This is a genomic window from Mesorhizobium sp. M0601 (assembly GCF_040320845.1).
Classification (GTDB): domain Bacteria; phylum Pseudomonadota; class Alphaproteobacteria; order Rhizobiales; family Rhizobiaceae; genus Mesorhizobium.
Window position 1 is genome coordinate 1 of the sequence record NZ_JAMYQK010000034.1, and the last position, 57671, is coordinate 57671.

The following is a 57671-nucleotide window of genomic DNA, read 5'->3' on the forward strand; positions in this document are numbered from 1 at the left end:
ATCCACTGCGCCAGGTCGCGTTTGACCTCGGCAAGGTCGCGCCGGTCGTAGAACCATCTGAGCTCCATCAGGCAATCGTCGTCGATCTTGCGCGGCACGTAGTCGAGCGCGTTTCTGAGGAAGTGCACGTAGCAGCGCTGCCAGACCGCCTCGGGCAGCACTTCGCGGATTGCCGCCGGCGAGCCCGCTTGAGCTCTGTCACGAACTCGCGCCGCTGTAGAGCGGGATTGAGATAATTGCTTTCGGTTATCCCGGTAAGCCTCATGGGAGCCGGTCTAGGGCCTCCGCAACTTTTACTCTCAGTTGTGCTTCGTCAACATAGAATCTAGGATTCTCTCTAATCAAGCTGATATCGGAAGTGTATGAGTCAATGTCAGCAAAGATCTCATCTATCACCTTAAACTCCTGCTCTGGGATGGCTCGCGTCTCATCCTTAAATTTCTTTAAGTAAATTTCTACCAACTTAGGAGCATCTATTTCCCTTGCGAGAAAGGTTTCAACCAACGCACGATATTCGCCAGATACGCTGCTCATAGTCCGCCTCCCAGTTTTCCGGTCGTCAAGACATATTCTAACTGCTTGGGACTGAGCTTCCATCCAGACAGGAGATTTCCTGAACTATCGCGAATGACATTCAAGCCGGTTTGCGGGTCGACGAAGTGCGTTACTGATTGCCCTTGATAAGCTCCTTGGATGGCAACGCTTTCAACTCGCCCTCTGCTCAGTCTAATTTCTCGATTGGTCATGGCACTCCCCTTCCACGGGAATAGGTAGTCGAAACGTCACCAGCGTGCCATGGCAGCTCGCCCCTCAGAGCAAGCCCCGTTCTCTCTCCAAAACTTTTTGCAGAACCTTCAGCACACTATCGCGACAGTGCCCCCGAGATCCGCATCGAGGGTGTCCGCGATCAAGCCTGCGGCGGCACCTGCGCCGCAGTGGTAGAAACACGAAACTATATGGTCAGGTTTCGAATATACAGGAGGTAAAATAGAAAAACTGTTAGCAATATCGAAATAACCGTCCAAATAGTAAACCAAATTATTCTCGCAATACGACTCTTTCGACGCTGTATCCATCGAGCGAACTTTACCATCAAGTAATCTAGGATGACGTCCAAATGTCGCCTCCAACGGCCATTCGCTTCGGATTTTGGCCTTCGCCCGACTAATTCTAATAAGTCAGTTGGGGCCAAGCCCATTCACTCAACAATATTCCTATCTCTATATCGTGGCGGGACAGCACCCCCTCTGGCGGAGCAACGGAGCAGTCTCACTGCCTTGCAACGGTCAACGCTATTCTCCCCCTCCCGCATCGACCACGAATCCGCCTATAGTGCCCCATGCCGATCCGCCAGCTTTCCGAAACGATGATCAACCAGATCGCCGCCGGCGAAGTCATCGAACGTCCGGCAAGCGTGGTCAAGGAACTGGTCGAGAACGCGCTGGATGCAGGCGCTACCAGAGTCGAGATCGTCACCGCCGGCGGCGGGCTGAACCTGATCCGCGTCAGTGACGACGGCTCGGGCATTCCGGAAAAGGAACTGGCGCTGGCGATTGCGCGCCATTGCACCTCCAAGCTCGCCGACAACATTCACGACATCCGCTCGCTCGGCTTTCGCGGCGAGGCCTTGCCCTCGATCGGCTCGGTGGCACGGCTGTCGATCCGCTCGCGCACCGCGTCCAGTGAAAACGCCGCCGAGATCGGCATCGAGGGCGGCCGCGTCTCCGCGGTCAGGCCGGCGGCGGCCAATCGCGGAACCACGGTCGAGGTGCGCGACCTGTTCTTCGCCACGCCCGCAAGGCTCAAATTCATGAAGGGCGAGCGCGCCGAAAGCACGGCCATCGGCGACGTGGTCAAGCGCATCGCCATCGCCTTTCCCGCCGTGCGCTTCACCCTGGCCGGCCCGGACCGCTCGACGCTGGAACTGCCGGCGACCGACGACAGCCCGGAAGGCCGGCTGCGCCGGGTGGCGCAGGTGATGGGCGCCGACTTTCCGGACAATGCGATCGCCATCGACGCGATGCGGGACGGCGTGCATCTCGCCGGCCATGTCTCGGTCCCCTCCTTCACCCGCGCCAACGCGCTGCAGCAATACGCTTATGTCAACGGCCGCCCGGTGCGTGACAAACTGATCGCCGGCGCCATTCGCGGCGCCTTCGCCGACGTGCTGCCGCGCGACCGCCATGCCGTCACCGTGCTGTTCCTGGCGCTCGATCCGGCGATCGTCGACGTCAACGTCCATCCGGCCAAGGCAGACGTGCGCTTCCGCGACCCGGGGCTGGTGCGCGGGCTGATCGTCGGCGCCATTCGCGAAGCGCTGGCCAATGCCGGCATCCGCCCCGCCACCACAGGGGCCGCCGGCATGATGGCGGCGTTCCGGCCAGGCGCCGCATCCTATGCGCATGGTGGCCCGGCCAACGGTCACCGCAGCTACGAGGCCGCCTATCGGGCATCGGGCTTTGCCGGGTTCGATCCTGCCCGTTCGCCGCAGCGGCCGCTCAATATGGGCGACGGGTTCGGCGAGGACGAGCAGGCGGCCTTCGACGCCGGGCCGCTGCACAGCGCCGATGCGCGCGCCGGGCAAAACGAAGCGGCGGAAACGCTGCTCGGCACGGCGCTGGGCGCGGCGCGCGCGCAAGTGCACGAGAATTATATCGTCGCCCAGACCAGGGATTCGCTGGTCATCGTCGACCAGCACGCGGCACATGAGCGGCTGGTCTACGAGGCCTTGAAGAACGCCCTCCACTCACGCTCGGTGCCGTCGCAGATGCTGCTGTTGCCCGAGATTGTCGATCTGTCGGAAGAGGATGCCGAGCGGCTTGCCAGGCATTCCGAGACGCTGGCCCGCTTCGGCCTCGGCATCGAGCGCTTCGGCCCCGGTGCCGTCGCGGTGCGCGAGACGCCGTCGATGCTCGGCGAGACCAACGTCCAGCAGCTGGTGCGCGATCTCGCCGACGAGATCGCCGACAACGACACGGTCGACACGCTGAAGGAGCGGCTGGACAGAATAGCCGCGACCATGGCCTGCCACGGCTCGGTACGTTCCGGCCGCCTGCTCAAACCGGAAGAGATGAACGCGCTGCTGCGGCAGATGGAGGCGACGCCGGGCTCCGGCACCTGCAACCATGGCCGCCCGACCTACATCGAGCTCAAGCTGGCGGATATCGAGAGGCTGTTTGGGAGGCGGTGAGAAGGTCGCTCGCGCTGGCGCTGTCTATAACTCGCTAGCAAGGCTGGTTCCACAGGCGGCTTTAATCATCATCTGGGGGTTCGAACTTCTGACGGACAAACTTCCCCTCGATTCTCAAAAACGCACTTCCACAAGGCGCCTCTAAACAAGAGGTAATGAGCGGGTCGTAATTCGCAATTGTATTGACATCGTACAACCCGGAATTGTTGGGGTCGTTGATGTATTCGTCAGATTCATCGCCTGCAAAAAAGCACCATCCGCTATCAACCGGATGATCTGGCGTTTCGCGGTAAAGATAGCCTACTTGCGCGCCATCCACGGTGATGCGGTCGGTCGCAATACAGCTGCCGTAACCAACTGCTATTGGGCGAAACGTCGAACCATCCCTGAAAAACGTCTTAGGCATTCAAAGCTCACTGGTGGCAACCGTACTTCTAGTTAAATCAGCCGCGTACGCCACCAGCAGTCAAGCACTAAAGCTCTCATCTCTTCAAATTCACCACAATGACGCCGCCCAGCGCCAGCGCCCCGCCGATTATGCCGAGCAGCGTCGGCACCTCGCCCAGCCAGAAGAAGCCGATCAGCGTCGCCATCGGCGACACCAGATAGAGGAAGGTCGAGGCACGCGCCGCGGGCAGTCGGGAAAGTGCTGTCGCCCACGCGGCATAGGCGATCAGGCTGGGCACGATGCCGAGAAAGATGACGGCGCCGAGCCCGGCGGTGTCGGCGACCGCCGCCTGTGCCAGACCGCTCGACAGGAACGGCGACAGGCAGAGCGCGCCAAGCACCATATTCGAGGCCGAGATCGTCAGCGGGTGGTGGCTACCAAACAGCGGCTTCTGGACGATGGTGTTGACCGCCGAGCACAGCGCCGAGCCGAGGACAAGCAGCGCACCGCTGTTGAAATGCAGCCCTTGCCCCTCGCCCATGGCGATGATCCCGATACCGGCGAAGGACAGGAATGTGCCGGCCCAGGCCAGGCCCGAGAAGCGTTCGCCGAGCAGCGCCATGGCCATGATGGCGGTGAAGATCGGGCTGACATTGATGATGAAGCCGGCCGCACCGGCCGAAACGGTCAGCTCGCCGAAATTGAGCATCACCGTGTAGAGCGCGACGAAGACGGCACCACCGAAGACAAAGCGCCAGAGTTCATCGAGCCTGGGCAGCGCCGGCCGCTTGACCGCGAGGAAGATCGCCGCCGGAACCGCGGCGATGGCAAAGCGCAGCGCGCCAAGTTCCAGCGGCCCGAAAGCGGCAAGGCCGGCGCGGATCGCCGGAAAGGCGGAGGCCCAGCCGACCACCGTCAGCGCCACCGCGATGGCAGCCGTGGCATCCATGCGCTGTGTCGTATTCAACGTGCCGGTGTAAGCGCTCATCTGGGTGTCCTCGCGATCCAATGCCATGAAGTAGAGAAACGCTATTGCGGGTCGGTTGACAAACGAACAAATCGAGGATCACCTGTGACTATGGATCACAGCTTAGACCCGATGCTGCCGCTCGAAACGCTGCGCGCCTTCGACGCCGCGGCTCGGACCGGCAGCTTTTCGGCGGCGGCCGAGAAGCTCAACATCACTCACGGCGCCGTCAGCCGGCAGATCGCCAAGCTCGAGGGTTGGCTCGGGCTGAAAGTCTTCGATCGCGGCGCCCGCGGCGTCTCGCTGACGGTCGAGGGCAATCGCCTGCATCTGCGCACCACCGAAGCCTTTGCCCTGATCGCCAGCAATTCGGATCGCTGGGTCGAGCCGCGCGGCACGGCGGTGGTGCGGCTGACCTCGATCCCCTCGGTCAGCGGGCTGTGGCTGATGCCGCGCATGGCGGCGCTGGAGAACCACCCGTCCAAGCTGCGTATCGTGCTCGACGTCGACATCCGCCAAGGCGATCTTGCCGACGAGGGCATCGACCTGTCGATCCGCTGCGGGCGCGGTCGCATTCCGGGCCGGATCTCGGTGCAGCTTTTCGAAGAATATGTGTTCCCGGTCGCCTCGCCGGGACTGGCCAGGGAGATCGGTCGCGGAGATCCCGCCCGACTGCTCGAATTTCCGGTGATCAATGATTCCGACGCTTCAGCCTGGCGCGCCTGGTTTGCGGCGCAGGAGATGGACTATCGGCCGCGGCCGCACGACCGCCGTTTCGAGGACTACAACCTCGTGCTCGACGCCGCCGCGCACGGGCTCGGTATTGCGCTGGCACGTCCGCCGTTGACGGTGGACCAATTGAAATCGGGCCGCATCGTCGCCGTAGACGAGCGCAGTGCGCTAAGCCCGATATCTTACTGGCTCGACCGGCCGCTGGGGCGCCCGCGCGCCGCCGCCGCCGAACTCGCCCGGCGCATCGCGGTCCAGGCCGGGCTGCCAGCGGAGAAGATCGAAGAGTTCCTTGAGGTAGAGAGCTAGGAGCGACGGACAAGCGCTGATCTCCCCCCTTGTGGGCCCTTGTGGGGGAGATGCCCGGCAGGGCAGAGAGGGGCGCGAAGGATCGCTAGCTCGCTAACTTTGAGACCAGCCGAGAACAAGCTGAGGACGCAATCGCAATCGATTGAGAGGTCCGCGGGACAGCGCCCCCCTCTGTCCTGCCGAACATCTCCCCCACAAGGGGGGAGATCGGCCGTCATCAACGTCAAGCTTGACCTCGCCGCAATTTGTGGCGATGACATCGTCATGAATTTCGGCACCACCCCATGATGAACCGTTTCGAAGGACCCGGCGGCAAGGAAGCCCGCATCCGCTATCTCGACGGCGACTTCCAGGTGACCAGCCCCGGCGCCTTCGTACGCTGCGCGGTGACCGGCGAGAGCATCCCGCTCGACGAGCTTAAATACTGGAGTGTCGCCAGGCAGGAACCCTATGTGAACGCCGCTGCCTCGCTGCGCCGCGAGATCGAAGCGCATCCGGAACTGCGCCGCCGACGCTAGTCCAGCGCAAATGGAAGCAGCCCCGTTGCGATCCTGCGCCCTCTGCCGCGGCGTCAGGCCGGCAACACCGAAACCTTAGAGGCCATGAAATAAAAAACCCGCCTACGTTCGAGGGCGGGTCACCGGCGAATCATCACCATAGTTAAATTACTAGCATAGCTGCCGGCACAAAGCAAGAACAAAATACGTTCGACCGGCGGAAAGCTGCAAATTCCAGTCCCGCATTGCCTCGGTGCTCAAGCTTCTGGTCAGCCTTTAAGCCGGCGCTGCCGCCAGGCATCCAGCGTCTCGTCGATGATCCGTTGCGGCACATGGTCGAGCTCGAAGACGGTGTCGATCTCAAGCACATCGAGCCCGTCGAGGAATTCCGGCGGTGCCGCGCCGTGACGCAGGCGGGCAGCGTCCTTGGCGGTGGTAATGAGGCCAAGCCCGGCTTTACGCGCCGTCGCCGCCAATTCGGCAAGTTCGTCCTCCCCATAGAAATGATGGTCAGGAAACGATTTGGTCAGCGCAAGCTCGCCGCCGGCCTCGCGGACAGTGTCGAAAAACCTGTCGGGATGGCCAATGCCGGCGAACGCCAGGAAACGCCTGCCGGCCAGCGTCACCTTGCTGCTCGGGGCAGTGTGCGCCTCGAAGATCGGCCTGCCGGCGCGCGCTGCCTGGCGCACGACTGTGTCGGCCGCGGTGCCCTCGCCCATCTTCAGCAAGGCGCTGGTGAAGACCAATTGGTCGACGATCTTTGCCCGCAGCGGCCCGCCGGGGATGACGCGGCCATTGCCGATGCCATGTCGCGCGTCGACGACGACGAGCGCATAGTCGATGTGGATGCGCGCGCTCTGAAAACCGTCATCCATGATCAGGAAATCGCAGCCGAGCTTCTCCAGCAGAAGCCTGGCGCCGGCGGCCCGGTTCGGCGTCACCGCGACCGGGGCGTGTTCGGCCAGAAGCAGCGGCTCGTCGCCGACATGCTTGGCGGCATCGTGGTGCGGATCGACGATATGCGGCTGCGCGAAGGAGCCGCCATGGCCACGCGACAGGAAACCCGGATTAAGCTGCATGCGCCTGGCCTGCTCGGCCAGCGCGATCGCCACCGGCGTCTTGCCGGTGCCGCCGACGGTGAAGTTGCCGACGCAGAGCACCGGCGCCTCGACCTTTTCACGCGGCGCGTGCCGCATGCGGCGACCGGCGACAAGCGCATAGACGGCGGAGAGCGGCGACAGCGCCGTGACCCGCCAGTCCGGCTCTTCCCACCAGAAGGGCGGCGCTTCCGAGGTCACGTCAGCGCCCGTTCGCGCCCTTCAGGCGCGACTTGACGACCAGCGGCTGGATATAGGGCTCGAGCGACCTGAGCGTATGCGCCAGCGCACCGCGCATCTCGTCGACCGTCGCCGCACCCGCCGCCATCATCTCATGGCGGGCCGCCTCGTTGGTCAAAAGGAAATTAACGGCGCCGGCCAGCATATCGCGGTCGCGCACCAGCTTGGCGCCGCCGCTATCGAGCAGGCGCTGATAGGCCTCGCGAAAATTCTGGACGTTGCGGCCGGCAAGCACCGCTGTCTCCAGCATGGCTGGTTCCAGCGGGTTCTGGCCGCCCTCGGAAGTCAGCGAACGGCCGACAAAGGCAATTTCCGTCAGCCTCAGATAAAGCCCCATCTCGCCGATCGTGTCGCCGAGCAGAATATCGGTGTCGGCGGTGATCCTGTCGCCCTTGCTGCGCTGCGCCAGCTTCAGGCCCATGCCGGAAATCTGGGCGGCCAGCTGCCCGGCGCGATCGGGATGGCGCGGCACGATGATCGTTAAAAGCCCGTGGTGGCGCTTGTGCAGCATGGCGTGAACTTCGGCGGCGACCGCCTCTTCGCCGTCATGGGTCGAGATCGCCGCCCAGGTCGGGCGGCCGCCGATCTGGCGTTTCAGCGCCGCCAGTGCCCGCTCGTCGGCCGGCGGCGGCGCGGTGTCGACCTTGAGATTGCCGGATACAGTGACCGGCCGGGCGCCGAGCGAAAGGAAGCGCTCGCCATCGAGATCCGATTGGGCAACGACATGGGCGAGATTTTCGAACAATGCTTCGGCAATGTTGGCGCGCTTCTTCCAGGACTTGAAAGAGCGGTCGGACAGCCTGCCGTTGACCAGAACCTGCGGCACGCGGCGGGCGCCGAGTTCCAGGATGGTCATCGGCCAGATCTCCGATTCGGCGATGATCGCCAGGTCCGGCTGCCAATGATCGAGGAAGCGACTGACCGCCGGCTTGAGGTCGAGCGGCACATATTGGTGGATGATGCGGTCGCCCAGCCGTTCTTCGGCGACCTGCGCCGAGGTGACCGTGCCCGTGGTCAGCACGATGTTGACGCCGTAATCGAGAATGCTCTCGACCAGCGGCACGACGGCGATGGTCTCGCCGACGCTGGCTGCATGGATCCAGATCACCGGGCCTTCGGGGCGCTCGCGTCCGGCGACGCCGTAGCGTTCGCGCCGGCGAATGCGATCCTCCTTGCCTCTGGAAGTGCGCCAGGCGACATAAGGCCCGGCCAACGGGTAGGCGGCCGCCCCCGCGAAACGGTATGCGGTCAGGAAGGCGCGCGCCCAGCGCACACTCATTTCGAACCGTCCACAAGGCGATAGGCCTCGGCGGTCGCGGCATTAAGCGAGGCCGTGACCTCCTGGCGCTTGCGTTCCATTTCGGCGGCGTCGGCGTTGGCCGGCACGAAGACAGGCGTGCCGACGACGATCGAGGAGCGGCCGAAGGGCAGGTTGATCGTCGTCTTGTCCCAGCTGCCCTCGATCACCTTGCGGCGGCTGGTGGCTATCGCGGCAGGCAGGATCGGCCGGCCGGACAGCCGCGCCAGAAGGACGACGCCGAGCCCCGCATCGCGCGGCGTGCCGTGGGGAATATCAGCAATCATGGCGACATTCTTGCCGGTGGCGAGCGACTTTTTGAGGGCGATCAGCGCCTTGGCCCCGCCCTTGTCGAGATGCCTTGCGCTTTCGCGCCCGCCAGAGCCGCGCACCGCCTCGATGCCGAATTTCTCGACCATCAGCGCGTTGAGCTCGGCATCGGCGCTGCGCGATACCATGGCAACCAGCGGCCGTCCCTTGGGATAGTAGGCCGGGGTCAGCAGGTGCTGGCCGTGCCAGAGCGCGATGATGCCAGGCTCGAGCTGCGCATAGGCGCCGCCGGAAAACTTGGCCGATCCGTCGACCATGCGGTTGGTCAAGCGGACAAGGCGGACGAAATACGCAAACAGCGCGGCAAGCGCATTCTTGACGAATCGCGACTGCGCCAGCGGTTCGCGGATCTTGCGCCAGAACGTCTTCGGCTTGCGACGTCTGACCGCCGACCGCGGGGCTGATCGCTTGACCGCTTCATGGTTCATCGATCTCAACCGACAGCCTTGTTTTCGGGGTCGAGGAGGCGGTGCAGGTGAACGACGAAATAGCGCATATGGGCATTGTCGACGCTAGCTTGCGCCTTGGCCTTCCAGACGGCGTGCGCCGATTGGTAATCCGGATAAATGCCGACAATATCGAGCGCGTCGAGATCGCGGAATTCGGTGCCGCCCAGCTTCTTGAGTTCGCCGCCGAACACCAGGTGCAAAAGCTGCTTCTTTCCGTCTTCAGCGGCCATGTCGATCCTTCACATATCGTGAGTTTGGGACAGGTCTAGACCAAAGCCGCCGACTTTGGAACTATTGATAGTGGTCAATTGTCCAGCCCGGCGATGACGCCGGCGAGCACGGCGAGGAGTTCGCCGCTGCCGGCGGCGAGCGGTCCGTGACGGATCACTTCGCCGGCATAGAGCGGCGCGCGGCCATGCCGATCGAGCAAGGCGCCGCCTGCCTCGCGCAGGATGAGATCGGCCGCGGCGATGTCCCAGTCATGTGCGTTGGCCTTGACGAAGGTGGCATCGAGCTGGCCGCCGGCGATCATCGCCAGCCGGTAGGCGAGCGAAGGAATATAGGGCACGCGCTTCAGCCGTTTGTGCCATTTCGCCGGCATCAGGTCGATCATCGCCTTCGGTCCGGCGATTTCGGCCGTTTCCGCCGGCGGACGCACGCTGATGCGCCTGCCGTTCAGGAACGCGCCCTCGCCCGGCAGCGCCCAATAGATTTCGCCCTTCGCCGGGCAGTCGAGTACGCCGGCAAGCGTTCGGCCGTTCTCGACCACAGCGACGCTGACGCACCATGTGGGCAGGCCCTCGAGGAAGCCGCGCGTGCCGTCGATCGGATCGACGACGAAGGTGCGGCGCGCGACAAGCCTTACCGGGTCGTCGACGGTTTCCTCCGACAGCCAGCCATAATCCGGCCGGGCCGCCAGCAAGGTCTCGCGCAGATATTTGTCGGCGGCGTGATCGGCTTCGCTGACCGGCGAGGTGCCGCCCTTCATCCACACTTGCGGATTGTTGTTGAAGTATTGCATGGCGATGAGCCCCGCCTCGCGGGCGGCATCGCGCAACAGCTGCAGGTCTTCAGTAGCGCCGGCTGAGACGGCCGGGTCAAGCTCCGGCAAGGGTCATTCCTTCGATCAAAAGCGTGGGCGCGGCGGTGCCGAAATTGCGGTCGAGATCGCTCGCCGGAACCATGTTGAGGAACATCGTCTTCAGATTGGAGGCGATGGTCACCTCGGCGACGGGATAGGCCAGCTCGCCATTTTCGATCCAGAAGCCGGAAGCGCCGCGGCTATATTCGCCGGTCACCATGTCGACGCCCTGGCCGAACACTTCGGTGACGTAGAAGCCGGTCTTGAGCGACTTGATCAGCTCTTCCGGCGTATTTTCCCCGGGCTCGATGGCGAGATTGGTCGACGACGGCGAGACCGACGAGCCGCTGCGCGAGCCGCGCCCATTGGTGACGAGGCCAAGTTCCCGAGCCGCCGAAGTCGACAGGAACCAGTGGTTGAGCACGCCCTTGTCGACCATGAACAGTTTTTCGCCCTCGACGCCTTCGCCGTCGAACGGGCGCGAGGCCTGTCCACGGCGCCGGAGCGGCTCGTCGGTGACGGTGATTGCGGCCGAAGCCACCTTCTTGCCCATCATGTCGCGGAGAAAGCTGGTCTTGCGCGCCACCGCGGCGCCATTGATGGCACCGGCAAGGTGGCCGGCAATGCCGCGCGCCACACGCGGATCGAACACCACGTCGACAGGCCCGGTCGCCGCCTTGCGCGCGCCAATGCGGCGTACAGCGCGCTCACCGGCCTTGCGGCCGATGTCTTCCGGCGCGTCGAGATCGGAAAAATGCTGGCGCGAGGAGAATTCGTAGTCGCGCTCCATGCCGGTGCCCTCGCCGGCGATCACGCTGGTCGAGCGCGAAAAACGCGAGGCGACGTAGTGGCCGACGAAGCCGTGCGAGGTGGCGAGCACCAGGCCGCCAAGCCCGGCACTGGCGCCACTGCCGGCCGAATTGGTGACGCCCTTGACGGCAAGCGCCGCCGCTTCGGCGGCAAGCGCTGCTTCCTTCAACTGGTCCGCCGACACCTCGGTGGCGTCGAACAGATCGAGGTCGCGCGGTTTCTTGACCAGCAAGGCCGAGTCGGCGAGGCCCTGATAGGGATCCTCGGGGGACACCTTGGCCATGGCGACCGCGCGCTCGGCCAGCATATTGGGGTCGGATGCCGCTGTTGCCGAAACGCTGGCTACCCGCTTGCCGACGAAGACGCGCAGCGAGACGTCCTCGCTCTCGGACGCCTCTGTGCCTTCGACCTTGCCAAGCCGCACCGACACGCCGGTCGAGCGGCCGCGTACCGCAACGGCATCGGCGGCATCGGCGCCGGCCCGTTTGGCAGCCTCGACCAGGGCCGCGACGCGATCGGTCAGTTTCGCTGCGTCGAGCGTATCGGTCATGCGCATGATCCTGTTATTTCCGGCCGGCTGAAGGGCAGCCGCTGCTGCACCATCTATTGTCCCGATGCCGCTTCTGCAATGGGAGAAGCGGACAATCAGGAGGCATCTAGCCCCAGGTCAGCGCGACCGATCCAGAGATGGTGCGTCCTTCCAGACGCACAAAGGACGGCTTAGATCCGAGGTGGCCGTGACCGAAAGCCGCGACGGCGGCACCGCTGCCGGCGACGAGTCGAAGATGCGGCGTGTGCGACCGTCAGCCTGTAGAGTTGGGATCGGCTGGATCCACCCACGGGCGGCCCAACCGTGTCACCATCGCCGCGTACCCGACGGCACCTGCCGCCCAAAGGAAGATGCCAAGCTCTTTGACAGCGTCTTCGGCGATGTCGACCGCCGAACCCGGGCTAGGAAACAGCTCTCCCAGCTGGTCGATCGCTGCTGACATCGCGAGTAGGAAGCCTGCGGCCACAAATACGATCGAGCCGTCGAATGTCTTCCGTCGCAGCCGAAAGAACCAGAACAACCCGGCGACGGCGTAGGCAATCATCGTAACAATCTCTGGTATCGCGACAAACGGCAGCACGTCCTCATGGATCAACAACAGGTCATCGAGGCCCATGACCAAGGTAAGGCCGCCGAGAAACGTGCAATCCCATCGGTGCGTGAGCAGACCAGCAAACAGGGTCGCCGCGCCGGTGCCGATCCACAGTGAAGCACCTAGGGACGAAATCCACCCCGTATAGAAGCCGACATCGGCGGCTGCAGATGGATCTCGATAGAAGATTGTAGCGTCCAGACCAAGAGTTTGCGCGACGAACAGCGCGGCCAAGAGCATCACAACATTAATCGCCACGGCCGCAAGTATGACCAAGCGCCAGGACATTGTCCATTCGCTGCTATGTTTTGCGTTCAGCGCGTTTTTGTCTGGCATTGTGCCGAAGGCCATTCTGAGTACGACGGCCGATAGCTCCGCGGCGCCGAGAACCCCGCCAGCACTATGCCGGCCCACCATGATCGTGGCAACACACGGAACGGTTGCAGCGTCTCGCACATGACGAGGTCGTCGCGGTGCAGTTCCTGGCCAGCGCCAACCAACGCACCATGCCGCTCGAAATGTTCATCGGCTTGCGCGAAAAGCTCTCCCCGGCAATAGCGCCGCCACGCTGATGATGGGGCTGTCGATAATCCTCCTGGTCGTCGCCAATCTTCTGGCTCGACGGAGCCGGCGGCGGCCTGGACCGACCATCTGATCCTGGCTTTCAAGCCGGGCGAGATCGGCTTGTCCAACCTTCCTCAGGGACCAGCCACCGGCGTCCAGATCACGTCGTCGATCCTGAGCGCGCCGGTGGCGAGCATCACCAGCCGGTCGAAGCCGAGCGCCGCGCCGCTCGCCTGCGGCATGATGGCGAGCGCGGCGAGGAAATCCTCGTCGATCGGGTAGCGTTCGCCATAGACGCGCTGCTTCTCATCCATTTCGGCGGCAAAGCGCCGGCGCTGCTCGGCCGGATCGGTCAATTCGCCAAAGGCGTTGGCGAGCTCGACGCCGCAGCAATAGAGCTCGAAGCGCTCGGCGGTGCGTGGATCGTCGGCGCTCGGCCTGGCCAGTGCCGCCTCCGAGATCGGATATCCGAAAAGAATGGTAGCGCGCCCCTGCCCCAGCGCTGGCTCGATTTTTTCGACCATCACCCGGCTGAACAGGTCGGCCCAATTGTCGTCGGGCGCGGTCCGCAATCCGGCCTGGACCAGGGCGGCATGCAACCGCGCGCGGTCGGTGCTGCCATCGGCTGCAACCGTCGCCAGCAGATCGATGCCGGCATGGCGCATGAAAGCTTCGGCGACGCTCAACCGTTCCGGCCCGGCGAACGGATCGGCCTCACGGCCGCGGAAGCTAAAACGCTTCGCTCCGGCCCGTTCGGCCGCCAGCGCTACGAGCTCGGCGCAATCGCGCATCAGGCTCTCATAGGTCTCGCCGACGCGGTACCATTCGAGCATGGTGAACTCAGGATGGTGCAAGGGGCCGCGCTCGCGGTTGCGCCAGACAGCCCCGAGGCTGAAGATGCGCTCCTCGCCGGCGGCAAGCAGCTTCTTGCAGGCGAATTCCGGCGACGTGTGGAGGTAGAGCGGCTGGCGCTGCCCGTCCGGCCCGATCGCCTCGGTGGCAAAGGCCGACAGGTGCGCTTCATTGCCGGGCGAGACCTGCAGGGCCGATGTCTCCACCTCGACGAAGTCGCGGCGGGCGAACCAGTCGCGCATCCCGGCGGCAATGGCATTGCGCAGGATCAGCCGCGGCCGGCGGTCGGCGTGGACATGCGGCGTCCACCACGGCGAGGCGGCGGTCATCGGCTTCAGGGGAATTGCACAGAGGGCTGGCGATTGCGGCCAAGATGCGCTAGGCCGCACGCAACGGCCTCTCCAGCCGATTTGCGCCAACAAATTTTATCAGGATGGAAACCCGTGAAGGTCATCGCCAGCTCCTTACGCAAAGGCAACGTCGTCGAAAAGGACGGCAAGCTTTATGTGATCCTCTTTGCCGAAAACATTCATCCTGGCAAGGGTACGCCGGTCACCCAGCTCGACATGCGGCGTATCTCCGACGGGGTAAAGGTTTCCGAGCGTTACCGCACCACCGAGCAGGTCGAGCGCGCCTATGTCGAGGAGCGCGAGCACACGTTCCTCTACCGTGACGGCGAAGGCTTTCACTTCATGAATCCGGAGACTTACGACCAGGTCGCGGTGCCGGAAAGCGTGGTCGGCGACATGGCGCCCTATCTGGTGGAAGGCATGCCGGTGCAGATCTCGCAATACAACAACATCGCCATCTCGCTGGTACTGCCGCAGCGCGCCACTTTCGAGGTGGTCGAGACCGAGCCGGTGACCAAGGGCCAGACGGCGTCCTCGTCCTACAAGCCGGCAACGCTGTCCAACGGCGTGCGTACCCTGGTGCCGCCACACATCAGCGCCGGCACCCGCGTGGTGGTGATGACCGCCGATGGCGCCTATGTCGAGCGCGCGAAAGATTAAGGCGCGAAGTCTGACACGCCTCGCCGAAGGCGTCGCGGCGGCCGGTCATCGTCTACCGCTTTGTGCCAGGGGTTTTCGAGCATTGGGACGCTGAACGCGGACCGAAGCGTCAACGCCCTGCCAGTTCTTTCCTATTGCACGACGCCAGCGGGCAATCTCTGAGCCTCGAGCAACGCCGACCGTCCCTTTCGCCAGGTGCCAGGTGGAATGCCGACGAACTTTTTGAAGGCGCGATTGAAGGCGGCTTCCGACTCGTAGCCGACCTCGGCACCCGCTTGCGCGATGCTCATTTCAGGGCGTTCGAGCAAGCGTCCTGCCAGTTGTAGACGCCAGCGAGCAAGATAGTGCATGGGCGAGACCTCGACATAGTGGGTAAAGCGGCTCGCAAACGCCGTGCGCGAGAGCCCTACTTCGCGGGCGAGCCGGTCCAATGTCCATTCCTCCCTGGGGCGAGCGTGGATGAGCCGGAGCGCCTCGCCGACATGTGGATCCCGTAGGCCTGACAGCCAGCCGCGCGAATCGTCGGGCAGGGTCTCGAGATGGCGGCGGATGATCTCGACAAACATCAGCTCGCTCAGCTTGGCGAGTATCGTCTCACAGCCCGCCCGCCCACTGCCACCTTCTGCCAGCGCCAGCCGAAAAAGGTCGATAACCCAGCTGCTTCCATCGGCGGGCTTGCGGGCGCACAGGATGGCCGGCAATGCGGCCAGGAGAGGATTGAAGGGACGTGCATCGCAGCCAAGATACCCGCAAATGAACCGGGTCCGCTCGTCTCCGCCGCCACCATGGATCACCGCGAACGGCAGGCTCTCGTCAATCGGCCGATAATACATCGCCATATTGGGCTCGCCCCGTGCCCCGGGCGAGGAGCTCAAGACGTTCGGAACACCACCGGGGAAGACAACGACATCACCGGCGTTCACGAGCACCGGGGGCACCGAATCGTCTCCCAGCGCGGCCCAGCACGAGCCCGACATCACGGCATGAAAAGAAATGATGTGCTCTGCCTCCGGCATGATGGCGGCGGCAATGTCGGCCGTGCCCGGCGACTCGCCGACCCAGGGAGAGCTGGCGTCAACGTCGAAATAGATCGCACCGGTGAGGCGAACGGCTCGGAGCACATCGGAAAGGACATCCATGCACTACACCTCCGGAAACGATCGGCTACTCCCTTTGACAACGAGTTTTTCCGCCAGGCATCTCGAACTATCCGGCAATATGGCCGCCCGAGCAACTATCCATCCGGTCTAATCCTACTCTGAACGATCGGGCAACAGAAATGGACGATGTGACATTTGCGGGAACAGCGGACGGGATTAGCGTTTCATCGGCCGGCCGACAGGTCCAATAACAGGGAGGAATGTCATGAACGATGAAGACATCACCAAATTCGCAGCAAGCCTGCGAGGCGAAGTCATCCGCGCCGGCGACGCCCGCTATGACGAGGCCCGCAAGCTCTACAACGGCATGATCGACAAGCGGCCGCTGATCATCGCCCGCTGTGTCGACGTCGCCGACGTAATCACAGCGGTGAATTTCGGCCGCGACAACAATTTGCTGGTTGCGGTACGTGGCGGCGGCCATAATGGACCAGGATTGGGGAGCTGCGACGACGGTCTGGTGATCGACCTGTCGGCGATGAACGGCGTGCGCGTCGATCCGGATGCCCGCACGGCGCGGGTAGGCCCGGGCTGCACTCAGGGCGACCTCGACCATGCCACCCATGCCTTTGGCCTGGCCGTACCGGCGGGCATCATCTCGACCACCGGGGTCGCCGGACTGACGCTGAGCGGCGGCCATGGCTATCTGACGCGCAAATATGGCCTGACCATCGATAACCTGGTCGAGGCCGATGTCGTGCTTGCCGACGGAAGCTTCGTCACCGCCAGCAAGGAGCGGAACCCCAACCTGTTCTGGGCGCTTCGCGGCGGCGGCGGCAATTTCGGCATCGTCACCAGCTTTGTGTTCAGGCTCCACCGGGTCAGCATGGTCTTTGCGGGGCCGATCGCATGGGATCAGCGCCACGCCCGCACCATCATGCAGCATTATCGCGAGTTCCTGCCGAACGCGCCCGAAGAACTCGGGATCTTTCTCGGGCTCAAGACCGTCCTCTCGAGCGCACCCTTCCCGGAAGAGTTTTGGGGAAAGCGGATGTGTCTGCTGATGTGCTGCTACAACGGCCCGGAGGAAAAGGGCAGAGAGGCGCTGGCCCCGCTGCTCGATGCGCTGCCCGCGCCCTGGTTCAACTGGATGGGAACGATGCCCTATCCCGCGGTGCAGAGCATGTTCGATGGGCTCTACCCGAAGGGAATGCAGTGGTACTGGCGGGGCGATTTCGTCAAGACGCTGTCCGACGAGGCGATCGACGCCCATCTCGAGCAGGCGGCGAAGACGCCGGGCGAGCTATCGCTCATGCATCTCTACCCGATCGATGGTGCGGTCCATCGCGTCGGCAAAGACGAGACACCCTGGAATTACCGTGATGCGACCTGGTCGATGGTCATCGCCGGGATCGATCCGGACCCACAGAAAGCGGGGCCGGTGACGCGCTGGACCAAGGCCTACTGGGAGGCCGTGCATCCGTTCGATCTGGGTGGCGCCTACCTGAACTTCATGATGGACGACGAGGGCGATGCAAGGCTCAAGGCGGCTTATGGCGACAACTATGAGCGCCTGGCTACGCTGAAGAAGAAATACGACCCGAACAACCTCTTCCGGGTCAACCAAAACATTCGACCGGCTGCTTGACGGCGGCTCTTGTCAGGCCGGCAAGCGTACCGGCCGGCCCAGCTAAGGCTCGGCCGGTACGATAGCTTGCCGGTCAGGACGCTCTGATCCAGACCAGCATCTCGCCGGAATCGTGGTGTCCCGGGCGAAATACGGCATGGTGACTTTTGCTGCCTCGACCGCCGGTGATTTTTCAAACGCCTCTTTCCTGTCAACAGCCGACAGCGTGACGACGCCGCCGGGCACGTTCGAGAGCTGACTACATTTGAAACCAGGCCAGACGACCGCCGAATGGCGTCCAATGAGCCATGCCGGGCTGCTTTTCAGGCTACCCCGCGTTTCTGATCGTGGTGGGCCGCGTACTGTCCATGCACAAGTCCGGACCTGTTTGGCGACACCCCATCATTGACTGGATCGTTCGCACATGATCGACAAAATGACCCGGAAATGACCGAGATACAAAGCTTTCCTTCAGTTGTGCATCAATAAGCCGCGACAATTTTTTAGCAATCTTTAGGCAAATTCTCAGGTTTATCGACAAACAGCAGACAATTCGGCAGCAGACAATTCGGCACAACGGTCTTTACTGGATTTATGTGGATGGCAATGCATCCCTACTTGACACCGGGACAAGCTGAAGAGCTATGCTGAACATCGGTCGCAAGTTTGCGCGGAGGGAATCTGTTCATGGATTTCATCGAGAGTTGGTTTGGTATTTCCCCTGACGGCGGCGACGGATCGACCGAAGCTCTCTACATACTTGCCGTTGTCGCAATATTGGCGCTCGCATTCCACAAGCACATCGTGCAGTTCGCGCGCGGTTTCTTCGCGCGGAAATAGCCCGCGTACCGTTCGAGCCCAGCTTTATTCGTCTGACCAGAGTACAAACGGCACCAGTCGTCTGACACTCCAATACACTGTTGCCGCGCGAATCCCGTTGTTATCAGAGCGTTGCCCTGCGTTAGCTTCAGAGGGGAAGTCGATGCGAGGAATAGCGGCAATCCTGCGAGCACTGTTCTCCGCCTGGATTCCGGCACTGATCGAGATGGCTCGCCGTTTCTGTCGCCGGTGGCGGCTAGGGGGTGACCGCCGGGTCGACCAGAAAGGATCCCGGGCGCATTGCGTACCGATCGATCACCCTGCTTTCTGCCGGCCTGACCCGCTGATCTACGATCAGTATTATCTGATCGGTCTTGGTCTCGCGGTCACCTGGGATAATCCCGATATCGAGCTACGCCAGGGTGGTGTGCCCGTTCCCGCCGGCAGGTTGCAGGCGGATACCGACTACGAGGTGCGGGTTCGCGTCTGGAACGCCTCCCCGGATGCCGTCGTCGTCAAGATGCCGGTCCATCTGTCCTATCTGTCGTTTGGCATCGGAACCGTGTCGAATCCGATCGCCACCAGGCCGGTCTCGGTCGGGGTGATCGGATCCGCCAGCCAGCCTGGGTTCGTCTCCTTCGACTGGCATACGCCGCGGCAAGCAGGTCACTATTGCCTGCAAGCTTTGCTCGACCCGGCCGATGACGCCAATTTCGCCAACAATCTCGGGCAAGAAAATACCGATGTCGGACTTGCCCAGTCGCCAGCAACATTTCAATTCGAGTTGCGCAACGCTACCCGTCGGCCGCATCGGTACCGGTTCACCGTCGATGCCTACACCATTCCGCCGCTCGGCCCCTGTCGCGACGACCGGCAGCCAACGGAAGGGACCGCCAAGGCGGAGCAAAAGCGCCGGCTGGCGGCACACTTGCCGTCGGCTCATCCCCTGCCGCCGGGCTGGAAGGTCGAGATTTCGCCTGACCTGCCGTCGCTGGCGCCGGGCGAACAGGTGACGATCACGGCGGTCGCTACGCCGCCGGACGGCTGGACCGGCCGGCAAGCCCTCAATCTGAATGCGTTTGACGAGGGTGACCGCGCCAGCGGCGGCGTCACCTTGACCGTCCTCAGCAGCTTGGAGCCGTGATGGCCACCGACGACAAATCCTGGACCAAGTGCACGACCGCCGACGAGGTGATTTCGGTCAACCAGTACATCAGCGCGGCGATTACCAGCGGCATATTCGCAGCCGTGATGGTCGTGGTGGTGGTCGCAATGGGCGAACCGTGGTGCATACCGATCGCGCTGGTGGTGACTGAGATTGTGTGGATTCTCGCTTATTGCGACTGGTGGCTCAACAAACGGCTGGTTTGCCTGGGCGAGCCGGTGAGTATCGTCGGCATGGTCATCAGCATCGAGCCGCCGTCGGAAAAGACCTGGCCAGGAAGCCTGGACTCCGACTACAGCCTCAATTTGCTGCTGCCGAACAACCCGGTGGGCGTCTCCCAGGCCGTTGCCGCCGCCAGTGCCCCGTTCGGCTATCTGATGGCCGAAAACGCAATCACCTCCTCGCACGGCTTTCTGTTCACGGGGAACCCGGCGGAGGACAAGGTGACCGGAGTAAAGTCAGAGGCGCTGCATGTGGAGTTCGAAGGGGCATCGATCCATGACCTGCAGACCGTCAACATCCTCGCCCTGATCGCCGCCCTGGCAGCGCTGGCGCTATGCATGTCGGGCGTCGGCGCGGTCGTCGCCTACGTATTGGCGCTTCTCGCCTTGCTCGCTTCGCTGCTCGGCGCGGCCTTCAGCAGTTCGGACACCGCCAGTCCGAGCGATGCCGGCTTGCCGAGCATCGAGACCAACAAGGGCGACGGAACCGGAGCGACAATCCTGGGGGTGACCGGCCGGTGGGTCTATGATGCCGGACACATCCACGACAGCTTTCATGAAGGCCACAACGAACTGCATCCGGTCCAACAGGCCCAGATTCTGGGACGGCCATGGGACGGCGACTGGCCCGACGATATCGACGAAATCGTTCGAGGCTACCAGGACGGCTACGCGCAGTCCCAGGATCCGCTCACCAAGGCGCAACAGGCCCGGCCCGGCTCCCGGTGGTCGGTCCATCCCTATGTTGACGGCTGCAACGACACCGTCCGGCCAGATCAGGCTCCGCACTAAGCCAGTCAAGCTGTTGTACACGACAGTTCGAATCCTGATACCGCGCTGGTTTACTCGGCCCTTGAGAATCCTTCAGCCTTCGGCAACATGGCGGCAAGGCTGAGAGCATGAGGATGAGCAAGGTCATTTCCGCCGCATCACGGCGTTCGCCGCGCAAGACACCGATGGCGCTGACCGAGGCGCTGGTCGCCCGCACCTTGCGTGCGGTCGAGGATGCCGGGCCGACGCCGGGCATGGTCTACATGACCGATGCCGATTACGCGCGCATTCGCAACGAGGTGCTGGCCGGCGCGCCGGGCGGGCCGGTGAAGCTGTTCGCCTATGGCTCGCTGCTGTGGAAGCCGGCCGGCGAGGTCAGGGGTGGCGAACGGGCCGTGGCGACGGGCTGGCACCGTTCGTTCTGTTTTACGGTGCAGCGCTTCAGGGGCACCATCGAGCAGCCCGGCCTGATGATGGCGCTCGACCGCGGCGGCCAGTGTCAGGGCATGGTATTCGAGATCGCCGAGCCCGTGGGGGCCAATCTCGAAACGCTGCTGCGCCGTGAGATGACCATCCTGCCGGCCGTCAACGTGCCGCGCTGGCTGCAGGTCAGGACGGGCGACGGCACGGGCCAAGCGCTTGGTTTCGTTGTCGATCCCGCCAATCCGCGCTATGCCGGCAAGCTCGAAAAGCGAGCGATAGCGGCGACCCTGGCCACGGCCGTCGGCCATTGGGGTTCGGGCGCCGAATATCTGTTCGAGACCATTCGCCATCTCGACGCCTGCGGCATCCGCGACCGCAATCTCTGGCAGTTGCAGGAACTTGTGGCCGAGGAGATCGGTCGGGCGCTGCGATCGGGCTTCATTCGTCCCTGAGCCAGACCAGCATCTCGCCGGGCTCCCAGGCGAAATCGATGTTGTGCAGGTCGACGAGATGTCCCGCGTGCTCGCCGATGGCAGTATCGAGCATCGTGTGTCCTTCCTTCGGTTCTATGCCAGTGTGTTCGCCCATGCGCCGACAAAGGGCGGCAGCATGATGCACGTCTGCTGCTCGACAGCCTCGTTGCGCAGCCGCTCGGCGAGGGTATCGACTTCCACCTCGGCGGCGGTTGCGGTACCGACTGCCTCGGCCATCGGCAACAGGCTGCGCAACGTGCCGGCAATGTAGTCGTAGATCGGCGAGTCGGGTCCGCTGCCGGCGAGGCCGGCGGAGTTCATCCGCGGCGCCGGCAGCCCTGCGCCGGCGAACACCATGGGCAGCCTGCCACCCATGTCGACCTCGAAACCCGCGCGCTCGATCGTGTCGATGATCCAGCCGCGGCATTTGCCGAACAGCGGCGCCTCTGGAAAACTGCGGGTGAGCGGCATCGCCATTTCCTGGACGGCGACGATGCCGCCAGGCCGCAGGAAACCGGCAAGCCTGCGCAGGGTTGCGGCCGGGTCGGGCAGATACATCAGGACAAGCCTGCCGATCACCGCATCGAAGCTCCCGTCGGGCGAGAATGTATCAAGCTCGGCCGTCGTGAAACGTGTCCAGTAACACTGGCCGGATTCAGTGGCGCGCCGCTCGGCAATGTCCACAGCCTCTGCCGAGCGATCGACACCGAGCACGCTTCCCGCCGGTCCGACCAGCCTTCCGGCCAGCAAGGAGACATCGCCTACGCCGCAGCCAATGTCGAGCACGCGCATACCGGGTCCTATGCCCGCACTGCGCAGGACATGCTCGGTAAGGTCGTGAATGAGCGCTCCCTGCAGCTCCAGGCGCTTGAATTCGCTTTGCGTGTAACCCAACGCATAGGGACGCGGATCCATGGGGCTCTGATCACGGCCGGTCTTCGGCGCATGTTCGGCAAGCAGATTGTACATGTTTGACTCCATGATCGATTTATCCGGGATTTGTGACCGCTGGGCAGCCTGATGACCGCCCGGGGCCCGACCGTCACCATCGGAGATCGGTGCTACAACGTGATTTCCGGGATCGGGAATTGCGTTACGACTGAAACAGGCGCCCGTGCCTGGGGTACCACGCAAGCGGAGAACCACCCTGCGCCCGGCGTTCGGACGCCACTATGATTTCGGCGCCCGCGGAACGAACACGATATGCGGCGTCTTCGGCGGACGACCGGGCGGCACATAGTCCGGAACCGGCGTATCGTCTGCCGGGAGCGAAATCACATATCGGTGGATGGCGCGCAGGTCGGGCTCGCTCATGGCACGCAGGTTGAACCATGGCATGGGCGGGCGCGTCTCGATCGTGCGCGCGAACTGTACCCAGTCGTCCTCATCCATGGTCCGCAAAAATTGGCGAAGATTGGTCGGGTAAGTCGTACCCCACGGCCCGTTGAAGCCGAGCGAATCGCCGATCAGCCATCGATCCTGCGGAACGTTGCCGGCCTTCTCCAGGTACCCTGGCGTGTGGCAGTCGTTGCAGCCGCCGATTTTCACCAGGTATCGACCGTGCTCGATCGAAGCGGTCGCGGACGCCGCGCCGACCTCACCCTGGTTGAGCGTTGCGGCGGTGAATGCTGCGGCCAGGCCAAGGGCGGCAATTGCGATGAGAGCTCTTCGTGTCATCAGCTTCTCCGCTGCTATTTGATGCCGACGATCATCGAGTGAGGCCCGGCGAGATGCTCGCAGCGGACCTCCGCAAAGCCCGCCTCCCGCATCCAGCCCATGCCGTCGGCGCGCGTGTAGTCGAACCCGCCATTGGTGTTGACCAGCATGTTGAGGCTCATCAGCAGACCCGCAGCGTTGTCCCGTCGCTCGTCATCGATGATCTGGTCGTAGACGATGAGCACGCCTTGCTTCGGCAGCGCGGAATGGGCCTTTACCAGCAGCGCGCGCTTCACCTCCAGGTTCCAGTCGTGCAGGATATGACCCATCACCAGCACGTCGGCGGAAGGCAGCGGCTCGGCAAGGAAGTCGCCGGGATAAAACCGAAGCCGGTCTGCAAGTGCGTGCCGCTCCACATAGGCCTCGAACACCGGCCGCATCGGCGGCAGGTCGAAACCGCCGCCGGTGAGATGCGGATGGGCGCGGCCGACCTCGACCGGAAGCCTGCCTTCGGCTGTGCCGATATCGATGAAGGTACAATAGTCCGCCCAGGGAAAATGCCGGGCGAGCGCCTCCGCCACCTGGAGGCTGCCGCCGGTCATCGCCTGCGCGAACATCTTTACCTTGTCCGGGTCCGAAAACAGCATGTCGAACAGATCTTCGCCGTCCTGGGTGCCGTTTTGCGGTTTGCCCGTCCTGAGCGCGTCGGTGAGCGAGCCCCAGTTCGCGTAAAGCAGCTGACCGGCCCTGGCGAGCATCCCGCCAACATAGGTCGACTTGTTGCGGTCAAGGTAGCGGTCAGTCACGGGCGTGTTGCAGTAGACGTTGCCCTCGCGCTCAAGCATGCGCAGCGCAACCAGTGCGTCGAAGAAATCCTGCGCTCCCCGCTCATGCAGCCCGAGCCGGTTTCTCAGCGTTTCCCCTTCGAGGGGTCCGGCCGCCAACTCCGTGAAAAGGTCAAGTTCGACGGCGCTCAGCAACGTCTTCGATGCCCAGAAGCCGAGGCCGAGTTGCATAAGGCTTTCGGGCGACAGTTCTGCGACGTCATTCGCCTGTTTCGTTACCTCGGTGATGGTTGCGTCCATAAGATTTCTCCTTCCTCAAGAGACCATGACCTCCCAAAAAACCGGTTCCCGGTTTTTTGGGATCATGGTCTGGGCGCGGGAGGACCATCGACTGGCCCGGCTACGGGTCGATTTCAGCCAGCTGGGATTTTGGTTACGGTTGTAACGAAGAAACCCGGCCAGCCGTGATCAGCCTGAATGCAGATGGCGGGCAAGACATTGTGCGACGGCGGCCGACAGCAGCGGCTTCTTGATGACTTCGCTTATGCCGGCCGCCGTCAGTTGGCGCGACCGCAGCTGACGGCCGTAACCGGTCATCAGCACGACCGGAAGGTCGGGCCGGATCTTGTGCAACCGGCCGGAGAATTCGATCCCTGTGATGTCGGGCATGACCTCGTCCGTCAGCACCAGGTCGAAGCGTTCCGGATCGGCGCGGAATGCGCTGAGAGCCGCGGGGCTGCGGTCGAACCCGACCGGCTCGTAGCCGAGCGCGGCGAGCATTTCCTCCGCAAGTTGCATCAGCGGCGTGTCGTCGTCGACGACGAGGATCGTCTCGCCGTTGCCATGCTTGACCGGCACCTCGGCGGCGTCGCTCTCGTCCTCGTTCTGGGTTGCTTCGGCGGCCTCGATCTGCGGAAAATAGATCTCGAAGGTCGTGCCTTCGCCGGGCTTGCTGTTCACGTCGACCGCGCCTCTATGCGCCATGACGATGCCGTGCACCGTCGACAGGCCGAGCCCGGTGCCTTGCCCTGCCGGCTTGGTCGTGAAGAACGGCTCGAAGATACGCTCGAGCGTCGCCTGATCCATGCCGCTGCCGGTGTCCCTGACGGCAAGGCGGAGGTAGCGCCCGGCAGGCAGGTTGCCGTGCGATAGCATCCGCGCCTCGACGAATTCCGTCGTGTCGAGACCGATTTCCAATGCGCCGCGGTTGTTCATCGCCTGCGCCGCGTTGGTGCCGAGGTTCATCACCACCTGCTGAAGCTCGGTCGGATCGCCCATCATCGCCGCATCCGCGGCTGCAAGACGCGTCTGCACTGAAAGCGTGGCGGGGAACGAGGCGCGCAGCAGGTCGATCGCTTCGGCAACCACGGCTTCCGCCCGCAGCGCGTGATGCTGCCGCTCGTGACGACGGCCGAAGGCGAGGATCTGCTCGGTGACGTCCTGCGCCCGCCTGCCGGCCTGCATGATCTGCTGGACGTAGCGCCGCGCGCGCGACTCCTTCAGCAGCACCGCCAGCGCCATCTCGCTGTAACCAAGGACGGCACCGAGGATGTTGTTGAACTCGTGCGCTATGCCGCCGGCGAGCGTCCCGATCGCTTCCAGCCGTTGCGACTGATTGAGCCGCGCCTGCAGTGCCTCACGCTCGCGTTCGTTGTGCTCGCGCACGATGGCATTGGCGAAAATCTCGGCCGCGGTGCGCAGCAGTGCAATGTCGTCGTCGGCCCAATGCTTTTCGTGCGTGACGGTATCGAGAGCCAGAAAACCCAACCGCTCGCCGGCATGCCACATCGGTATGCACAGCCACGATCGAAACTGGTGTGCCTGCAGCGATGCCTTCTCCCGCCCCTCGGGAAGCTCGCCGACGCGGGGAACGTCGATGCAGCCCTGCCGCTCGTGGTCGGCCAGCGTCCAGCGTGAAGCCAGCTCGATCATGTCCTTCGACAGGCGGGCCGGCCTGCTCCCGCCCGGACGGCGATAGAAGTAGCCGCCGGAAGGACCGGCGATGTGGCTGACGAAAATCTGGGCGCCGTCGAGCCCGGCATGTTCGACCAGGCGCGCGAGGCCCGTGCTGATGCCGGCGCGGATGCGGTCACGCGGCAGATTGATGAACTGCGTGGAGATCGAGGCGATCAGGCCCTCGAATTCCAGCCGCTCGCGCAGGATCCGCGCGTTGCGGCGCAGGCGGGCGAACAGGTAGGCGACATAGCCGACGAGGCCCAACGCGGCGACATAAAGCAGCGTCTGGAACAGTTCGGCCCGCGCCGCGGCCCGCCCATGCGCACCGAGATAGACGTCCTGCAGCGCGCGAGCCCGCTCGCTCGTCGGCGCGGTCTGCAGGCGGGCGACGAGATCGTCGACCGCCGGAAGCCTGGTGACGATAAGCCGGCCGTGGGAGACGAGAGAGAGCACATCGCTTGCAGGCACGGCATCGACGGAGGGCCTTGCCAGCCGGTCGAGTGCGGCGGTTACTGCTTTTGCCGCATCCGGCTGGGGATCGCTGATAAACCGCGACATTGCGACCATCAGGGCTCCTATCTCGACCGCTCGAAGGCCGTCACCCTCGCTCGTGAGACGACCGCTCATATAGTTGAAAAAGTTCAGCGAGTTCTGCAGCAGCGCGTTATCGGACTTGAACCTCTCGACGAGCGCTTCCTCGTCGCGGATCGCGGCGATGACTTCGGCGATCCGCTTGTCGATGTCCGCCCGTGTTTCGCCGCTTGCTGCGTAGCGGGCAGCCGGCAGCGTCTGCGTCGCCTCATCCAGGTTCTCGATCGACCGCACAAGCGGATCGTAGCTGCGCAGCAGTCCCGCGCGTGCCCTTAAAACATCGCGTTGGAGTGCGGCGTTATAGAGGATGACCGTCCTGAGCGCATCGAGCGTGCGCTCGTGGCGCGCCGCATCGGGAGCCGTGCCCTGCACCAGGAGGTAGGTCAGGGCGATGAGCAGGCAGGCAACGATCGGCGCCAGGATGCGTAGCGACTTCATTGTTGCAGACGATCGGCTGCGCTGGTCAACGGCCGGCCGCGATACTCGCCCGTCAGTGTCCCGAGGAATTCGACGATGAGATCGGCATCGCGCTGGTCGAGCTCCCGGCCGAGTTGGTTGCGCGCCATGATCTTCACCGCGTCTGCGAGCGATGCGGTGCGGCCATCGTGAAAATACGGCGCCGTCACCGCGACGTTGCGCAGGCTGGGAACGCGGAACACATGGCGGTCGCTCTCGGCGCCGGTAACGGCGAAGCGGCCGAGATCCGCCTTGGTCAGGGTCTTCTGGCGAGCGAAGGGATCCTGGAAGATGCCGAATTTCTGAAACAGATTGCCGCCTACGTTGGCGCCCTGGTGGCAGGCGACGCAGCCATACGCTTTGAACAATTGATAGCCGTGCTCTTCGTCGGTCGTGATGGCGTCGCGTTCGCCCTTGAGATAGCGGTCGAAACGGGCATCGGGCGTGATCAGCGACCGTTGAAAGACAACAAGCGCATCGAGCACGCTTGTCCGGTCGGGAATGGCGCCGTAGGCCCTCGCGAACCGCTGCGAATACTCAGCATTGGAGCGCAGCTTGGTCAGCAATTCCTCCCAGCTCGTATTCATCAGCCTGTCATCGAGCAGGGCTGCCTCGTTCTGCTCTTCGAAAGTGCGGAAATTGCCGCGCCAGTTCAGCCGGAAATCGAGCGCCGCGTTGAAGACGGTCGGCGTGTTGAAATCGAGCGGCTTGCCATCCGCCGCCACGGAACGGGCCAGACCGTCGTCGCCGCTGAAATCGAGCCTGTGACAGGAACTGCAGGCGACGACATCGCCATGCGACAGGCGGGCATCGTTGAACAGGCTCTCGCCAAGCGCGATCTTCGCCCGGTCGGAGGGGCCGCTGGCCGTGATCGGTGCAATCGGCTCGCCCATCGGCGGGGCCGGCTGATTGCTCTGGGCCAACGCAAAAGGTGCCGCCATTGCCAGGCAAAGCGGAACAAAAAGCCCCGCCCGAACCTTACCAATCTGCTGATGTGCCATCGAGCGAGCCTGTGGCAGGGTGTGCGATCACGTAGATCATCGGCGTTCACCAATAAATCGCCGAAAATCGACGTTTAAATAAAGCAACGGCTCGGTCATGAGTTCCATGCTTGCGGACGGTGCGAGATGTCAGCCGAACAAAACATTCGCCACGAACAGCAGTCGAAAGGCAGTATCGAGCAGCCAGCGGCGCCGAAGCATATCCTTGTCGTCGACGACGACCCCGAAATTCGCGATATGCTCACCAATTACCTGGAGAGCCAAAACTTCAGGGTTAGCGCGGTCGCCGACAGCCGGGCCATGTCGCGCGTCCTCAATGAAAAGCCCGTAGACCTGACGATCCTCGACATGCGGCTTGCCGATGAGGACGGGTTCGACATCATGCGGCAACTCGGCAGTCCGCCGGAAGCGCCCATCATCATCATCACCGGCCACAGGTGCGACGAGGTGGATCGCGTCGTCGGCCTGGAACTCGGCGCCGACGACTACATCACCAAGCCCTTCGGCCTCAGGGAGCTGCTGGCGCGCATTCGCGCCGTGCTGCGGCGATCGCGGTCGACGCAGCCGCAGCCGCGCGGCAAGAAACCCATACGCTATCGTTTTGCCGGCTGGGAGCTCGACATGCGGATGCGGCGCCTGAGGTCGGCGGCGGGCGAGGCGACGCCGCTGACCGCCGGCGAGTTCAACCTGCTGGCAGCCTTCCTGAAATCGCCGCAGCAGATCCTGAGCCGCGAGCAGCTTCTCGCTGCCAGCCGCGTGCACGACGAAGAGGTGTTCGACCGCAGCATCGACGTGCAGATATTGCGGCTGCGCCGCAAGCTCGAGGTCAATCCGAGCGAGCCGAAGCTCATTGTTACGGAGCGTGGCGCCGGCTACATATTCGCGACTGCGGTCGAGGTACTTTGAGCCGCTGCCGCGCCCAGCCTACCCCGCGCTTCTGAGCCAGACGAGCATCTCGCCGGGGTCGCGGTTGTCCCAGGCGAAATACGGCACGGCGGTGATTTTCGCGTCCTCGACCGCCGGCGCATCGGTGCGGTAGAGCCCCTCTTCCCAGTTTTCGAAAGCCTCCTTTTTGGCAATCGCCGAAAGTGTCACGACGCCGCCCAGAAGGTTCGGCTGCTGATGCGCCTCGATGTCGGCCGTGCGCGGTAGTGCGATGCGGTGCAGCTGGCTGGAATTGTCGGTCTCCTCGACGCAATAGATCAGCGGGCCGCGCGCCAGTGCGACACGGCCGATATCCTGCCGCACCTGCGGATTGGCGTAGAGGCGGTCGACGGCCATTTCGAGGTCGAGCTCGACGCGGTCGCCCTTGCGCCATTCGCGGCGGATCGCGGCATAGCCGTCGCTGCTGATGGCAGCCAGATCGACATCGGCGCCGTTGACCTTGAGCGCTGCCTTGCGGCACCAGGCCGGCAGGCGCAGGTGCAAAGTGAACGCGGTCGGAGCTTCCGGTTCGACAGAGATCGAGACCGCGCCGTCCCAGGGATAGTTACTGGTCTGGGTGAGCTCTATTTGCCGGCCCGCGATATCGAAACGAGCCGTGCCGTTTCCATAGAGATGGACGGCGAGTGCGTCGTCCGACAGGCCGTAGAAATAGCTGCCGATCGAGGCGACCATGCGCCCGACATTGGGCGGGCAGCACGGGCAGCGGTGCCATTTCCAGCGGTGGTGGGCGCCGCGGCTTTCGAGCGGATTTTCGTAGAAGAACAGCGAGCCGTCGAGCGACAAGCCGGAGATCGAGCCGTTGTAGAGCGCCCGCTCCATGATGTCGGCGTAGCGCGCATTGGGGCCCATGCCGAGCATGCGGCTTGCCCAGAACACCAGGCCGACCGAAGCACAGGTCTCGGCATAGGCGGTGTCGTTGGGCAGGTCGTAATCGGCGGTGAAACCCTCATTGTGCGATGACGGCCCGAGGCCGCCGGTGACGTAGAGGTTCTTGGTCATGAGGTCGTCCCACAGCCGGTCGAGCGCCACCCGCAGCGTGTCGTCGCCGTATTCGGTGGCGATGTCGGCCATGCCCGAATAGAGATACATCGCCCGCACCGCATGGCCGACGACCTTGTCCTGCTCGCGCACCGGTTTGTGCGACTGGTTGTATTCGTAAGTCTTGAAATGATAGGCCTTGGGGTCGGCGCCGCGGGCGCGCGCCTCCTCGTCGAAATAATGCGGCTCAAGGCCGCGCTGGTCGATGAAGTATCTGGCTAGCTCCATGTATTTGCGCTCGCCGGTCACCCGCGCCAGCTTGACCAGCGCCAGCTCGATCTCCTCGTGGCCGCAATAGCCCTTCTTCTTGCCGGGTTCCGGACCGAACGTCTCGGCGATATGGTCGACGTAGCGGCACATGATGTCGAGCAGCTTGCGTTTTCCCGTGGCCTGGTAGTAGGCGACGGCGCCTTCGATCAGATGGCCGGCGCAATAGAGCTCGTGGCAGTCGCGCAGATTGGTCCAGCGCAGGCCGGGCTGGATGCGCTGGTACCAGCTCGACAGATAGCCGTCGGGCTGCTGCAGCTTGCCGTACATGTCGATGACGGCATCGATCTTCTTCTCCAGCTCGTCGTTGCGGCGGCGATAGAGCGAATAGGCGGCGGTCTCGATGGTCTTGCCCCAATCCGAGTCCCAGAACATCTGCGTCGTCACCGTCGATCCGGTGAACTCGTTGCCGGCGGTGGCCGCCTCGTCCGGCGACGGTGAGTGGAACGGAATGACGACGCCGGGCGACGGCCGGTCGGGGTCGATCTGCTCGAGCATGCGCGCCTCGACGCAGCGGTCATAGAGGATGCCGGCGGTTTTTGAGGCGACGGCATCGACGCGGTCGCCCCAGAAGCCGCGCACGTCGACCTGCGGCACCGGCAGCGGGCGGAAGGCGAGTTTCGGCTTGGCGCCCTGACTGGCGGATTGCGATGCGGTCATCAATTTACTCCGGTTCGGTTCGGTTGGTCACTTCACGGCCCCTGCCATCAGGCCGCGGATGTAGAAGCGCTGCAGCAGCAGGAAGAGCACCAGGCACGGCACCATCATGACGGTGACGCCGGCCTGCACGGCGCCCCAGTCGATGGCGCCGAAGCGGCCGGACTGCAGCGCGGTCATCATGATCGGCAGCGTGAATTTCGACTGGTCTGTCATCAGCACCAGCGCCGCCAGAAACTCGTTCCAGGCGCCGAGGAAGGCGAACAGCGCGATGGTGACGATTCCCGGCCAGACCAGCGGCAGCATCACCCTCAGCAGCATGGTGACGTTGTTGGCGCCGTCCATGCGCGCGGCCTCCTCGATCTCGCGCGGCACCGCGTCGAAGGCGTTGCGCATCATGAAGATCGAGAACGGCAGCTGCAGCGTGACGTAGACGCAGACCAGCCCGGTCAGCGTGTTGTGCAGGCCGATCTTGGTCAGCACCAGGAAGATCGGCGTCAGGATCGACTGGAACGGGATCATGATCGTCGACAGGATGACGACGAACAGCAGGTTCTTCAGCGGAAAACGGAAGCGCGAGAAACCGTAGCCGGCGAGCACGCTGACGATCACCGACAGCACCACCGTCATGACCGAGACGTAGATGCTGTTTTGCGCTGGCAGCCAGAGGCCGTCGCCGAAGGTGTTGAGCGTCGCGTAGTTCTCGAGCGAGATGCCGCTGGTCGGCCACGGCGGCAGCGGCGGCTGGCGCGCCTCCTGCGCCGGCTTGAAGGCCGAAAGCACCGTCCAGGCGATCGGCGCCAGGAACAGTATGGACGCGATGATGCCGGTCGAGTGCTCGGCGATCTGCATGCCGATGCGGCGTTTGCGGCTCCTTGCCTGCGCCATCAGTCGACCCCTTCCGGATTGCGCAGCAGCCGCAGCTGGATAAGGCTGAGCGCCACCAGGATGACCAGCAGGACCATCGAAAGCGCCGCGCCATAGCCGAGCTTGAACGACACGAAGGACTGGTTGAAGATCCAGTAGACGGCGGTCAGCGTCTGGTTGCGCGGGCCGCCGCGCAGGATGATGTAGAACTGGTCGAAGGCGAGGATCGAGCCGGCGACCGACAGGATCAGCGCCAGCGCCAGCGTGCGGCGCATCAAGGGCAAGGTAATCGCCCGGAACCGCGCGAATGGCCCTGCCCCGTCGATCATCGCCGCCTCCTGCAGGTCCGGCGGGATCGACTGCAGGCCAGTCATCAGGATGATCATGGTGAAGCCCGCCACCTTCCACACGACCATGGCGATGATCGACCAGAAGGCCGGCTGGAAGGTCGCCAGCAGGTTGAATTTCTTCTCGGTCAGGCCGAGCTCGAAGGCGGCCGGGCTGAACAGGCCGGAATCGACATTGAGCAGCCACGACCACAAAAGGCTGGCCGAAGCGAAACCGATGACCGCCGGCATGAAGAAGGACGTCCGGTAGAAGCCGGTCAGCTGCCGCGGCCTTTCGATGAACAGCGCCAGCGGAAAGGCGACGGCGAAAATCGCGATCGTCACCACCACCGTGTAGTAGCCGGTGAACTTCAGCGCGTTCCAGAAGCGGGTGTCGCGCAGGATCGCCCAGTAATTGTCGAGGCCGATAAAGCTGTGCGCGCCCATCAGCGGCCAGTTATGCAGCGACATCCAGGCGGTCATGCAAAGCGGCACGATGAAGAAGACGACGACAAGCGCGACGGCCGGCGCGACATAGAGCAGGCCGATCCACTGCCGGCGGCCGGCGCCGACCAGTTTGTATGCGCGCGCTGGCGCGGCGGTGGTTGCTGTGATGGTGGTCATGCCGTGGTCTTCCGTTAGCGCTACGTCCCCCTCCCCCTTGAGGGGAGGGTCCGGCCGAAGGCCGGGGGTGGGGTCCTCTGCGAAGTGCGCCGACATCAAAAGAGCGTCGAGCACTGCCGCGATGACCCCACCCGGACCTGCGGTCCGACCTCCCCTCAAGGGGGAGGTTAAGGGGCTGCGGGGGTGGGGTCGTCTGCGAAGTGCGCCGACGTTTCTTTCTGTCGGCGCTTTTCACTGAGGACCCCACCCGGACCTGCGGTCCGACCTCCCCTCGAGGGGGAGGTGGGCGCCGGCGCTTTACTTCTGCGGCGCCGAATCGATGATCGACTGCATCGTTTCCTGCGCGTTGGCGATGGCGCCGTCGACGTCTTCGCCGAAGAAGACCTCGTTCATCATCTGGTTCCACGGACCGTTGGCCGAGTTGATCAGGTCGTTGAACACCACCGAATAGGGCGTGCGGCCCTTGGCCATGGCTTCGGCGGCGACCTTGTAGCGCGGGTCGAGGTCTTTCAGCGCCTCATTGGCGATGTCGCCGCGCACCGGCAGGCTGCCGTATTTCGCCAATATGGTCTGGCCTTCGAGCGAATAGGCGAAGTCGAGGAACTCCTTGACCACCGCGACCTTGGTGGTGCCCTTGGTGACGACGAAATTGTCGCCGCCGGCAAACGACGACCAGCCGCCATCCTTGCCGGGCAGGAAGGTGATGCCGTAGTCGATATCGGGATATTGCGTGTTCAACGCGCCGATGGCGAAGGCGCCGGACGGCGAGATGCCGATATTGCCGGTGGCGAATGCGGCAAAGAAGTTGGAGCCGGTGTCGGTCTGCGCGCCTGAAGGCACCAGGTCCTTCTTGACCATCGAACGGTAGAGGTCGATGGCGCCGCGCATCTGCGGGGTGTCCAGCGTCGCCTTGGAGCCGTCCTCGGTCAGGATATCGCCGCCCGAGGCCCAGATCAGCGGCGTGAAGGTGAAGATGTTGCAGCCGCCGCAATTGCCGGAGAAGTAGAAGCCCTTGATGTCGCCGCCGAGCGCGTTGACCTTTTCGGCGTCGGCTTCGATCTCGGCCCAGTTGGTCGGGCCCTTTTCCGGGTCGAGGCCGGCCTGCTTGAACAGCTTCTTGTTCCAGATCAGCACCGAGGAATCCGCCGAGAACGGCAGCCCGTAGATGCGGCCCTTATAGGTGCCGGTCTTGACATGCGCTGGCGACAGGCTGGCGAAATAAGGCAGCGATTTCGCCCAGTCGGTGATGTCTTCGAGCTGGCCGGCGGCGGCGAAGGACGGCGTGTAGATCAGGTCGAGCGACAGCGCGTCGGGTGCCGTGCCGCCGGCAGCGGCCGCGCCGTATTTCGGGATGATTTCGGCGTTGGGGATGATGTCGAGCTTGATCTGGTTCTGATGCCCCTTGTTGAAGGCATCGACGATGCGCGGCATGAAGTTCGAGCCGTCGGCGCGAACCCAGATGTTGGCGGTGTCGGCGGCGGCCGAGCCGGCCGTTGCCAGCGTGCCCAAAATGCTCGCGGCGATGGCGAGCCCGGTAATGGTGGTTCTCATGCTTCTCCTCCACATGGTTTTAATTTAGCGTTTTAATTTAGCCGCGCCCCCAAGCGGGTGACTATCGACACGGCCCGTTTCGTTCAGCCGTCCGGCGGACGGCCGCATGACTGACGCACCACCAGCCGGCACGGCAGTTTTCTGATGCCCGGCTCGGCGGGTTCGCCGCCGACGAGCGAAAGCAAGGCAAGGCCGGCCTCGCGGCCAAGTGCTGAAAGGTTCATGTCGACGGAGGTCAACGGCGGGCGGGTCGCCTCGGCGACGATCTGCCAATTGTCGAAACCGATGACGCCGACCTCGTCCGGCACGCCGATACCGCGCTCGCGCAAGGCGTCGATGACGCCGCGCGCGATCTGGTCGTTGCCGCAGAAGACGGCATCGGGTTTTTCGCCATCGCGTCCCTTGCCGTCGAACAGCGTCTTGACCGCCTCATGGCCCCAGGCCTCCGACCACGGGCCGAGCAGCGGCTCCATGACCGGCAGGCCGTTCTCGGCCAGCACCGCGCGATAGGCCTCGGCCCGCGCATGCACCACGGCAAAGCTTGCGGGACCGCTGACATGCGCGATGCGCCGCCGTCCGAGCCGGCAAAAATGCTCGACCGCCAGCCGCGCCCCGCCGGCATCATCGGAGACGAAGGCGATGGCGTTGGGATCGGGCTCGGTGAAGGCGTAGATCGCCGGAATGCCGAGATTGGCGAGATCGACCGGCAGGTGGCGGTCGATGCGCTTGCCAGTGGCGATGATGCCGTCGACGCGCTTGTCGAGCATGGCATCGACATGCAGCTGGGCAAGGCGCGGGTCGTCCTCGACATTGCACAAAAACACCGAGACGCCGGCATCGACCAGCGCGTCGGAAACGCCGGCCATCAGCGGCAGCGAAAAGCGGCCATAGGTGTCGTTGGTCAAAAGCCCGACGGTAAAGGAGCGCCGCCTGAGCAGGCTCTGCGCCAGGCTGTTCGGGCGAAAGCCAAGCCGCTGCGCCGTCTCGCGAATACGGGTCCGCGTCTCGGCCGTCATCCGCCCCTGCCCGTTCAGCGCCTTTGAGGCCGTGGCCACGCTGACGCCGGCGAGCGCCGCCACCTCACGCAGGGTGACGGGCTGCTTGGCAGAAACAGGCGTTGGCTGCGCGTCGGACGCCATGATTTGGATATCGATCCTCCCATTTGAGAAAAGCTTTTCTCTTACCGGCCTGCGAGGCGCTGAATGGTGAAGTCAGCGGATGCCGGCAGAGTTGGGAAAAGGTTTTCTCAAAAGGAAGATTAGGGGAAGGATGCAAGGATGGCAAGAGGGAATGGCCTGGTTACAGGCATGTTCGGCAGTCAACTACGACTCGCTGCCCTGGGTCCAGGATCTGCCATGGCGGCCCGAAGGAAAGAGGGCGAGCAGCTTTGGCGTGCATTGCCGTTCAGCGGGCACCGCGATGGAATAATCGCGGTGCCGCAGTCTACCCGCAGCGCTAGCAGTTCTCAGTCTGTGGATCGCACGCCTTGTTTTTCTGTTTCTGTGGCTTGGGCTTGACCGCCTGCTCGGGCTCGGCCTGCTGCTGCTCGGCCGCTGGCTGCTCCTTGGCCTTCCGCTTCTCAGGCTTGGCAGCCTGCTCCGGCTCAGCCTGCTGCTGCTCGGCAGCGGGCTGCTTCTTGGCCTTCCGCTTCTCAGGCTTGGCCGTCTGTTCGGGCTCGGCCTGCTGCTGCTCGGCGGCGGGCTGCTTCTTGATCTTCGGTTTCTCAGGCTTGGCCGTCTGTTCGGGCTCGGCCTGCTGCTGCTCGGCGGCGGGCTGCTTCTTGGTCTTCGGCTTCTCAGGCTTGGCCGTCTGTTCGGGCTCAGCCTGCTGCTGCTCGGCGGCGGGTTGCTCCTTGGCCTTCGACTTCTCAGGCTTGGCCGCCTTGCCGGGCTCGGCCTGCTGCTGCTCGGTGGCCGGCTGCTCCTTGGCCTTCGGCTTCTCAGGCTTGGCGGTTTCTTCGGGCTTGGCCTGCTCGGTCGTTGCAGCGCCTTCGGTCGGCTTCGATTTCCGGCCAGCCTGAACCTGCTTCACCTCTTCGATGTCCTTGAGCTTAGCTGGTTTGGCCTTAGGGTCGGCTTTCACCTCGCCCTCAAAGACAGCGACCGTATCGTTTTCCAGTTTGCCGGACTGCTCGGGCGCGTCGGTCTTGCTGACCTTGACGGCAGTCACCTTCTGGTTCGTCTCCTTTTCGATCACATCGACATCAATGACTTTGTTGATCACCACGTTGTTCTGGATCGTCACGTCGCCGGCCGGTTCGGCCGCCTCGACAATGCGCACAAACTCCGGCTCATCACGAATAACGACTACAGAAATGTCCGCGGCAAGGAATTCGCGGGTGGGGACCACAACCCAGTAATAATCCGGCGTCGTGTCGAAGGTCACCTCGATTGAAATCAAATCCGGATCGCGGCGGGGCGGCAGCGGCGCCCAAATGATGTGCTCCCTGTCACGACGCCAACTCACCCATGCTGGCGCCCAGCGAGTGCCCGGAACCCAGTACCAGCCGATATCGTCGGCATAGCCCCACCGGCCGTAATGGTACGTCGCCCAGCCGAATGGCTCGTCGGACACCCAGAGCCAGCCATACTGCTCGGTATAGACCCAGTGTCCAAGCGTATACGGACGCCAATCGTCAGGCACATCAACCGGCACGAAAACGGTCGCTCCGTGATACGAGACCCAATCACCATAGGAAGACAGGTCTTCGTAGAACGTGCTGATCGAAACGGTGGTGGCAGCCCTTGCCTCGGACACAAACGACAATGGCGCAATTGGGTTGGGAATCTCGACGACCGTGAGCAGGCAGGCGGTTACGCCGCCGAGCATCAGTCGCACCGCATGTTGGGCAAGGACGCGTTTCATCGTAATCCTCCTCCGAAACAGATCGCCCTTCATCGTACAAACCCGTCGGCTGCCGGATTGTTCCACTTTGCTGACGTTACCCGCATCCCCTCCCGCAACGGCTTGGCATCGCACGATGATATTTGGGATCAGAGTTGCTTCATGAGGGCGGTGACCGTCACAAATGCGCGCCGAAGGCGCGGCGATAGGTCGTTGGTCAGCGGGCCCGACGGTAAGGGAGCCGCCGCAACAGGCTCTGCGCCAGGCTGTTCGGGCGAAAGCCAAGCCGCTGCGCCGTCTCGCGAATACGCGTCCGCGTCTCGGCGGTCATCCGCCCCTGCCCGTTGAGGGCTTTTGAGGCAGTGGCCATGCTGACGCCGGCAAATGCTGCCACCTCACGGAGGGTGACGGGGTTCTTGGCGGGCGCTGGCTGGGCGTCGGACGCCATGATTTGGATATCGATACTCCCATTTGAGAAAAGCTTTTCTCTTATGGTCCTGCGGGTGCTGATTGGTGAGGTCAGCGTGCGCGGGGCGGTTTGGGAAAAGGTTTTCTCAGAGGGAGATTAGGGGAAGGCGTGGGGGATGGCAAGGGGCGGTGGGATTAGGTCGTGCCTGCTGCTCCGGTCTATTCACCACTAATGTCAAGCCGCCCTCGCTCCGCGCCTGAGCACAGGAATGTCGCAAGATCGTCCAGAACCGACTCCACCGGTCGGCGAACGGGTCCTCTAAGCGCACATTCCCAAACGACCGCCAATCGCCAGCCTTCACTTTCCAGCTTCTGAAACGCTTCCCGATCTCTAGCTTGGGTGCGTGCGATCTTCTCTGACCAGAAAGCAGCATTCGATCGCGGCGTAACGCCAAGTGAGCACTCGTGGCCATGCCAGAAGCAGCCGTTCACGAAGACGATGGCTCGAGCTCCGGGAAAAACGAGATCTGGTGTGCCAGGCAGACGTCGATCATGCAGTCGGTACCGAAGGCCGAGCGCATGCAGACCACGCCGGATGACCATCTCGGGGCCTGTATCGCGCGCCCGAATCCGCGACATGTTGAGGCGGCGCTGCTCTGACGTAAGCGGGTCGGCGCGCGTGGCCTGACGCCTTGCCATCGGATGTCAGGCAGTGGCAAAGCGGCTCAAGTGCCGCCGGCCCTGGCCTGCCACTTTTGCGAAAATCTCAGCGATTTCTCTTGCCACGGCCCGCGCCAGAAGGGGCGGCACCGCATTACCGATCTGCCGAAAGGCGGCGTTCATTGCGCCGCGAAATACGAAACCGTCGGGGAAGGACTGCAGCCGGGCCGCCTCTCGGACGGAAATGGTCCGCGCCTGAGCGCTGTCATAATGTATGTGGCTGTAGCTGTCTTTGCCCAAGTGCGCCATCAAAGTCCGCGCTGGCAGATTTGGCTCCATCTTGCGCCACTTGTTCGGAAACTTACCAGTGTCGTAGGGTGGCACGATCGATGCTCTGAGCGCTTCCCACGCGGCTGAGTCCCTACGAGGAGCAGAGCCGTTCTCAGACTTCAGCTTTGCCAAAGCCTCTTCGAACATTCTGACGGCCACGGCGTGCGCCTCGGGATACTGGTCGCCGGGCCTCAGCCGCGCGAACAGCTTCCAGTCGCGCGGCAGATACCGAATCACGTGGTCCAGAACGCCTGTGTTATTCTCGAAATCAGGCCATTCCCGCATAAGGCGGGCATAGTCCGTCGGTGACAAAGTTGGATACATCGCCACACGATCGAAGCGTCGCACTCCCCGCCGGAGTTCGCCCCGAAGATGTTCGGTGATGACTGGAAGATCCCCGAGTGCCTCCGCGGCGGTCACCGCCGGCGTCAGATTTTTATTCGGCGGCTCGGCCGCCACGTATCCCTGAGCATTGCCAAGCAAATTGCCCTTCAGCAATTTGAGCGCCACTTGGCGACTTCCTGCATAGCCAGAGGGAAGCTGCATGAAATGCGTCGGCGAAGGAAACGAGACATCAACGCCTAGCTCGTGCCGAACCGCGATCAGGATCATCCGCTCGCGCATCTGCGGGACGCCATAGAAGGCGGCGTTTAGCAAAGTATAGCGTGTTGCGTAGCCGATCGACTCCAGAAATTCTCGAGTCTCCTCCGCCACGTTTTGACCGCCATGGTTCAGAACATCCGGGACATTCTCCATCACCAGGGCAAGAGGACGGAAAGCCTGCACGAACTTTAGGTAGTCGAGATAGAGACGAGCTCGAGTGTCCAGCCGGAACGCCTCAGGGTGCTCGGCGACCTCGCGCAACTTAGGGCGTCCTACCCGCGCGAAAGCCTGGCACGGCGGGCCGCCGACGAGGACGTCGACTGCGGCGTCGACTTGGCCCAAGTCCAATTCATCCGCCAAACCTTCTGGCCTCAGCTTTGTAATGTCGCGCGGACGTGCATGCCGCGGATCGTCGGGATGGAAATTGGCCCCATGCGAGGCTGCGGCCGCTGGATCGAACTCTACCGCCGCCGCAATCTCGAAGCCCTCTGCGTGGAATCCTAGAGACAGGCCCCCACAGCCTGAAAACAGGTCCAATACGCGGGGCCGACCTCCACTTTGGAGACGTTCGATGCGCGTCAAGACTGAGGCGTCCGCCACTCGATTCAAGAACTGCGCTCCCTATGTGCGTTACCGCTAGGGCGATGGTCGAAGCCATTTCCCGCACAGTTCAGATACTCACAGACAAATCGCGCAATTAAAGGCGACATCCTGCACCCGCGCACATGACGAACTGTCTCGGACAGACACACATTTTTCGGAGGTGTCAGCATTTGTACGCGGTTTGGCTCATCGATTCGGCTCCCGAAGCGCAAAGTCGGCCGTTAACCTCGCCTCGTCAACACAACTGCGCAAATCCACACAGGTGATCATTTCTGTCGAGTATGCCCTCCGACACGGCGTTGATTCGAAAACTGGTGACGCAGGTGTGTCAGAGAGAATTGAAGGCAGAACAGCAAGTCTTGATCTCATGTCGAACTCGTCGGCTGTCGCATTCGACCGCGCGGTCGAAGCAACGTGGCCGAGGATTGTGAAAATCGCATTCAATCGCCTATGGTGGGCTGAGGGGTGAATCGCTGGCAGTATCGGCGGGGGGGCTAAATGAACTTTCTTATCCTGAGGGTGCTACAGCACAGCGAGCTAGGCATGTTCCACGCCTATCGCCGCAGTGGCCGCGAGGGATCACGACAAAGAGCGATCAACTTCGATAGGGACGTGGTTGATCGCGTCTTTCCCGCAGCTAACGATTACGATCGCATACCGCTGCTTCTTCGTTACGACACCGATGATGGTCCTCAAACCTTCGATCATTCACTGAAGCGCCAAGCCAAGAACTGGCGCTTCGAAGGCAATTGCCCTACCGATGAACTTTACGACTTCGTGGAACCCGGCTGTCTTTTTGCGATGCAGATCGAAGCTAGTTCCTTCCCCGCGACCGGTGCCTGGGTCGTGTTTTCAAAGGATGATCTGACCGCCCAGACTGTCCTTGCCGACGGCTCGACCTCAGGTCTATTGCGGGCCGGAATGATTGCACTCGAGCCGGAGGAGAGCGTGCGAGTTCGCCGTCTTCTTTCCGTCGCTCGACCCGACATGTTCACGCTCTCTGTCAGCTGGGATCCCTCCGCCATGACCGACACCTCGAATCCGACGTCGCTTGATGCCATCCAGTCGTCGAACGGCAGACGGAAATTGCCGCCGAATGCCGAACGCCTCGTCGGCATGCTCGGTGATGCAGGCCATCGACTTCCGACGGCCGTTGCCGACATCATCGACAATTCAATCGAGGCCGGAGCCACCGAGATCGATATCACCTTCGATCCTCCTAACAATGGCCACGGTCGCTGGATGGTTATCCGCGACAACGGCACTGGCATGGATGCGCAAACGCTTGACGAAGCGTTGCGTATCGGCAGTGACACCACCTACGGTGTTCGGAGTCTTGGCAAGTACGGCTATGGCCTGAAGGGAGCGTCCTGGTCGCAGGCCCGAGCCGTGACTGTGGTCACGAAGCAGGCGGGCCAGCCCCTTATCCACCTTGGCTGGGACAAGCAAGATATGGCGGATTTTTCGGTCATCGAAGCCCCACTGGAGCCGTGGGAAGATGATGCTACAAAAATACCTCAGAAAGGCACCGCGGTTCTGTGGAAGCACATGAAGATGCCACTATCTGCGCCCTCGGCCAAAGGCGTTTCGCCCCACGTCGCGGAGATTCAGGAACTGACACGGCACCTGGAACTGGTCTTTCATAGGTTTCTAGAAGGAGAGGCCAAGGGACGTCCGCAGCTCACGATCCGCATCAACGAAATTCCAATTGAGCAGAATGGCCCAGCAGGCCACCCGCTGGCGCAACCGTTCGACTCCAAAGTCATTCGCGTACCACTTGAGATTGGACATGCAGATGTCCGAGTACAGCCCTTCCTTCTTCCGACGGAGGATGAGTTGAAGGACCATCATTCCTCGATCGGACTGGCAGCCGGCCAGAAGGCCATCGATCGCATCGGCTATGGCGGGCGTCGTAATGAGACCCAGGGTCTTTTCATCTATCGCAACGATCGACTCATCAAATGGGGGGGCTGGCATGGCATCTGGAAGACCAACGAAGAGAAGACAAAGCTAGCCCGTGTCATAGTCGAGTTTGACAAGCTGCTCGACGAGGCCTTCCAGATCAATATTTCTAAGCAGGAGGTGTCGCTCCCGGGCTATCTTCAGGAGCAGATCAAGTCGCTAGCCGAACCTGTTCGCAAGGCAAGTTTCGCCAAATATGGTCGCAGATCCTCACCTAAGCCGGCTCCGCCTGTGCCTACGCCTACGCAAGGGCTGCGCGCGGTTGATCCAACCTCGACGGCGCCTCAGTCTCCTGGCGACACTCAGGGCGGTTCGATCAACCCCGGCCTCTCTGATCCAGCGCCCCAGCCGTCTTCCGTTTCGCCAATCACCATTCGTCCGGTGACCACGGCCAAGTTCGCCTGGAAGATCTCCGACGGCTTCAATGGCGACCGCGTCCTGCAAGTCAGTTCGACCAGCTCGGCGTTGGTCGAACTCGCTCGTGCCGTTGAGTCGAACCCGGAGGCCACGGCGGCCCTAGCCGCCTTCCTTGAAGAGCTTGACCAAGTTGACGTTCAGCAAGCGCTTATCGAAGGTGCTGCCGGGGTATGACTACGGTGCGGCTCAGAGAGCTCCGACCGTCCACCCCTAGCTGGACAGACGATCTCCCACCCTCGCCAGAGGGCGCATGGGGTCGCCTGGAGCGTCGTCTAAGGGCGGGAGGCCGGTGGCTGGCGGAACCGCTGGCGAGCCTGGCTTCAGAATCTGCGCGGGTGCTGCGCCACCTGCCCGACCCTCGAAAGCCGGAGCCCTTTCAGGGACGCGGTCTGGTCGTCGGTTACGTCCAGAGCGGCAAAACGGCCAACTATACCGCCCTTTCGGCACGCGCCGTCGACGCGGGTTATCGCCTGATCATTGTCCTTTCTGGCATACACGACGCCCTTCGCAACCAGACTCAAGCTCGGCTCGAGCGTGAGCTGGTCGGTCAGGGGGAGAGTGGTGGGCCGGCTTGGACGGTACTCACAGGCGAGACCGAAGATTTCAGAGACCCGGGTGTCGATTTCCTTGTACAACCTGGCGTCTTCTTAATCGTTGCCAAGAAGATCGTCCCTGTTCTCGAGCGCCTGGATGCGTGGCTAAAGACGGCGGGACCCTTGCTCGACGCCCTACCCATGCTTCTGATTGATGACGAGGCCGATCAGGCGTCGATTAATACCCGCAGCAATCGCGCGCCGGACCCGTCGATGGATGACGAAGAGGAGGAGCCGGCACGAAGCCGCGACGGACCCACGCCCACTAACTCATTGATCCGCTCACTCCTCGGTCGTGCGACCAAGGCGGCCTATGTGGCCTACACAGCCACGCCTTTCGCCAACATCCTTATCGACCCATCCGCAACCGACCGACGGGTAGGCGACGACCTGTTCCCGAGGGACTTTGCGCTGCAGCTGCCCAGGCCCGAAGGCTATACGGGGACCGAAGAATTATTCGGCGTTAGTGCGCAGGGGCGGGACGTCTTTCGCCGCGTTGAAGACGAAGACGTCAGTGAACTGAAGCGAGCGGCGCGACGTCGGTCAGCCGCTCCGGTGGTAGCCGGCCCCCAGCAGGTACTTTTGCCGGACTCGCTTGCCGACGCGTTGATCGCCTTCTGTCTGGCAGGGGCGGTCCGCGAGCACCGGACCGGCTTGGCCGGCGAGCCTCATACCATGCTCGTTCATGTGAGTTCTCGCGTCCGGGATCAGGAGCGCGTAGCGGAGGCAATACGTTGTCAGCAGACTCTCTGGCTTGAGGCCCTGCGCCAAGGGCAGGACCTCAATGATTTATTCCGCGAGCAACTTGATCTTTGTTTTCGAGGTGTTGAACTGCCGGCTAGTCCAGAAGACGTCGCCGCCGCGGCGCTCGAGGTGCTAAGGCGCGTCGATGTAGTCGAGCTCAACAGCGCCACCGGCGAGAACCTAGAGTATGATATGCGGCCAGATCGCCACGTTGTAGCGGTTGGCGGTAACCGCCTGTCTCGAGGTCTTACCCTGGAAGGGCTAACGATCTCGTATTTCCTTCGCACGGCCACTATGGCCGACACTCTGCTGCAGATGGCCCGCTGGTATGGTTTCCGCACGGACTATGAGGACCTAATTCGTATTTGGACGACAGACGGCATCGCCCATTGGTTCACGGAGTTGGCGCTCGTCGAGCAGTCCCTAAGAGATAGTCTGCAGGCACTCTATCGCGCGGGCCGGCGGCCTTCGGAGATGGCGATCCGGCTCCGGGCTCACAGCGGCCTCCTCCTAACAGCACGCAACAAGTCTGGCATGGCAGAGACGCTTCGGGAGTCTTGGTCGGGCGAGCATCCCCAGACGGTCATCCTTCCGCTCAGGGATCCGGTGCGTCTGCAGGCCAATCGCCTCCTGGCGGACCGACTCGTCGCGATGGCAGCTCCAGGCCGTGAACTGTCCGGCGGCTGGATTTTCCGAGACCTGTCGCCAGAGATCGTATGCGACTTCCTTAGGGCCTATCAGACGCATCCGGACACCGTCGCTCTCAGGGGCGACGACATCGCCGACTGGATCATGCGGCGCGTGGCCGAAGGTGAGTTGACTGAGTGGTCCCTGTTTCTGACCGGGGCACATGATGGTGCGTCTGTTGAAATCGGAGGTGTCCGCAGCCGCCTAGTGACGCGATCACGAAACAGTGCCGAGAGTATCGGAATCCTCATTGACCCTCGTCACGAGGGTGTCGATCTGGTGGGGGGGGCCGACGCCTTCCGCCGTGCATCTGGTAACTTTGACGCCGAAGCCATGCGTGCCGCTCGACCGGCCACTCAGGGACTGCTGCTCCTCTACCCACTAAACCCGGCGCCGTTGGAGGCACCGGGTGTCGACGCGGTTATTGCTATCGCGCTTAGCCTGCCGCAGACGTCGGATGGTCGATCGAACGCTATCGTCAATCGGGGTGTGGTCGGGTGAACAGCGAAGCCCTGATCGCAGCTTGGCGGGATCTGCGTGCCCGGAGGCCTCCCGGGGAAGAATTAAGCCCAACCACGACAGTCACACACTACGATGAGGAGACTGGCTTGGAACTGGCGGTCGACGCCGCTGGTGCGCTCCATCTGCTGGCCCCTGTAGCTGGTGCACCCAACCGCGAACTGCCACCGGATTACAACGGCCTTCGACTGCGCCAAGCCCGGCTAGGGGAAACGGAATGCCTCGACCTGCAGTCGCCTGCGGCGCATGAAGCTATGTTCGCCGCCCTCTGCGGCCAAGTCATCGAGGCCATTCATGGGGAGGGCCGCGACCCCTGGGCTGTCGCTATATCGATTGTGCGCAGCTGGCAATCCGCATGGAGACCGCTCCGTCAGCCGATGTCTCACAGAGAGCAGATTGGCTTAGTGGGTGAACTTCTGATGCTGCAGGTAGTGTGGCTTCCGGCGCTCGGGTCTGATGCAGTCTACCTCTGGAGCGGGCCTGACAAAGAACGTCACGACTTCGTCAGCGACCAAGTCCACATGGAGGTCAAAGCGACAACTCGCAGTCGTCATGAGCACGAAATTTCGCGAGTGGACCAGCTGATCGCACCCGAAGGCCGCAGGCTTCTTTTCGCCTCGGTCCAGTTAGAGGAGTCTACGGCTGGTGCGAAGTCGCTCGCCACTCTTATCGACGCTGTGATTGACGATATTCGCCGCGACGCAGCCGCCATCGACGGTTTCATGACGCGGCTGAACGCACTGAACTGGTCAGATGAAATGCGCCGCTCGCCCGACCTTGTACGGTTTCACATCAGGGATGTGCAAATTTTCGAAGTCGATGAGGAATTTCCGAGCCTACCACAGAATTTTCAGCTTCCTCCGGGCGTCCTGTCAATCCGTTATACTATCAGCTTAGCTAACCTGCCTGTTTTGGATTCTGCCGAGATCCTAGCCGATATTTCTTCTCTCGCGTATAGCTGAGACGGCGCCGTCCGTCCTCCACCATAAGGAGCCCGCCATGAGAAAACTCATCGTCACCGAATTCATCAGCGTCGAAGGCATTGCCGAGGTCGAGAAGCTGCCGGGCGTGACCTGGAACGATGAGATGCAAAACTTCAAGGAGGACGAGCTTGCCGACAGCGGCGCCATGCTTTTGGGGCGCACGACCTATGAGATTTTTACCGGCTCGTGGCCTAAGGAAACCGGAGACTTTGCCGAGCGGTTCAACGCGCTGCCGAAATATGTCGCCTCGACGAGCTTGACGCCGCGCGGATCCCTCCCGCGATTGATGCGATCGAGTTCGCAGCCACCTGGCGGAGGGTTCTGATCCGCCCTTTGTTGCTGCTGCGGTAGAAGACGTCTTGATTCAGCCACAAGCCCAAATTGCTGGATTTGGCAACCCAGGAAGGATAAGCTTGGTTTTTGGTTCAGCGATGGAACAGAGACTAGCCGCAATTCTGGCTGCCGATATGGCGGGCTACAGTCGGCTGATGGAGGCCGACGAATCCGGCACGCTCGCACGCCTTCGGACCCATCGCATAGAACTGGTCGATCCCGCCATCGCGAAGAACAAGGGCCGGATCATCAAGACCACCGGAGACGGCATGCTCGTTGAGTTCCAGAGCGTGACCGATGCCGTGAAATGCGCCGTGGAAATCCAACAGCGCATGAAACGGCGCAATTCGGATGTGCCGCAAGAACGGCGTATCGAATTCAGGATCGGCATAAATCTCGGCGACATCATTTTCGACGATGAGGACATTTTCGGCGACGGCGTCAATATTGCCTCACGCATCGAGCAACTCGCCGACGTCGGCGGTATCTGCGTGACCGCAGCGGTGGCGACCCAAATTGCCGACCGTCTCGAAATTGCCATGGAGGACCTGGGCGAGAAGGTGTTAAAGAACATCAGCCGCCCGGTTCGCCTCTATCGCGTTGGGTTTGACAGTCCTGCCCTGCCGGAAGTCGAGGCGAAGCGATCCATCTCGAAACCTTCGATAGTGGTGCTGCCATTCACCAACATGAGCGGCGACCCCGAGCAGGAATTTTTCGCGGACGGACTGACCGAGGACATCATCACCGAACTGTCCCGCCACCATGAGCTGTTCGTCATCTCGCGCAATTCCAGCTTCGTCTACAAGAACCGCGCCGTGAATGTTCGCGAGGTGGCCGAGAAACTCACCGTCCAATACCTGGTGGAGGGAAGCGTCCGCAAGATCGGCGACAGGGTGCGCGTGACGGTTCAGCTCATCGACACGGCGAATGACGCTCATATTTGGGCAGACAAATATGACCGGAAGCTGGACGACATATTCGCGATTCAGGATGAGGTGACGGCGGCGATCGCAGCCACGCTGCCCGGTCGTGTCGAGGCGGCTCAGCGGGACCAGCTCGCGCGGGCGAAACCTGCAAACATGGCCGCGTATGAATGTGTGCTTGCTGCCAAGGTGCTGCATCACCGAAGCACGATTGCGGATAATGAACGCGCGCAAACCTTGATAGAAAGGGCCGTCACGCTCGACCCCGATTATGCCCATGCCCATGCCTGGCGGGCCTGCATTCTTGGCCAGGCCTGGGTCCATAACTGGTGCGAAGACAGGGATGCTATCTGGAACAACATTATGGCGGCGCTGGACAGGGCGCTGGCGCTGGACAACAACGATGCCGATGTCCATCGCATCCTCGCGGCAGTGAACGTGAACAACAATGAGCTGACCACAGCGCGCTACCATCAAGAGCGGGCGCTGGCCCTCAATCCCAATTACGACCTCGTGGTGGTGCAGCAAGGCGAGTTGTTGACGTGGCTGGGCAGGCCGGAAGAGGGAATTGAATGGATCCGCAAGGCAATGCAGTTGAACCCGCACCACCCGGAGAGGTTCTGGAGCCATCTGGGAAAGGCGCATTTCGCCGCGCGCCAGTATGGCGAGGCGATCGAAGCTTTCATGCATCTGTCAACCATGGACTCGGCTCAGCACGCTTTCGCCGCTGCCTGCTACGGCTGGCTCGGCGACGAAATCGCGGCCGCGGCGCATCTAGGCAAAATCAGAACGCTCGATCCCCAATTCGACCTCGATTCATTCATCGCCACCCTGCACTATGCCCAGGAGTCTGATGTGCAGCACGTCCGCGAAGGACTGCTGAAAGCCGGAATTGCCAACCTGTAGGCAGCCGGTGACTACGACCCAGATCCAATCGGCAAAAAAGACCGGCCCCCGATGCGGACCTTGTGGCATGACCGAACGACGGGCAGGTCGGAGAAGCTTTTTCCACGGTATCGGTCTTTGGAAGCGAACAGGGAAAACCCTCCCCCTGAAAAAGCGCCGCGCTAGTTGACGGCGCATGTCGCATAAGGCCCGCGCCATTCGGCCCTGCCAGAAAGGAACCCGCCATGAGAAAACTCATCATCACCGAATTCATCAGCGTCGATGGCATTGCCGAGGTCGAGAAGCTGCCGAGCGTGGCCTGGAACGATGAGATGCAGAAGTTCAAGGACGACGAGCTTGCCGACAGTGGCGCCATGCTGTTGGGGCGCACGACCTATGAGATCTTTGCCGGCTCGTGGCCCAAGGAGACCGGAGATTTCGCCGACCGCTTCAATGCGCTGCCGAAATATGTCGCCTCGACCAGCTTGCAGGCGCTCGACTGGCAGCCGGCCGAGCTGCTGCAGGGCGCATTGCCGGAAGCGGTCAGAGGGCTGAAGCAAGGCAGCGGCGGCAACATCTATGTGCATGGCAGCCTCAGCGTCGCGCAGGAATTGCTGCGCCACGGCCTTGTCGACCGCATCAGGCTGCTCAGCTACCCCGGTGCCGTCGGCCAGGGTAAGCTGCTGTTCCCGCCTGGCGCGCAATTGCCGCTCGAGCTGATTTCGGCCAGGCAATTCAGCAACGGCGTGGTGGCACTGGAGTATGCGGCTGGGATGGCGTGATGAGCCAATCTCCCCCCTTGAGGGGGAGATGCCCGGCAGGGCAGAGGGGGGCGGTTCGACCGGGCTCGGCTCCTCTCTTGCGGCAGTGGGGGGTTGGCGCATTACGCGAGACGACCCCCTCTGTCGCCTTCGGCGACATCTCCCCCTCAAGGGGGGAGATTGGCAGCGCCCCTACACCGTCCGCTGCCTGCCCTCGACCGCAGCGTCTTCCCGCGCCCTGAGCGCCTTCTCGATCTCGCGCTTCAGCTCGTCCTTGATCGCCACCGTCTCGGCCATCAGCGCCTCGACCTTCATGAAATCAAGCACCCGGTATTTCGAAACGGCCGGCCTGATCAGAATGTCGGGCCGGCTCTGGTTCAGCTTGCTGGCGATGATCGACTGCATCATCAGCTGCGTGGCGCCGAACATCAGGTCGACGGAGGTCGGGAATTTGCGGCCGGCCTCGGTCGGCGCGCCGACCACGTCGACGGCGATGATGATGTCGGCGTCGAGCTCGATCAGGTCGAACGGCACGGGATTGTAGATGCCGCCGTCGATCAGCAGCCTGCCGTCGCGCATCACCGGGCGGAACACCGCCGGGATCGCCGCCGAGGCGGCCAGCGCCGAATGCAGCTCGCCTTCGTCGAACACGGCGAGCTTGTGGCCATAAAAGTCCGTTGCCGTCACCTTCAGCGGTATCTTCAATTCGGCGAAGGTCTCAGGAATGGCGTCGGGCAGGAACGCCTTGAGGATGCGCTCGACATTGAACTGGCTGACCCGCAGGCCGGCCTGCATCGCCTCGGCAAAAGTGCCGGGCCGCGCCCGCCACATGCGCGTCGCCACTTCGGCGCGACGGCCGAGGATCGAGCGCGTATAGTCGTGGATGTCCTTGCCGGTCATGCCCGAGGCCATGCCGGCGCCCATGATGGCGCCGATCGACGAGCCGGCGATTGCCGCCGGCCTTATGCCCAGCTCGTCCAGCGCCTCGATGACATGGATATGCGCCAGCCCACGCGCCCCGCCGCCGCCAAAGGCGATGCCGAAGCTAGGGCTCATCCCTTGTTGGCCGCGCCGAGCTTCGGCCCGACCACCATGACGGCCGGCTCGGCGGAGAGCAGCTTTTTCGCCACCGCTTTCACCTGGTCCAGCGTCACCGCGTTTATCAGGGCGGCGCGGCGCTGCATGTAGTCGATGCCGAGCTTGCCGAGCTGGATCTCGACCAGCGTTGAGGCGATCGCGCCGGAGGAATTCAGATTGTTTATGGCATAGGCGCCGATCATGTATTTCTTGGTCGCCGCCAGCTCGGCTTCGGTCGGCCCCTCCTCGGCCATGCGCTTGACCACGTCGCGCACCACGGCCAGCGTCTCGGCCGCCCTGTCGGCGCGGGTCGAGGTGGTGATGGACAGCGCCTCGGAATGCTGGTGGTCGACGAGGTCGGAGCTGACGCTGTAGGCCAGGCCGCGCTTCTCGCGCACCTCGTCGAACAGCCGCGAGGTGAACGTGCCGCCGCCGAGGATCTCGTTCATCAGCACCGCGGCGAAAAAATCCGGCGCATTCCGCTTCACGCCGGGATAGGCGAGTTGCAGCGAGGCCTGCGGCTGGTCGTAAACGACCTCGAGCTGCTGGCCGAGCTTCAGCTCGATGTCGGGAACGGGCGTCAGCGCCTGCTTTTCCGGCAGGCTGCCGAACACCAGGTCGAGCTTCTGCTTCAGCGTCTCGGCGTCGATGGCGCCGACCACCGCGACATGCAGGCCGTCGCGGGCGAAATTCGCCTTGTGGAAGGCGCCGAGATCGGCCGGCGTGATCGTCGCGATGCTTTGCCTGGTGCCCTGGTCGGGCCGCGAATAGGGATGCCTGCCGTAGATCGCTTCCAGCCATTTGCGTTGGGCGAGCGTATCGGGATCGCGCTCGTTGGCGATGATGCCGGACAGGATTTGCGCGCGGATGCGGTCGATCGGCACTTGGTCGAAGCGCGGCTGGTTGACCGCCACGCGCAGCAGGTCGAAGGCGCCGTCGCGCTGGTCGGCCAGCATGCGCATCGAGCCGTAGATGCCGTCGCGCTGCGCCTCGAAGCTCATCTCTGCACCGACGTCGTCGAGCTTGATCTGGAAGGCCTCGCTGTCGAGGTTGCCGGCACCTTCGTCGAACAGGCCGCTCATCAGATTGGCAAGCCCTTCCTTGCCGGGCGGGTCCTGCGTCGCGCCGCCATCGAAGACGAAGCGGATGGCGACGATCGGCACCGAATAATCCTCCACCAGCCAGGCGGTGATGCCCTTCGACGAGGTCACCTCCTGGATGTTCATGGCGGCGCGAGCGGAAAGCGCCGGCAGGAGGAGAAAGACGAGGGAGAGAATGAGGGTGGCCAGAAGAGGGCCGGCGCGCCAATTGCCAAGGTCGGCGCCGCCCCTCATCGCCCTGCCGGGCACTTCTCCCCGTATAGTGACGGGGAGAAGGGGCTGGCCGCTGTCCCGGCGCTCGCCCTGCAAACGCTGAAGATTGACGAAACCGTCGATGGCGGCGCCCCTCTCCCCGTCCCTATACGGGGAGAGGATGCGGGCAGGCAGGTGAGGGGCGGCGCCGACGCTCAAACTCATCATCAAATCAATTCCCAGCCTGGGTTTCGGGAAGCAAATAACCGGTCGTTGCGTGGTCGAGATTGAGATAGCGGGCAGCGACTTCCTTGACCTGGTCGGCGGTGACCTTGCGGATGCGGTCCGGCCATTGCTGGACGTCCTGGACGTTGCCGCCTGTGGCGAGCGTCGAGCCGTAGATGTTGGCCATGTCCTCCTGCTTGTCGCGGGCAAAGATCATCGAACGTACGAAACGGTCCTTGGATTTTTCCAGCTCGTCGCTGGTGACGCCGTCTTTCGCGATGCGGGCGATCTCGGCCTCGACCGCGGCTTCGATGTCGGCAAGCTTGGCATCGCCGCGCGGCGCGCCGTAGACGGTGAAATTGGTGTCGTCGAGCATGGTGCCCTGGAAGAAGGCGCCGGCCTCGGCGGCGATGCCTTGCCTGACGACAAGCTCCTGGTAGAGCCGGCTGCGGTTGCCGCCGCCGAGGATTTCGGACAGCACGTCGAGCGCTTCGGCTTCGCCGGACTTTGCCGTGTGATAGGACGGGACCACCCATTGCGTGGTGAAGCTCGGCACGCTGACACGCCCGTCGGTCAGCGTCACCGTGCGCCTGGTGTTCTGCTCCGGCTCGACCGGGCGGATGCGCGGTGGCAGATCCGGGCCGCGCGCGATCTTGCCAAAGGTCTTTTCGGCCAGCGCCTTAACCGTTTCCGGCTCGACATCGCCGGCCACCACCAGCACGGCGTTATTGGGTGTATAGTATTTGTTGTAGAAAGCCATCGCGTCGGTGCGGTTCAGCTTCTCCATCTCCTGCATCCAGCCGATGACCGGAATGCGGTAGGGCTGGTTCTGCCACAGCGTGGCGTCGATCTCCTCGTCGAGCACCGCCTGCGGATTGCTATCGATGCGGGAGCGGCGCTCCTCGAGGATGACGTCGCGCTCGGTCTTGATGACGTCGTCGTTGAGGATGAGATTGCGCATGCGGTCGGCCTCGAAGCCCATCATCTCACCGAGCGCCTGCGGCACCACCGTCTCGTGAAAGGCGGTGTAGTCGTATGAGGTGAAGGCGTTGTCCGAGCCGCCGATGGCGGCGACGGCACGGTCGAGCTCGCCCGCCGCATGGGTGCTGGTCGCCTTGAACATCAGATGCTCGAAGAAATGGGCAATGCCGGACTTGCCCGGCGGCTCGTCGGCGCTGCCGATCTTGTACCAGACCATATGGGTGACGATGGGGGCGCGGTGATCGGGGACGACGACGACCTCCATGCCGTTGTCGAGCAGGAAATCGGTCACGACGCCATCGTCAGGATTGTTATCCGCCAGAGCCGGCGCGGCCATCACCAGAGCCAGTCCCAAGAGCGTTTCGCGCAGCCATTCAGCCTGAAATGTCATAGATGGCTCCGGTTTGTGGTGGGACGATAGGCGGGGTTGCTGGTCGAGGCAAAGCGAATTGTTCGTCATTTTGAAGGCGCCACCGTGGAAGCCGAACTCAGGCGGCCTCGATGAACCGGATGACCGTCTCGCCATAGTTGCGCTCGTCGACAACCGAAAAGCCCGGCCCTGCCTCGAACGGCGCCGCCGCCGCTTCCTCGACGACGCAGAGCGCGCCAGGGGCGAGCCAACCACCGGCCTTGGCCGAGCGCAACGCACGTTCGCCAAGGCCTTTGCCATAGGGCGGATCGGCGAAGACAAGGCCGAATGCGGCGATGGTGCCCGCCTCGCCCAAGCCCGTCGCGTCGCGGCGGAATATCTTGGTGCGGCCGGTGAGGCCGAAGGCCTCGACATTGGTGCGGATCAGGCCGCGCCCTTCGGCGGATTCTTCGATGAAGACAGCGTAGGAGGCGCCGCGCGACAGCGCTTCGAGGCCGAGCGCGCCGGTGCCGGCGAACAGGTCGAGCACGCGCGCGCCGTCCAGTTTTTCAGGAAAGCGATGCGCCAGCACGTTGAAGACCGCCTCACGCGTGCGGTCGGTGGTCGGGCGGATGGCAAAGGTGCGGGGCGTCGCCAGCGGACGCCCGCGAAACTCACCGCCGACGATCCGCATTGCTTCCCTTCGGGCCGCCGCGCGGCCGGTCGCCACCGCCATCCGGGCGCTCGCCGCGCGGTTTGCCGAACGGCTTTGCACCGCCGCCTTGCGGCTTGCCGCCGGGCTTGCCGTAAGACGGCTTGAACGATGCCTTGCGCGCCTTGTTTTCCGCCGCCTTGGCGGCGTCTGCCTCCGCCCTGCCCTTGCCGATCGGCCGTGCGCCCGGCGCCATCCAGACATTGGCCTTGCGCTGGCCCGGCGGCTCGATCGGCCGCTGCTCGCGTTCGGATTTTTTCCCACCGAAGCCGCCACGAGGCTTGTCGCCGCGGGGTTTGTCCCCGAAGTCGCTGCGTTCAGGTCTGGGGCCACGCTCGCCAAAGCTCTTTTTTGGCCCAAAGGTCCTGTCAGGGCTTGTCGACAGCTTGCCGAGCGCTTCGTCGCGGCTGCCTTCGCGGCGCTTGCGGTTCTTGATCAGGCCGCCCTCGCCGATCGGCCGGCGTTCGCCGTCGCGGGTGAATTTCGGCCGCTCGGGCTCCTCTTCGCGCTCACGCCTGACCGGCTTGTTGGAAAACGGCTTGGCGATATCGGCATCGAAATTGGCGCCGGACTCTTCGACCAGGCGCTCGCCGAGCTGGTCGCGCAGCACGCGGCCCTTGATCTCCAGCACATGGCCTTCCGGCAAATCGTCGAGTTGAAACGGCCCGTAGGAAATGCGGATCAGCCGCGTCACGTCGAGACCGAGCGCGCCCAGGATGTTCCTGACCTCGCGGTTCTTGCCTTCGCGCAGGCCGAGTGTCAGCCAGGCGTTCGAACCCTGCTCGCGGTCGAGCGTCGCCTCGATGGCGCCATAAAAGACACCGTCGACGGCAATGCCTTCGCGCAGCCCTGCAAGCGCGCTTTCCTCGACCTTGCCGTGAACGCGCACGCGGTAGCGTCGCAACCAGCCGGTCGCCGGCAGTTCGAGCACGCGCGACAGGCCACCATCATTGGTGAGCAGCAGCAGGCCTTCGGTGTTGATGTCGAGCCGGCCGATGGTCATCAGCCGCGGCAGCCCGGGCGGCAGCACATCGAAGACGGTCTTGCGGCCTTCGGGATCGCGGTTTGTCGTGACCACGCCGGCCGGCTTGTGGAACAGGAACAGCCTGGTGCGCTCGATCGGCGGGATCTCCATGCCGTCGAGATGGATGATGTCGCCGGGCATGACGTTGAAGGCCGGCGAGGACAACACCTTGCCATTGACCTTGACGCGGCCGGCCGCAATCAGTTCCTCGGCGTCGCGGCGCGAGGCCAGGCCGGCACGCGCCAGCCGCTTGGCAATGCGTTCGCCGGCTTCTTCCGTTGCCTCGACGCGACGCGGGCGCGGCTTGAAGCCGCCTTCCGATGCGGCCTGTGCCGTTTGTGCCCCATGGGGTCGATCGCCGCCAAAATCACGCTTGGGACGGTCGAAGCGCCTCTCGCCGCGCTCGCCTTCGACAGCTGCCGGCCGGTCGCCGCGCGGAGTGTAAGGCTTGCGTGGACCCTCGCGCTGTTCATAAGGCTTGCCTTCCGGACGCGGCCCTTTGCTGAATGGCCGGTCGCCGCCTTTGAAGTCGCGCTTCGGCCGCTCGCCTTCGGCAGCTGCCGGCCGGTCGCCGCGCGGAGCGTAAGGTTTTTTGGCGCCGAAGGACGGCTTGCCGCCCTTGCCGGGAGCGCTATCGCGACCACGCGTCCCTGCCGGCTTCGGGCCGGCCTTGCGCGGGAATTTCTTGTTTTTGTCGTCCATGTGGCCTTTGCTCGTTTGCGCGGGTAGTAACAGGATCGCGCTCTAGTGGCGAGGAGATAATCGGAATGGAAACCGCGTGAAGCGGCAGGATTTCATGGCACTGGCGCTGAAAGAAGCCGAAGCCGCCGCCCAGCGTGGCGAGGTGCCGGTTGGCGCGGTCGTCGTCGGCGGCGATACGGTCGTTGCGAGTGCCGGCAACCGCACCCGCGAGTTTGCCGATCCCACCGCCCATGCCGAGATGCTGGCGATCCGCGAGGCCTGCCGCAAGCTTTCCAGCGAGCGGCTCAGCGGCCACGATCTCTATGTGACGCTGGAGCCGTGCGCCATGTGTGCCGGCGCCATCTCCTTCGCCAGGCTGCGCCGGCTTTATTTCGGCGCTGCGGACGAGAAGGGCGGCGCAGTGGTCAACGGCGTTCGCTTCTTCACGTCACCGACCTGCCACCATGTGCCCGACATCTATCCGGGCATGGCCGAGAACGCAGCAGCAGCATTGCTGAAGGACTTTTTTCGCGAGCGACGCGGAGCCTGATTTTCTGGTCCGGCAGACGGTCCATCCAAGTCAGCCAATCCAGCCAGCCAATCCAGGGCAAGAACGTCTCTGGCGCCGTCAGCCTACCAGGGCAGCCAGTCGAACATGCCGCCGCTCTTACTCTTGGCAGCCGCCTCCCTCTTGAGGCGGCGTTCCTTCTTGTACTCGTCCTCGCCGAGGTCACCCTGCGGCGCGGTGGCGGCGGCAGCGCGGTATTGCACCGGTGGCTCGCTCAGATATCTGCGGGTGGTCGGGTCGCCCTGTTTGCCTTCAGCCCGGCGGCGCATGATTTCCGCGGCGCGGCTCTTGTCCGAATCGGCCGGAGTCCAGGCTGGCGGGTGGCTCGAGCCCGACAGCTTCAGCGCGGCCTTGACCGACGCCGGATCCGTCTGCACGTCATCGATGACCTGCGCCTGGTAGGCCGGGTCGTCCTGATGCAGGGTGGCATCGGCGCGCAGGCGGGCACGGCGCTGCTCCGGCGATTCGGGCCATTCGGCACTCGCCGTCTCGATGCTTTCCTGCGGCGGCGGCAAGACTTCCTTCTGCCCCGGCCCTGGCTTCACCAGTGTGGGGCGCGGCTTGTAGTCGATACTATCCTTGCGCTTGGGTGCGAAGGAAAAAGCCCCGGTGAGGTCGCCGGCAAGCTGCGCGCCCGCGGTCTTGTCGGTCCCGTAAGTGGGCGAGCCCATGCAGCCGGACAAAGCGAGGCCCGATACGACAAGCGGCGCCAGCAGCGCAACGCGCGCGTAAGTTCTCTCGGTCATGCCAAAAAGTCCCACTGTAGACAGCCTCTCGATTGCCGCCGGCCAAAGAAAGGTCCGGTCCCCATCGCCTATGCTCTTCCGACGGAATTCCGGCGACAATTTGTCGTCCGGAGTTTCGCGTGTTTACCTCAACCACTCGTTAAGGGCAACGCGCGGGGGCCGATCGGCCGCCCGCCGTGGCATTTGTGCACCGCCTTAAAGACGGCTCAAAGCCTTCAGCTCATGCAGAACAGCGGCGTCACGGGCCGAAACATCCGGGAATTCCGGATCTGAGCCGACATCGGCGGTGTAGCGCCAGGAGCGCGCGCACTTCACCAGGCCACGGTCCTCCGCCTTCTCGACGACCACGGCGACGCCCTTGACGTCGTCGAGGGTAAAGCTGCCCGCCGACGCCTTGCCGTGCACGATTGCCAGATCGCTGGTGATCGCCATCTCGGCCATATCGACATCGGCGATCGCCGCTTCGAGCGCGGCATCGTCGAGGGTGACGACCGGCACCGCTTCCAGCGAAGAGCCGATGACCTTCTGCGCACGGGCAATTTCCAGCGCCCCGGTGACGACACGGCGAACCTGCCGAACCTTGCGCCACTTCTCCGCCAGCGCTTCGTTCCTCCAGTCCGCCGGGATTTCCGGGAACTGGTCGAGATGCACGGAGACCGCATCCGGATGACGGTCGAGCCAAGCCTCTTCCATGGTGAAGGGCAGCATCGGCGCCAACCATTTCACCAGGCAGTCGAAGAGATGGCGCACCACCTGCACTGAAGCCTTGCGCTTCACGCTGGAAGGCGCTTCGCAGTAAAGCGCGTCCTTGCGGATGTCGAAATAGAAGGCCGACAGCTCTACCACCATGAAGTCGAGCAGCGCGCGGGTGATGCGCTTGAATTCGAACGCGTCGTAGCCCGAGCGTACGACCTCATCGAGTTCAGCGAGCCGGTGCAGCATCAGCCGCTCCAGTTCAGGCATCTTATCCAGCGGCACCTCCTCGCCATCGTCGTGGGCGAGCGTGCCCAACATCCAGCGGATGGTGTTGCGCAGCTTGCGGTAGGCGTCGATATTGGTCTGCAGCACGTTCTTGCCGAGCCGCTGGTCTTCCCAATAATCGGTCGTCACCACCCACAGCCGCAAGATGTCGGCGCCGGACTGCCTGATGACGTCCTGCGGCACGACGGTGTTGCCGAGCGACTTCGACATTTTCCGCCCCTCCTCATCCATGGTGAAGCCATGGGTGACGACGGTGTCGTAGGGCGCCCTGCCCCTGGTGCCGCAGCTTTCGAGCAGCGAGGAGTGGAACCAGCCGCGATGCTGGTCGGAGCCTTCGAGATAGACGTCGGCCGGCCATTTCAGGTCGGGCCGGTCCTCAAGCGTGAAGGCATGCGTCGAGCCTGAATCGAACCAGACATCGAGGATGTCCATGACCTGCTGCCATTTCGAGGCATCGTGATTGCCGAGGAACCGCTCCTTGGCGCCGGCGGCGAACCAGGCGTCGGCGC

51 protein-coding genes and 2 pseudogenes (1 of these 53 running past the window's edge) are annotated in these 57671 nt (G+C 63.2%); 18 read left to right on the plus strand and 35 right to left on the minus strand.

The window, feature by feature from the left end:
- The 3 genes and pseudogenes from NKI41_RS24710 to NKI41_RS24720 form a co-directional block, all read right to left on the minus strand.
- Positions 1–188: pseudogene (locus NKI41_RS24710) on the minus strand (transposase); the annotation flags it as partial.
- A gap of 73 nt (positions 189–261) precedes the next feature.
- The gene (locus NKI41_RS24715) at positions 262–534 is read right to left on the minus strand and encodes a colicin immunity domain-containing protein (RefSeq protein ID WP_352474379.1); all 273 of its coding nucleotides are present in this window, start codon (positions 532–534) and stop codon (positions 262–264) included.
- Complete coding sequence (locus NKI41_RS24720) at positions 531–746, minus strand: colicin D domain-containing protein (protein ID WP_352542983.1); 216 nt, start codon at positions 744–746, stop codon at positions 531–533. The genes NKI41_RS24715 and NKI41_RS24720 overlap by 4 nt, the downstream gene beginning before the upstream one ends.
- Before the next feature lie 593 nt (positions 747–1339).
- Here NKI41_RS24720 and mutL point away from each other — a divergent pair.
- Positions 1340–3190 carry a DNA mismatch repair endonuclease MutL gene (gene mutL, locus NKI41_RS24725; protein ID WP_352685487.1) on the plus strand — a complete coding sequence of 617 codons (1851 nt, stop codon included), beginning with the start codon at positions 1340–1342 and terminating at the stop codon, positions 3188–3190.
- 61 nt (positions 3191–3251) lie between these two features.
- Here the strand turns inward: mutL and NKI41_RS24730 are convergent, their stop codons facing one another.
- Positions 3252–3596 carry a DUF2185 domain-containing protein gene (locus NKI41_RS24730; protein ID WP_352541554.1) on the minus strand — a complete coding sequence of 115 codons (345 nt, stop codon included), beginning with the start codon at positions 3594–3596 and terminating at the stop codon, positions 3252–3254.
- Positions 3597–3672: 76 nt separating this feature from the next.
- Positions 3673–4566, minus strand: a complete 894-nt coding sequence (locus NKI41_RS24735; RefSeq protein WP_352685488.1) for a DMT family transporter — start codon at positions 4564–4566, stop codon at positions 3673–3675.
- A 90-nt stretch (positions 4567–4656) separates the two neighbouring features.
- Here NKI41_RS24735 and NKI41_RS24740 point away from each other — a divergent pair, with 90 nt between their 5' ends.
- Both NKI41_RS24740 and NKI41_RS24745 read left to right on the plus strand, forming a co-directional pair.
- Positions 4657–5583, plus strand: coding sequence for a LysR family transcriptional regulator (locus NKI41_RS24740; protein ID WP_352685489.1), 927 nt, complete (start codon positions 4657–4659; stop codon positions 5581–5583).
- A 284-nt stretch (positions 5584–5867) separates the two neighbouring features.
- Positions 5868–6101, plus strand: coding sequence for a DUF2093 domain-containing protein (locus NKI41_RS24745; RefSeq protein WP_031211156.1), 234 nt, complete (start codon positions 5868–5870; stop codon positions 6099–6101).
- A 248-nt stretch (positions 6102–6349) separates the two neighbouring features.
- Here NKI41_RS24745 and lpxK read toward each other — a convergent pair whose 3' ends face one another.
- The 7 genes from lpxK to NKI41_RS24780 form a co-directional block, all read right to left on the minus strand.
- Entirely contained in the window at positions 6350–7378 is a 1029-nt protein-coding gene (gene lpxK / locus NKI41_RS24750) for a tetraacyldisaccharide 4'-kinase (protein WP_352685490.1), read from the minus strand.
- 1 nt (position 7379) lies between these two features.
- A complete protein-coding gene (gene waaA / locus NKI41_RS24755; protein WP_352474386.1) occupies positions 7380–8696 on the minus strand; it encodes a lipid IV(A) 3-deoxy-D-manno-octulosonic acid transferase in 1317 nt (438 codons plus the stop codon).
- Positions 8693–9472 carry a lysophospholipid acyltransferase family protein gene (locus tag NKI41_RS24760; RefSeq protein ID WP_023717166.1) on the minus strand — a complete coding sequence of 260 codons (780 nt, stop codon included), beginning with the start codon at positions 9470–9472 and terminating at the stop codon, positions 8693–8695. The genes waaA and NKI41_RS24760 overlap by 4 nt, the downstream gene beginning before the upstream one ends.
- 5 nt (positions 9473–9477) lie before the next feature.
- Complete coding sequence (locus NKI41_RS24765) at positions 9478–9723, minus strand: DUF4170 domain-containing protein (protein WP_023674378.1); 246 nt, start codon at positions 9721–9723, stop codon at positions 9478–9480.
- 74 nt (positions 9724–9797) lie between these two features.
- Positions 9798–10604 carry a 3'(2'),5'-bisphosphate nucleotidase CysQ gene (locus NKI41_RS24770; protein ID WP_352685491.1) on the minus strand — a complete coding sequence of 269 codons (807 nt, stop codon included), beginning with the start codon at positions 10602–10604 and terminating at the stop codon, positions 9798–9800.
- A complete protein-coding gene (locus NKI41_RS24775; protein WP_352685492.1) occupies positions 10591–11934 on the minus strand; it encodes a TldD/PmbA family protein in 1344 nt (447 codons plus the stop codon). The genes NKI41_RS24770 and NKI41_RS24775 overlap by 14 nt, the downstream gene beginning before the upstream one ends.
- Positions 11935–12187: 253 nt before the next feature.
- On the minus strand, positions 12188–12877 hold the full coding sequence (locus NKI41_RS24780) for a DUF8692 domain-containing protein (protein WP_352685493.1): 690 nt from the start codon (positions 12875–12877) through the stop codon (positions 12188–12190).
- A gap of 89 nt (positions 12878–12966) precedes the next feature.
- On the opposite strand from NKI41_RS24780, the gene NKI41_RS24785 reads away from it, so the two are divergent.
- Positions 12967–13098: a hypothetical protein gene (locus tag NKI41_RS24785; RefSeq protein WP_352685494.1), complete on the plus strand. Its 132-nt coding sequence runs from the start codon at positions 12967–12969 to the stop codon at positions 13096–13098.
- A 126-nt stretch (positions 13099–13224) separates the two neighbouring features.
- Here NKI41_RS24785 and epmA read toward each other — a convergent pair whose 3' ends face one another.
- Positions 13225–14271, minus strand: a complete 1047-nt coding sequence (gene epmA / locus NKI41_RS24790) for an EF-P lysine aminoacylase EpmA (protein ID WP_352685495.1) — start codon at positions 14269–14271, stop codon at positions 13225–13227.
- A 114-nt stretch (positions 14272–14385) separates the two neighbouring features.
- Between epmA and efp the strand changes: the two genes are divergently transcribed.
- Positions 14386–14952, plus strand: coding sequence for an elongation factor P (gene efp, locus NKI41_RS24795; protein ID WP_023674374.1), 567 nt, complete (start codon positions 14386–14388; stop codon positions 14950–14952).
- Between the two features lie 131 nt (positions 14953–15083).
- Here efp and NKI41_RS24800 read toward each other — a convergent pair whose 3' ends face one another.
- Entirely contained in the window at positions 15084–16091 is a 1008-nt protein-coding gene (locus tag NKI41_RS24800) for an AraC family transcriptional regulator (protein WP_352685496.1), read from the minus strand.
- 226 nt (positions 16092–16317) lie between these two features.
- Here NKI41_RS24800 and NKI41_RS24805 point away from each other — a divergent pair, with 226 nt between their 5' ends.
- From NKI41_RS24805 to NKI41_RS24825, 5 genes are all read left to right on the plus strand, one after another.
- Complete coding sequence (locus NKI41_RS24805; RefSeq protein WP_352685497.1) at positions 16318–17700, plus strand: FAD-binding oxidoreductase; 1383 nt, start codon at positions 16318–16320, stop codon at positions 17698–17700.
- 666 nt (positions 17701–18366) lie between these two features.
- Positions 18367–18519 carry a hypothetical protein gene (locus tag NKI41_RS24810; RefSeq protein WP_352474399.1) on the plus strand — a complete coding sequence of 51 codons (153 nt, stop codon included), beginning with the start codon at positions 18367–18369 and terminating at the stop codon, positions 18517–18519.
- A 142-nt stretch (positions 18520–18661) separates the two neighbouring features.
- A complete protein-coding gene (locus tag NKI41_RS24815) occupies positions 18662–19642 on the plus strand; it encodes a hypothetical protein (protein WP_352685498.1) in 981 nt (326 codons plus the stop codon).
- On the plus strand, positions 19642–20676 hold the full coding sequence (locus tag NKI41_RS24820; RefSeq protein WP_352685499.1) for a hypothetical protein: 1035 nt from the start codon (positions 19642–19644) through the stop codon (positions 20674–20676). The genes NKI41_RS24815 and NKI41_RS24820 overlap by 1 nt, the downstream gene beginning before the upstream one ends.
- Positions 20677–20789: 113 nt before the next feature.
- Entirely contained in the window at positions 20790–21530 is a 741-nt protein-coding gene (locus NKI41_RS24825) for a gamma-glutamylcyclotransferase (RefSeq protein WP_352685500.1), read from the plus strand.
- Positions 21531–21644: 114 nt separating this feature from the next.
- Here the strand turns inward: NKI41_RS24825 and NKI41_RS24830 are convergent, their stop codons facing one another.
- From NKI41_RS24830 to NKI41_RS24850, 5 genes are all read right to left on the minus strand, one after another.
- Positions 21645–22532, minus strand: a complete 888-nt coding sequence (locus NKI41_RS24830; RefSeq protein WP_352474404.1) for a class I SAM-dependent methyltransferase — start codon at positions 22530–22532, stop codon at positions 21645–21647.
- 189 nt (positions 22533–22721) lie between these two features.
- Positions 22722–23228, minus strand: coding sequence for a hypothetical protein (locus tag NKI41_RS24835; protein WP_352685501.1), 507 nt, complete (start codon positions 23226–23228; stop codon positions 22722–22724).
- Positions 23229–23242: 14 nt separating this feature from the next.
- Positions 23243–24292, minus strand: coding sequence for a methyltransferase (locus tag NKI41_RS24840; RefSeq protein WP_352685502.1), 1050 nt, complete (start codon positions 24290–24292; stop codon positions 23243–23245).
- A gap of 168 nt (positions 24293–24460) precedes the next feature.
- Complete coding sequence (locus NKI41_RS24845) at positions 24461–26977, minus strand: two-component system VirA-like sensor kinase (protein WP_352685503.1); 2517 nt, start codon at positions 26975–26977, stop codon at positions 24461–24463.
- Positions 26974–27888 carry a cytochrome-c peroxidase gene (locus NKI41_RS24850; RefSeq protein WP_352685504.1) on the minus strand — a complete coding sequence of 305 codons (915 nt, stop codon included), beginning with the start codon at positions 27886–27888 and terminating at the stop codon, positions 26974–26976. The genes NKI41_RS24845 and NKI41_RS24850 overlap by 4 nt, the downstream gene beginning before the upstream one ends.
- A gap of 234 nt (positions 27889–28122) precedes the next feature.
- On the opposite strand from NKI41_RS24850, the gene NKI41_RS24855 reads away from it, so the two are divergent.
- Positions 28123–28902, plus strand: a complete 780-nt coding sequence (locus NKI41_RS24855; RefSeq protein ID WP_352685505.1) for a response regulator — start codon at positions 28123–28125, stop codon at positions 28900–28902.
- A gap of 18 nt (positions 28903–28920) precedes the next feature.
- Here the strand turns inward: NKI41_RS24855 and NKI41_RS24860 are convergent, their stop codons facing one another.
- The 9 genes and pseudogenes from NKI41_RS24860 to NKI41_RS24900 form a co-directional block, all read right to left on the minus strand.
- On the minus strand, positions 28921–30906 hold the full coding sequence (locus tag NKI41_RS24860) for a glycoside hydrolase family 127 protein (protein ID WP_352685506.1): 1986 nt from the start codon (positions 30904–30906) through the stop codon (positions 28921–28923).
- 27 nt (positions 30907–30933) lie between these two features.
- Complete coding sequence (locus NKI41_RS24865) at positions 30934–31791, minus strand: carbohydrate ABC transporter permease (RefSeq protein ID WP_254817449.1); 858 nt, start codon at positions 31789–31791, stop codon at positions 30934–30936.
- The gene (locus tag NKI41_RS24870) at positions 31791–32720 is read right to left on the minus strand and encodes a carbohydrate ABC transporter permease (RefSeq protein WP_352452309.1); all 930 of its coding nucleotides are present in this window, start codon (positions 32718–32720) and stop codon (positions 31791–31793) included. Before NKI41_RS24870 ends, NKI41_RS24865 begins: the two co-directional genes overlap by 1 nt.
- A gap of 297 nt (positions 32721–33017) precedes the next feature.
- Positions 33018–34271 (minus strand): ABC transporter substrate-binding protein, encoded by a 1254-nt coding sequence (locus NKI41_RS24875; protein WP_352685507.1) that lies wholly within the window; start codon positions 34269–34271, stop codon positions 33018–33020.
- Between the two features lie 83 nt (positions 34272–34354).
- A complete protein-coding gene (locus NKI41_RS24880) occupies positions 34355–35410 on the minus strand; it encodes a LacI family DNA-binding transcriptional regulator (protein ID WP_352685508.1) in 1056 nt (351 codons plus the stop codon).
- Between the two features lie 316 nt (positions 35411–35726).
- On the minus strand, positions 35727–37136 hold the full coding sequence (locus NKI41_RS24885; protein ID WP_352685509.1) for a DUF6600 domain-containing protein: 1410 nt from the start codon (positions 37134–37136) through the stop codon (positions 35727–35729).
- A gap of 220 nt (positions 37137–37356) precedes the next feature.
- Positions 37357–37563 (minus strand): annotated as a pseudogene (locus NKI41_RS24890) (LacI family DNA-binding transcriptional regulator); the annotation flags it as partial.
- Between the two features lie 179 nt (positions 37564–37742).
- Entirely contained in the window at positions 37743–38222 is a 480-nt protein-coding gene (locus tag NKI41_RS24895; protein ID WP_352685510.1) for a very short patch repair endonuclease, read from the minus strand.
- A gap of 6 nt (positions 38223–38228) precedes the next feature.
- A complete protein-coding gene (locus NKI41_RS24900) occupies positions 38229–39653 on the minus strand; it encodes a DNA cytosine methyltransferase (protein ID WP_352685511.1) in 1425 nt (474 codons plus the stop codon).
- A 564-nt stretch (positions 39654–40217) separates the two neighbouring features.
- On the opposite strand from NKI41_RS24900, the gene NKI41_RS24905 reads away from it, so the two are divergent.
- The 6 genes from NKI41_RS24905 to NKI41_RS24930 all read left to right on the plus strand — a co-directional run bounded on the left by NKI41_RS24905 (position 40218) and on the right by NKI41_RS24930 (position 48547).
- Positions 40218–42272, plus strand: coding sequence for an ATP-binding protein (locus NKI41_RS24905; protein WP_352685512.1), 2055 nt, complete (start codon positions 40218–40220; stop codon positions 42270–42272).
- 161 nt (positions 42273–42433) lie between these two features.
- Complete coding sequence (locus NKI41_RS24910) at positions 42434–44623, plus strand: Z1 domain-containing protein (RefSeq protein ID WP_352685513.1); 2190 nt, start codon at positions 42434–42436, stop codon at positions 44621–44623.
- A complete protein-coding gene (locus NKI41_RS24915; protein ID WP_352685514.1) occupies positions 44620–45603 on the plus strand; it encodes a PD-(D/E)XK motif protein in 984 nt (327 codons plus the stop codon). Before NKI41_RS24910 ends, NKI41_RS24915 begins: the two co-directional genes overlap by 4 nt.
- A gap of 37 nt (positions 45604–45640) precedes the next feature.
- A complete protein-coding gene (locus tag NKI41_RS24920) occupies positions 45641–45949 on the plus strand; it encodes a dihydrofolate reductase family protein (protein ID WP_352685515.1) in 309 nt (102 codons plus the stop codon).
- A 106-nt stretch (positions 45950–46055) separates the two neighbouring features.
- Positions 46056–47786 (plus strand): adenylate/guanylate cyclase domain-containing protein, encoded by a 1731-nt coding sequence (locus NKI41_RS24925; RefSeq protein ID WP_352685530.1) that lies wholly within the window; start codon positions 46056–46058, stop codon positions 47784–47786.
- 224 nt (positions 47787–48010) lie between these two features.
- Positions 48011–48547 (plus strand): dihydrofolate reductase family protein, encoded by a 537-nt coding sequence (locus tag NKI41_RS24930; RefSeq protein ID WP_352685516.1) that lies wholly within the window; start codon positions 48011–48013, stop codon positions 48545–48547.
- 171 nt (positions 48548–48718) lie between these two features.
- On the opposite strand, the gene NKI41_RS24935 is transcribed toward NKI41_RS24930, so the two are convergent.
- From NKI41_RS24935 to NKI41_RS24955, 5 genes are all read right to left on the minus strand, one after another.
- Positions 48719–49582, minus strand: a complete 864-nt coding sequence (locus tag NKI41_RS24935) for a patatin-like phospholipase family protein (protein ID WP_352685517.1) — start codon at positions 49580–49582, stop codon at positions 48719–48721.
- Positions 49579–50937 carry a M16 family metallopeptidase gene (locus tag NKI41_RS24940; RefSeq protein ID WP_352685531.1) on the minus strand — a complete coding sequence of 453 codons (1359 nt, stop codon included), beginning with the start codon at positions 50935–50937 and terminating at the stop codon, positions 49579–49581. Before NKI41_RS24940 ends, NKI41_RS24935 begins: the two co-directional genes overlap by 4 nt.
- A 190-nt stretch (positions 50938–51127) precedes the next feature.
- Positions 51128–52492, minus strand: a complete 1365-nt coding sequence (locus NKI41_RS24945; protein WP_352685518.1) for a M16 family metallopeptidase — start codon at positions 52490–52492, stop codon at positions 51128–51130.
- Between the two features lie 97 nt (positions 52493–52589).
- Positions 52590–53144, minus strand: a complete 555-nt coding sequence (gene rsmD, locus NKI41_RS24950) for a 16S rRNA (guanine(966)-N(2))-methyltransferase RsmD (RefSeq protein WP_352475003.1) — start codon at positions 53142–53144, stop codon at positions 52590–52592.
- Complete coding sequence (locus NKI41_RS24955; RefSeq protein ID WP_352685519.1) at positions 53125–54888, minus strand: pseudouridine synthase; 1764 nt, start codon at positions 54886–54888, stop codon at positions 53125–53127. The genes rsmD and NKI41_RS24955 overlap by 20 nt, the downstream gene beginning before the upstream one ends.
- A 76-nt stretch (positions 54889–54964) precedes the next feature.
- Here NKI41_RS24955 and NKI41_RS24960 point away from each other — a divergent pair, with 76 nt between their 5' ends.
- Complete coding sequence (locus NKI41_RS24960) at positions 54965–55417, plus strand: nucleoside deaminase (RefSeq protein WP_352474534.1); 453 nt, start codon at positions 54965–54967, stop codon at positions 55415–55417.
- Between the two features lie 83 nt (positions 55418–55500).
- On the opposite strand, the gene NKI41_RS24965 is transcribed toward NKI41_RS24960, so the two are convergent.
- Both NKI41_RS24965 and ileS read right to left on the minus strand, forming a co-directional pair.
- Positions 55501–56181, minus strand: a complete 681-nt coding sequence (locus NKI41_RS24965) for a hypothetical protein (RefSeq protein WP_352453465.1) — start codon at positions 56179–56181, stop codon at positions 55501–55503.
- Between the two features lie 195 nt (positions 56182–56376).
- Positions 56377–57671: the end of an isoleucine--tRNA ligase gene (gene ileS / locus NKI41_RS24970; protein WP_352685520.1), read on the minus strand. It continues 1696 nt past the right edge of the window; only the last 1295 of its 2991 coding nucleotides appear in the window; the start codon falls outside the window, past its right edge; the stop codon is at positions 56377–56379.

Coding starts and splice junctions, on each gene's coding strand:
- NKI41_RS24715 (WP_352474379.1), bottom strand. CDS start 534: ATGAGCAGCGTATCTGGCGAATATCGTGCGTTGGTTGAAACCTTTCTC.
- NKI41_RS24720 (WP_352542983.1), bottom strand. CDS start 746: ATGACCAATCGAGAAATTAGACTGAGCAGAGGGCGAGTTGAAAGCGTT.
- mutL (WP_352685487.1), top strand. CDS start 1,340: ATGCCGATCCGCCAGCTTTCCGAAACGATGATCAACCAGATCGCCGCC.
- NKI41_RS24730 (WP_352541554.1), bottom strand. CDS start 3,596: ATGCCTAAGACGTTTTTCAGGGATGGTTCGACGTTTCGCCCAATAGCA.
- NKI41_RS24735 (WP_352685488.1), bottom strand. CDS start 4,566: ATGAGCGCTTACACCGGCACGTTGAATACGACACAGCGCATGGATGCC.
- NKI41_RS24740 (WP_352685489.1), top strand. CDS start 4,657: ATGGATCACAGCTTAGACCCGATGCTGCCGCTCGAAACGCTGCGCGCC.
- NKI41_RS24745 (WP_031211156.1), top strand. CDS start 5,868: ATGATGAACCGTTTCGAAGGACCCGGCGGCAAGGAAGCCCGCATCCGC.
- waaA (WP_352474386.1), bottom strand. CDS start 8,696: ATGAGTGTGCGCTGGGCGCGCGCCTTCCTGACCGCATACCGTTTCGCG.
- NKI41_RS24760 (WP_023717166.1), bottom strand. CDS start 9,472: ATGAACCATGAAGCGGTCAAGCGATCAGCCCCGCGGTCGGCGGTCAGA.
- NKI41_RS24765 (WP_023674378.1), bottom strand. CDS start 9,723: ATGGCCGCTGAAGACGGAAAGAAGCAGCTTTTGCACCTGGTGTTCGGC.
- NKI41_RS24775 (WP_352685492.1), bottom strand. CDS start 11,934: ATGACCGATACGCTCGACGCAGCGAAACTGACCGATCGCGTCGCGGCC.
- NKI41_RS24780 (WP_352685493.1), bottom strand. CDS start 12,877: ATGGCCTTCGGCACAATGCCAGACAAAAACGCGCTGAACGCAAAACAT.
- epmA (WP_352685495.1), bottom strand. CDS start 14,271: ATGACCGCCGCCTCGCCGTGGTGGACGCCGCATGTCCACGCCGACCGC.
- NKI41_RS24800 (WP_352685496.1), bottom strand. CDS start 16,091: ATGGATGTCCTTTCCGATGTGCTCCGAGCCGTTCGCCTCACCGGTGCG.
- NKI41_RS24805 (WP_352685497.1), top strand. CDS start 16,318: ATGAACGATGAAGACATCACCAAATTCGCAGCAAGCCTGCGAGGCGAA.
- NKI41_RS24810 (WP_352474399.1), top strand. CDS start 18,367: ATGGATTTCATCGAGAGTTGGTTTGGTATTTCCCCTGACGGCGGCGAC.
- NKI41_RS24815 (WP_352685498.1), top strand. CDS start 18,662: ATGCGAGGAATAGCGGCAATCCTGCGAGCACTGTTCTCCGCCTGGATT.
- NKI41_RS24820 (WP_352685499.1), top strand. CDS start 19,642: ATGGCCACCGACGACAAATCCTGGACCAAGTGCACGACCGCCGACGAG.
- NKI41_RS24825 (WP_352685500.1), top strand. CDS start 20,790: ATGAGCAAGGTCATTTCCGCCGCATCACGGCGTTCGCCGCGCAAGACA.
- NKI41_RS24830 (WP_352474404.1), bottom strand. CDS start 22,532: ATGGAGTCAAACATGTACAATCTGCTTGCCGAACATGCGCCGAAGACC.
- NKI41_RS24835 (WP_352685501.1), bottom strand. CDS start 23,228: ATGACACGAAGAGCTCTCATCGCAATTGCCGCCCTTGGCCTGGCCGCA.
- NKI41_RS24840 (WP_352685502.1), bottom strand. CDS start 24,292: ATGGACGCAACCATCACCGAGGTAACGAAACAGGCGAATGACGTCGCA.
- NKI41_RS24845 (WP_352685503.1), bottom strand. CDS start 26,977: ATGAAGTCGCTACGCATCCTGGCGCCGATCGTTGCCTGCCTGCTCATC.
- NKI41_RS24850 (WP_352685504.1), bottom strand. CDS start 27,888: ATGGGCGAGCCGATTGCACCGATCACGGCCAGCGGCCCCTCCGACCGG.
- NKI41_RS24855 (WP_352685505.1), top strand. CDS start 28,123: ATGTCAGCCGAACAAAACATTCGCCACGAACAGCAGTCGAAAGGCAGT.
- NKI41_RS24860 (WP_352685506.1), bottom strand. CDS start 30,906: ATGACCGCATCGCAATCCGCCAGTCAGGGCGCCAAGCCGAAACTCGCC.
- NKI41_RS24865 (WP_254817449.1), bottom strand. CDS start 31,791: ATGGCGCAGGCAAGGAGCCGCAAACGCCGCATCGGCATGCAGATCGCC.
- NKI41_RS24870 (WP_352452309.1), bottom strand. CDS start 32,720: ATGACCACCATCACAGCAACCACCGCCGCGCCAGCGCGCGCATACAAA.
- NKI41_RS24875 (WP_352685507.1), bottom strand. CDS start 34,271: ATGAGAACCACCATTACCGGGCTCGCCATCGCCGCGAGCATTTTGGGC.
- NKI41_RS24880 (WP_352685508.1), bottom strand. CDS start 35,410: ATGGCGTCCGACGCGCAGCCAACGCCTGTTTCTGCCAAGCAGCCCGTC.
- NKI41_RS24885 (WP_352685509.1), bottom strand. CDS start 37,136: ATGAAACGCGTCCTTGCCCAACATGCGGTGCGACTGATGCTCGGCGGC.
- NKI41_RS24895 (WP_352685510.1), bottom strand. CDS start 38,222: ATGGCAAGGCGTCAGGCCACGCGCGCCGACCCGCTTACGTCAGAGCAG.
- NKI41_RS24905 (WP_352685512.1), top strand. CDS start 40,218: ATGAACTTTCTTATCCTGAGGGTGCTACAGCACAGCGAGCTAGGCATG.
- NKI41_RS24920 (WP_352685515.1), top strand. CDS start 45,641: ATGAGAAAACTCATCGTCACCGAATTCATCAGCGTCGAAGGCATTGCC.
- NKI41_RS24925 (WP_352685530.1), top strand. CDS start 46,056: ATGGAACAGAGACTAGCCGCAATTCTGGCTGCCGATATGGCGGGCTAC.
- NKI41_RS24930 (WP_352685516.1), top strand. CDS start 48,011: ATGAGAAAACTCATCATCACCGAATTCATCAGCGTCGATGGCATTGCC.
- NKI41_RS24935 (WP_352685517.1), bottom strand. CDS start 49,582: ATGAGCCCTAGCTTCGGCATCGCCTTTGGCGGCGGCGGGGCGCGTGGG.
- NKI41_RS24940 (WP_352685531.1), bottom strand. CDS start 50,937: ATGAGGGGCGGCGCCGACCTTGGCAATTGGCGCGCCGGCCCTCTTCTG.
- NKI41_RS24945 (WP_352685518.1), bottom strand. CDS start 52,492: ATGACATTTCAGGCTGAATGGCTGCGCGAAACGCTCTTGGGACTGGCT.
- rsmD (WP_352475003.1), bottom strand. CDS start 53,144: ATGCGGATCGTCGGCGGTGAGTTTCGCGGGCGTCCGCTGGCGACGCCC.
- NKI41_RS24955 (WP_352685519.1), bottom strand. CDS start 54,888: ATGGACGACAAAAACAAGAAATTCCCGCGCAAGGCCGGCCCGAAGCCG.
- NKI41_RS24965 (WP_352453465.1), bottom strand. CDS start 56,181: ATGACCGAGAGAACTTACGCGCGCGTTGCGCTGCTGGCGCCGCTTGTC.